This is a genomic window from Microbispora sp. GKU 823 (genome assembly GCF_002027145.1).
GTDB lineage: Bacteria > Actinomycetota > Actinomycetes > Streptosporangiales > Streptosporangiaceae > Microbispora > Microbispora siamensis.
Genome location: NZ_MWJN01000039.1, coordinates 1 through 56,204, shown reverse-complemented (window position 1 = coordinate 56,204; position 56,204 = coordinate 1). Strand labels below are relative to the sequence as shown.

The 56,204-nt window shown below is 71.2% G+C and carries 50 protein-coding genes, 2 tRNA genes and 3 pseudogenes (1 of these 55 running past the window's edge); 18 read left to right on the top strand and 37 right to left on the bottom strand.

The annotated features are described in order from the left end of the window. The 4 genes and pseudogenes from B1L11_RS21380 to B1L11_RS51565 form a co-directional block, all read left to right on the top strand. Positions 1-978 carry the 3' portion of a glycosyltransferase family 39 protein gene (locus B1L11_RS21380; RefSeq protein WP_079316110.1) on the top strand. Its footprint begins 552 nt before the window's first position, so the window shows 978 of its 1,530 coding nt (coding positions 553-1,530); its start codon lies beyond the left edge, outside the window; its stop codon occupies positions 976-978. A gap of 109 nt (positions 979-1,087) precedes the next feature. After that, positions 1,088-1,543, top strand: a complete 456-nt coding sequence (locus B1L11_RS51575; protein ID WP_256862767.1) for a hypothetical protein — start codon at positions 1,088-1,090, stop codon at positions 1,541-1,543. Then, a complete protein-coding gene (locus B1L11_RS51570; RefSeq protein ID WP_256862766.1) occupies positions 1,528-2,343 on the top strand; it encodes a hypothetical protein in 816 nt (271 codons plus the stop codon). The genes B1L11_RS51575 and B1L11_RS51570 overlap by 16 nt, the downstream gene beginning before the upstream one ends. Beyond that, positions 2,265-2,495 (top strand): annotated as a pseudogene (locus tag B1L11_RS51565) (ATP-dependent DNA ligase); the annotation flags it as partial. The gene B1L11_RS51570 and the pseudogene B1L11_RS51565, both read left to right, overlap by 79 nt. A 135-nt stretch (positions 2,496-2,630) precedes the next feature. On the opposite strand, the gene B1L11_RS21370 reads toward B1L11_RS51565, so the two are convergent. Further along, complete coding sequence (locus B1L11_RS21370) at positions 2,631-3,170, bottom strand: DUF1707 and DUF4870 domain-containing protein (protein WP_256862765.1); 540 nt, start codon at positions 3,168-3,170, stop codon at positions 2,631-2,633. A 200-nt stretch (positions 3,171-3,370) separates the two neighbouring features. Here B1L11_RS21370 and B1L11_RS21365 point away from each other — a divergent pair, with 200 nt between their 5' ends. Further along, positions 3,371-3,721: a hypothetical protein gene (locus tag B1L11_RS21365; protein ID WP_079316109.1), complete on the top strand. Its 351-nt coding sequence runs from the start codon at positions 3,371-3,373 to the stop codon at positions 3,719-3,721. On the opposite strand, the gene B1L11_RS21360 is transcribed toward B1L11_RS21365, so the two are convergent. Then, positions 3,700-4,800, bottom strand: coding sequence for a DUF4192 domain-containing protein (locus B1L11_RS21360; protein WP_079316108.1), 1,101 nt, complete (start codon positions 4,798-4,800; stop codon positions 3,700-3,702). The two genes, B1L11_RS21365 and B1L11_RS21360, sit on opposite strands and share 22 nt — an antisense overlap. 219 nt (positions 4,801-5,019) lie before the next feature. On the opposite strand from B1L11_RS21360, the gene B1L11_RS21355 reads away from it, so the two are divergent. Next, on the top strand, positions 5,020-6,612 hold the full coding sequence (locus B1L11_RS21355; RefSeq protein ID WP_079316107.1) for an ABC-F family ATP-binding cassette domain-containing protein: 1,593 nt from the start codon (positions 5,020-5,022) through the stop codon (positions 6,610-6,612). Here the strand turns inward: B1L11_RS21355 and B1L11_RS21350 are convergent. Beyond that, positions 6,585-7,424: an EI24 domain-containing protein gene (locus tag B1L11_RS21350; protein WP_079316106.1), complete on the bottom strand. Its 840-nt coding sequence runs from the start codon at positions 7,422-7,424 to the stop codon at positions 6,585-6,587. The genes B1L11_RS21355 and B1L11_RS21350 overlap by 28 nt on opposite strands. A gap of 10 nt (positions 7,425-7,434) precedes the next feature. Next, the gene (locus tag B1L11_RS21345; protein ID WP_079316105.1) at positions 7,435-8,022 is read right to left on the bottom strand and encodes a nucleoside triphosphate pyrophosphatase; all 588 of its coding nucleotides are present in this window, start codon (positions 8,020-8,022) and stop codon (positions 7,435-7,437) included. A gap of 62 nt (positions 8,023-8,084) precedes the next feature. Between B1L11_RS21345 and B1L11_RS21340 the strand changes: the two genes are divergently transcribed. After that, positions 8,085-9,950: a potassium transporter TrkA gene (locus B1L11_RS21340; RefSeq protein WP_079316136.1), complete on the top strand. Its 1,866-nt coding sequence runs from the start codon at positions 8,085-8,087 to the stop codon at positions 9,948-9,950. Between the two features lie 15 nt (positions 9,951-9,965). On the opposite strand, the gene B1L11_RS21335 is transcribed toward B1L11_RS21340, so the two are convergent. The 3 genes from B1L11_RS21335 to B1L11_RS51560 form a co-directional block, all read right to left on the bottom strand. Next, complete coding sequence (locus B1L11_RS21335) at positions 9,966-10,595, bottom strand: response regulator transcription factor (protein WP_079316135.1); 630 nt, start codon at positions 10,593-10,595, stop codon at positions 9,966-9,968. A gap of 83 nt (positions 10,596-10,678) precedes the next feature. After that, positions 10,679-11,215, bottom strand: coding sequence for a sensor histidine kinase (locus tag B1L11_RS47010; protein WP_256862768.1), 537 nt, complete (start codon positions 11,213-11,215; stop codon positions 10,679-10,681). Next, positions 11,194-12,654, bottom strand: a complete 1,461-nt coding sequence (locus tag B1L11_RS51560) for a hypothetical protein (RefSeq protein ID WP_256862764.1) — start codon at positions 12,652-12,654, stop codon at positions 11,194-11,196. Before B1L11_RS51560 ends, B1L11_RS47010 begins: the two co-directional genes overlap by 22 nt. Before the next feature lie 389 nt (positions 12,655-13,043). On the opposite strand from B1L11_RS51560, the gene B1L11_RS47005 reads away from it, so the two are divergent. Next, the gene (locus B1L11_RS47005) at positions 13,044-13,694 is read left to right on the top strand and encodes a CPBP family intramembrane glutamic endopeptidase (protein WP_179155261.1); all 651 of its coding nucleotides are present in this window, start codon (positions 13,044-13,046) and stop codon (positions 13,692-13,694) included. Here the strand turns inward: B1L11_RS47005 and B1L11_RS21315 are convergent. Both B1L11_RS21315 and B1L11_RS21305 read right to left on the bottom strand, forming a co-directional pair. Beyond that, positions 13,691-14,734, bottom strand: a complete 1,044-nt coding sequence (locus B1L11_RS21315) for a hypothetical protein (RefSeq protein WP_143737436.1) — start codon at positions 14,732-14,734, stop codon at positions 13,691-13,693. The genes B1L11_RS47005 and B1L11_RS21315 overlap by 4 nt on opposite strands. Before the next feature lie 46 nt (positions 14,735-14,780). After that, positions 14,781-16,694 carry an MFS transporter gene (locus B1L11_RS21305; RefSeq protein ID WP_256862763.1) on the bottom strand — a complete coding sequence of 638 codons (1,914 nt, stop codon included), beginning with the start codon at positions 16,692-16,694 and terminating at the stop codon, positions 14,781-14,783. Between the two features lie 71 nt (positions 16,695-16,765). Between B1L11_RS21305 and B1L11_RS21300 the strand changes: the two genes are divergently transcribed. Further along, positions 16,766-17,728, top strand: coding sequence for a GlxA family transcriptional regulator (locus B1L11_RS21300; protein ID WP_079316102.1), 963 nt, complete (start codon positions 16,766-16,768; stop codon positions 17,726-17,728). 6 nt (positions 17,729-17,734) lie between these two features. Here B1L11_RS21300 and B1L11_RS21295 read toward each other — a convergent pair whose 3' ends face one another. The 4 genes from B1L11_RS21295 to B1L11_RS21280 all read right to left on the bottom strand — a co-directional run bounded on the left by B1L11_RS21295 (position 17,735) and on the right by B1L11_RS21280 (position 19,133). Continuing rightward, positions 17,735-17,941 (bottom strand): DUF6203 family protein, encoded by a 207-nt coding sequence (locus B1L11_RS21295; RefSeq protein ID WP_079316101.1) that lies wholly within the window; start codon positions 17,939-17,941, stop codon positions 17,735-17,737. A 43-nt stretch (positions 17,942-17,984) separates the two neighbouring features. Beyond that, positions 17,985-18,473 (bottom strand): nucleotidyltransferase domain-containing protein, encoded by a 489-nt coding sequence (locus tag B1L11_RS21290; RefSeq protein ID WP_079316133.1) that lies wholly within the window; start codon positions 18,471-18,473, stop codon positions 17,985-17,987. A 56-nt stretch (positions 18,474-18,529) separates the two neighbouring features. Next, positions 18,530-18,605: transfer RNA gene (locus tag B1L11_RS21285), tRNA-Ala, on the bottom strand. A 72-nt stretch (positions 18,606-18,677) separates the two neighbouring features. Next, on the bottom strand, positions 18,678-19,133 hold the full coding sequence (locus B1L11_RS21280; protein WP_079316132.1) for a rhodanese-like domain-containing protein: 456 nt from the start codon (positions 19,131-19,133) through the stop codon (positions 18,678-18,680). A gap of 72 nt (positions 19,134-19,205) precedes the next feature. On the opposite strand from B1L11_RS21280, the pseudogene B1L11_RS54095 reads away from it, so the two are divergent. Both B1L11_RS54095 and B1L11_RS54090 read left to right on the top strand, forming a co-directional pair. Further along, positions 19,206-19,562, top strand: a pseudogene (locus B1L11_RS54095) (AraC family transcriptional regulator); the annotation flags it as partial. A 170-nt stretch (positions 19,563-19,732) separates the two neighbouring features. Next, the gene (locus tag B1L11_RS54090; protein WP_306291687.1) at positions 19,733-20,170 is read left to right on the top strand and encodes a helix-turn-helix domain-containing protein; all 438 of its coding nucleotides are present in this window, start codon (positions 19,733-19,735) and stop codon (positions 20,168-20,170) included. On the opposite strand, the gene B1L11_RS21270 is transcribed toward B1L11_RS54090, so the two are convergent. Beyond that, the gene (locus B1L11_RS21270) at positions 20,167-21,633 is read right to left on the bottom strand and encodes an ATP-binding SpoIIE family protein phosphatase (RefSeq protein WP_079316100.1); all 1,467 of its coding nucleotides are present in this window, start codon (positions 21,631-21,633) and stop codon (positions 20,167-20,169) included. The two genes, B1L11_RS54090 and B1L11_RS21270, sit on opposite strands and share 4 nt — an antisense overlap. Positions 21,634-21,645: 12 nt before the next feature. Continuing rightward, entirely contained in the window at positions 21,646-22,311 is a 666-nt protein-coding gene (locus B1L11_RS21265; RefSeq protein WP_079316099.1) for a class I SAM-dependent methyltransferase, read from the bottom strand. A gap of 178 nt (positions 22,312-22,489) precedes the next feature. Between B1L11_RS21265 and B1L11_RS21260 the strand changes: the two genes are divergently transcribed. Further along, the gene (locus B1L11_RS21260) at positions 22,490-23,377 is read left to right on the top strand and encodes a dihydrodipicolinate synthase family protein (protein ID WP_079316098.1); all 888 of its coding nucleotides are present in this window, start codon (positions 22,490-22,492) and stop codon (positions 23,375-23,377) included. 8 nt (positions 23,378-23,385) lie between these two features. Here the strand turns inward: B1L11_RS21260 and B1L11_RS21255 are convergent. Both B1L11_RS21255 and B1L11_RS21250 read right to left on the bottom strand, forming a co-directional pair. Next, positions 23,386-24,038, bottom strand: a pseudogene (locus tag B1L11_RS21255) (GntR family transcriptional regulator). Positions 24,039-24,061: 23 nt separating this feature from the next. Then, positions 24,062-25,771 carry an IlvD/Edd family dehydratase gene (locus B1L11_RS21250; protein ID WP_079316097.1) on the bottom strand — a complete coding sequence of 570 codons (1,710 nt, stop codon included), beginning with the start codon at positions 25,769-25,771 and terminating at the stop codon, positions 24,062-24,064. A gap of 89 nt (positions 25,772-25,860) precedes the next feature. On the opposite strand from B1L11_RS21250, the gene B1L11_RS21245 reads away from it, so the two are divergent. Beyond that, positions 25,861-27,015: a low temperature requirement protein A gene (locus tag B1L11_RS21245; RefSeq protein WP_079316131.1), complete on the top strand. Its 1,155-nt coding sequence runs from the start codon at positions 25,861-25,863 to the stop codon at positions 27,013-27,015. On the opposite strand, the gene B1L11_RS21240 is transcribed toward B1L11_RS21245, so the two are convergent. Further along, positions 27,012-27,575, bottom strand: a complete 564-nt coding sequence (locus B1L11_RS21240) for a helix-turn-helix domain-containing protein (protein WP_204048849.1) — start codon at positions 27,573-27,575, stop codon at positions 27,012-27,014. The two genes, B1L11_RS21245 and B1L11_RS21240, sit on opposite strands and share 4 nt — an antisense overlap. A 67-nt stretch (positions 27,576-27,642) precedes the next feature. Between B1L11_RS21240 and B1L11_RS21235 the strand changes: the two genes are divergently transcribed. Continuing rightward, positions 27,643-28,353, top strand: coding sequence for an AzlC family ABC transporter permease (locus B1L11_RS21235; protein ID WP_079316095.1), 711 nt, complete (start codon positions 27,643-27,645; stop codon positions 28,351-28,353). Continuing rightward, positions 28,353-28,661 carry an AzlD domain-containing protein gene (locus tag B1L11_RS21230; protein WP_079316094.1) on the top strand — a complete coding sequence of 103 codons (309 nt, stop codon included), beginning with the start codon at positions 28,353-28,355 and terminating at the stop codon, positions 28,659-28,661. Before B1L11_RS21235 ends, B1L11_RS21230 begins: the two co-directional genes overlap by 1 nt. A 24-nt stretch (positions 28,662-28,685) precedes the next feature. Here B1L11_RS21230 and B1L11_RS21225 read toward each other — a convergent pair whose 3' ends face one another. The 3 genes from B1L11_RS21225 to B1L11_RS21215 form a co-directional block, all read right to left on the bottom strand. Beyond that, complete coding sequence (locus tag B1L11_RS21225) at positions 28,686-29,135, bottom strand: HEPN domain-containing protein (protein WP_179155260.1); 450 nt, start codon at positions 29,133-29,135, stop codon at positions 28,686-28,688. Beyond that, on the bottom strand, positions 29,135-29,671 hold the full coding sequence (locus B1L11_RS21220) for a hypothetical protein (RefSeq protein WP_218671233.1): 537 nt from the start codon (positions 29,669-29,671) through the stop codon (positions 29,135-29,137). The genes B1L11_RS21225 and B1L11_RS21220 overlap by 1 nt, the downstream gene beginning before the upstream one ends. Before the next feature lie 149 nt (positions 29,672-29,820). Next, positions 29,821-29,896 (bottom strand) — tRNA-Ala (locus B1L11_RS21215). A 93-nt stretch (positions 29,897-29,989) separates the two neighbouring features. On the opposite strand from B1L11_RS21215, the gene B1L11_RS21210 reads away from it, so the two are divergent. Together B1L11_RS21210 and B1L11_RS21205 are read left to right on the top strand one after the other, a co-directional pair. After that, the gene (locus B1L11_RS21210) at positions 29,990-30,904 is read left to right on the top strand and encodes an RNA polymerase sigma-70 factor (protein ID WP_079316092.1); all 915 of its coding nucleotides are present in this window, start codon (positions 29,990-29,992) and stop codon (positions 30,902-30,904) included. After that, positions 30,901-32,061 carry an NAD(P)-binding protein gene (locus tag B1L11_RS21205; RefSeq protein ID WP_079316091.1) on the top strand — a complete coding sequence of 387 codons (1,161 nt, stop codon included), beginning with the start codon at positions 30,901-30,903 and terminating at the stop codon, positions 32,059-32,061. Before B1L11_RS21210 ends, B1L11_RS21205 begins: the two co-directional genes overlap by 4 nt. A gap of 80 nt (positions 32,062-32,141) precedes the next feature. Here the strand turns inward: B1L11_RS21205 and B1L11_RS21200 are convergent, their stop codons facing one another. The 12 genes from B1L11_RS21200 to B1L11_RS21145 form a co-directional block, all read right to left on the bottom strand. Next, positions 32,142-34,334: an immunoglobulin-like domain-containing protein gene (locus tag B1L11_RS21200; RefSeq protein ID WP_218671232.1), complete on the bottom strand. Its 2,193-nt coding sequence runs from the start codon at positions 34,332-34,334 to the stop codon at positions 32,142-32,144. Next, on the bottom strand, positions 34,334-35,815 hold the full coding sequence (araA, locus tag B1L11_RS21195) for an L-arabinose isomerase (RefSeq protein WP_079316090.1): 1,482 nt from the start codon (positions 35,813-35,815) through the stop codon (positions 34,334-34,336). The genes B1L11_RS21200 and araA overlap by 1 nt, the downstream gene beginning before the upstream one ends. Beyond that, complete coding sequence (locus tag B1L11_RS21190) at positions 35,812-36,471, bottom strand: L-ribulose-5-phosphate 4-epimerase (RefSeq protein ID WP_079316089.1); 660 nt, start codon at positions 36,469-36,471, stop codon at positions 35,812-35,814. The genes araA and B1L11_RS21190 overlap by 4 nt, the downstream gene beginning before the upstream one ends. Next, positions 36,468-38,093: a ribulokinase gene (araB, locus tag B1L11_RS21185; protein ID WP_218671236.1), complete on the bottom strand. Its 1,626-nt coding sequence runs from the start codon at positions 38,091-38,093 to the stop codon at positions 36,468-36,470. The genes B1L11_RS21190 and araB overlap by 4 nt, the downstream gene beginning before the upstream one ends. A gap of 130 nt (positions 38,094-38,223) precedes the next feature. Next, positions 38,224-39,483, bottom strand: coding sequence for a multiple monosaccharide ABC transporter permease (gene mmsB, locus B1L11_RS21180; protein WP_179155259.1), 1,260 nt, complete (start codon positions 39,481-39,483; stop codon positions 38,224-38,226). Positions 39,484-39,488: 5 nt separating this feature from the next. Next, the gene (gene mmsA / locus B1L11_RS21175; protein ID WP_079316087.1) at positions 39,489-41,018 is read right to left on the bottom strand and encodes a multiple monosaccharide ABC transporter ATP-binding protein; all 1,530 of its coding nucleotides are present in this window, start codon (positions 41,016-41,018) and stop codon (positions 39,489-39,491) included. Between the two features lie 50 nt (positions 41,019-41,068). Continuing rightward, positions 41,069-42,187, bottom strand: a complete 1,119-nt coding sequence (gene chvE, locus B1L11_RS21170) for a multiple monosaccharide ABC transporter substrate-binding protein (RefSeq protein ID WP_079316086.1) — start codon at positions 42,185-42,187, stop codon at positions 41,069-41,071. A 73-nt stretch (positions 42,188-42,260) separates the two neighbouring features. Then, a complete protein-coding gene (yjfF, locus tag B1L11_RS21165; protein WP_079316085.1) occupies positions 42,261-43,262 on the bottom strand; it encodes a galactofuranose ABC transporter, permease protein YjfF in 1,002 nt (333 codons plus the stop codon). Then, on the bottom strand, positions 43,259-44,305 hold the full coding sequence (locus tag B1L11_RS21160; RefSeq protein ID WP_079316084.1) for an ABC transporter permease: 1,047 nt from the start codon (positions 44,303-44,305) through the stop codon (positions 43,259-43,261). Before B1L11_RS21160 ends, yjfF begins: the two co-directional genes overlap by 4 nt. Further along, positions 44,302-45,813, bottom strand: coding sequence for a sugar ABC transporter ATP-binding protein (locus tag B1L11_RS21155; RefSeq protein ID WP_079316083.1), 1,512 nt, complete (start codon positions 45,811-45,813; stop codon positions 44,302-44,304). Before B1L11_RS21155 ends, B1L11_RS21160 begins: the two co-directional genes overlap by 4 nt. A gap of 119 nt (positions 45,814-45,932) precedes the next feature. After that, positions 45,933-46,925 carry an ABC transporter substrate-binding protein gene (locus B1L11_RS21150; RefSeq protein WP_204048857.1) on the bottom strand — a complete coding sequence of 331 codons (993 nt, stop codon included), beginning with the start codon at positions 46,923-46,925 and terminating at the stop codon, positions 45,933-45,935. Positions 46,926-46,998: 73 nt separating this feature from the next. Further along, entirely contained in the window at positions 46,999-47,991 is a 993-nt protein-coding gene (locus B1L11_RS21145) for a LacI family DNA-binding transcriptional regulator (RefSeq protein WP_079316127.1), read from the bottom strand. Positions 47,992-48,245: 254 nt separating this feature from the next. Between B1L11_RS21145 and B1L11_RS21140 the strand changes: the two genes are divergently transcribed. Continuing rightward, positions 48,246-52,016: an alpha-L-arabinofuranosidase C-terminal domain-containing protein gene (locus B1L11_RS21140; protein ID WP_079316082.1), complete on the top strand. Its 3,771-nt coding sequence runs from the start codon at positions 48,246-48,248 to the stop codon at positions 52,014-52,016. Between the two features lie 114 nt (positions 52,017-52,130). Here the strand turns inward: B1L11_RS21140 and B1L11_RS21135 are convergent, their stop codons facing one another. The 4 genes from B1L11_RS21135 to B1L11_RS21120 form a co-directional block, all read right to left on the bottom strand. Next, the gene (locus tag B1L11_RS21135; protein ID WP_226873774.1) at positions 52,131-53,111 is read right to left on the bottom strand and encodes a LacI family DNA-binding transcriptional regulator; all 981 of its coding nucleotides are present in this window, start codon (positions 53,109-53,111) and stop codon (positions 52,131-52,133) included. Positions 53,112-53,361: 250 nt separating this feature from the next. Next, positions 53,362-54,222 carry an EamA family transporter gene (locus B1L11_RS21130; RefSeq protein WP_079316081.1) on the bottom strand — a complete coding sequence of 287 codons (861 nt, stop codon included), beginning with the start codon at positions 54,220-54,222 and terminating at the stop codon, positions 53,362-53,364. Between the two features lie 220 nt (positions 54,223-54,442). Next, positions 54,443-55,246 (bottom strand): dienelactone hydrolase family protein, encoded by an 804-nt coding sequence (locus B1L11_RS21125; RefSeq protein WP_143737435.1) that lies wholly within the window; start codon positions 55,244-55,246, stop codon positions 54,443-54,445. Positions 55,247-55,390: 144 nt separating this feature from the next. Continuing rightward, positions 55,391-56,053: an SRPBCC family protein gene (locus tag B1L11_RS21120; RefSeq protein ID WP_079316080.1), complete on the bottom strand. Its 663-nt coding sequence runs from the start codon at positions 56,051-56,053 to the stop codon at positions 55,391-55,393. Between the last annotated feature and the right edge of the window lie 151 nt (positions 56,054-56,204).

The following is a 56,204-nucleotide window of genomic DNA, read 5'->3' as shown; positions in this document are numbered from 1 at the left end:
GGAGCGCTGTCCGGGGTCGCCGCGTACAACCGCGACCTGATCGTGGTGTTGCTGGGCAGCGTGGGCCTGGGCATCCTCGTGGCCGGCCCGCGCGAGGTGCTGCGGGACAGGCGACTGTGGGCCGGCGCCCTCCTGGCTCTGGCGATCGCCTCACCCAACCTGCTCTACCAGGCGACGCACGACTGGCCGCAGTTCCAGATGGCCCAGGCGCTGAGGATCGACGAGGGCGCCGACAACCGCGCCACCTTCGTCCCCCTTCAGATCGTGCTGCTCGGGCCCGTGCAGGCGGTGGTCTGCGTGGCGGGCTGGCTGCGGCTGTGGCGGAACCGGCGGGTCCGCTCCCTCGCCATCGCCTACCCCGTGGCCTGCGCGCTGGTCCTCTATTCGGGGGGCCGCCCCGACTACACCGGCGCGTTCCTGCTCTACCTGTTCGCGGCCGGCTGCGTGACGGCGGCCGGGTGGCGGAGGCGGGGAGTGCTGGTCGCGGCGCTGGCGGTCGACGCCGTGGTGGCGGTGGTCGTGGCGCTGCCGGTCGTCCCGGCGGCGTCGCTCGCCGGCACGCCGGTCGCCGCCATCAACGAGGTCGCCCGTGAGTCGGTGGGCATGCGCGATGTGGCGGCGCAGACGGCCCGGGTGGTGAGCGGCCTGCCCGCCGGCGAGCGCGCCGGTGCGGTGCTGCTCGCGGCGAACTACGGCGAGGCCGGCGCGCTGCGCCGCTGGGCGGACGAGTTCCGGCTGCCCGCGGTCTACAGCGGCCACAACGAGCTGTGGTGGTGGGGACCGCCGCCGGAGGGCACGCGGGTGGTCGTGTCCGTCGGCTACCCGCCCGCCGACCTCGGCGCCGTCTTCGCCCGCTGCACCCTCGCGGGCAGGCTGAGCGGGATGCCGGGCGAGGAACAGGATGTGCCGATCACGGTCTGCCGCGACCCCGTCCGGCCCTGGCGCGAGCTGTGGCCGCGCGCGCGCCACTACAGCTAGCGCCCCTCCCGCCGATCTCTGCCCCGGGCACACCTTGGCGGCCGCGGCACGGGGTCGTGTCCGACCCCCGGCCTGGGCATCTGGCGCTGTGGTGAGGCAGGATTACGGTGTGTTGCTGATCGACCTTGCCAGGACGTCCGCGGCCGTCGCCGCGGACTCGGCGCGGCTCGCCAAGATCAGGCACCTCGCCGAGCTGCTCGGCAGGGTGGGACCGGACGAGGCCGAGATCGCCATCGCTTACCTGTCCGGTGAGCTGCCGCAGCGCCAGATCGGGGTGGGCTGGCGGAGCCTGTCCGACCTCCCCGAGCCACGTCAGATCGCCACGGCGACCCTGACGCAGGTCGACGCGCTGCTCGAACGCGTCAAGTCGCAGTCCGGGTCGGGTTCGCAGGCCGCGCGCCGTGACCTGCTCGGCGAGCTGTTCGGCGCCCTTACCCGGCAGGAGCAGTCGTTCCTGCACCGGCTGCTGACCGGCGAGCTGCGCCAGGGGGCGCTCAACGGGGTGATGATCGAGGCGGTCGCCATGGCCGCGAACGTGCCCGCGGCGAGGTGCGCCGGGCCCTGACCCTGCGCGGCTCGCTGCCCGCCGTCGGCGCGGCCGCGCTGCGCGGCGGCGTCGCGGAGCTGAAGGCGTTCCACCTGGAGGTCGGGCGGGCGGTGGCGCCGATGCTCGCGCAGAGCGCGCCCAGCGTGACCGCCGCGCTGGAGAAGGCCGGCGTCCCTGCCGCCGTGGAGTGGAAGCTCGACGGCGTGCGGGTCCAGGCCCACCGGTCGGGCGACCGGGTCGCCGTCTTCACCCGCACGCTCGACGACATCACCGCGCAGGTCCCCGAGCTGGTGGAGGCCGTGCTCGGCCTGCCCGGGACCGATCTCGTGCTCGACGGCGAGGTCATCGCGCTGCGCCCGGACGGCCGCCCCGAGCCGTTCCAGGTCACCTCGGGCCGGGTGGCCAGCAGGACCGACGTCGCGTCGCTGCGCGCGACCGTGCCGCTGACCGTCTTCTTCTTCGACGCCCTGCGCGTGGGCGGCGCCGACCTGCTCGACCTGCCGGACGAGGAGCGGCACTCCGCGCTGGAGGCCGCGGTCCCGGCCGAGCTGATCACACCTCGGCTCGTCACGGCGGACGCCGAGGAGGCCGAGGCGTTCTTCGGCGACGCCGTACGGCGGGGCCACGAGGGCGTCGTGGTGAAGTCGCTGCGCACGCCGTACGCCGCGGGCCGGCGGGGGGCGGGCTGGGTCAAGGTGAAGCCGCGGCACACGTTCGACCTGGTCGTGCTGGCCGCCGAGTGGGGCAGCGGACGCGCCGGGGCTGGCTGTCCAACCTGCACCTCGGCGCCTACGACCCGGAGACCGGCGGTTTCGTGATGCTCGGCAAGACGTTCAAGGGCCTCACCGACGAACTGCTGACCTGGCAGACCGAGCAGTTCCTGCGGCTGGCGGAGGGGCCGGTGGACGGCTACGTCGTCACGCTCAAGCCCGTGCTGGTCGTGGAGATCGCCTTCGACGGCGTGCAGCGGTCGAGCCGCTACCCCGGCGGCATGGCGCTGCGCTTCGCCCGCGTGCTGCGCTACCGGCCGACAAGCGGCCGGAGGAGGCCGACACCGTGGCCGCGGTCCGCGCGCTCATGCCCTGACCTGAAGCCGCCTCACGCGTTACTTGATCAGGCGGATGGTCAGCGGGTAGCGGAACTCGGTGGCGGCGAGCGCCGACACCCCGCCGACGATGCACAGCACCAGTCCGACGACCCAGATGACCGGCAGCAGGACGACGCCGACGACGGTGAACGGCAGCAGCACCGTCGCACCCAGGACGGTGAGGTGGAAGTTGAGCGACTCCACCGCGTGCTTCCTGATGTAGGGGGACGTCCGCCCCGCGGTCACCATCATCAGCAGCGGGCCGATGATGAACAACCCCAGCAGCGCGAACAGGTGCGAGGCCGCCGCCCCGACCCGGTCTCCGCCGTCGGGGACCGCGGCCCGGTACGCGGGCGGCCGGGGCACGTACGCCGGGCGGGTGCCGTACAGGTCGTTCATGATGGGCACGAGATCGGCGTGCGTGCGCGCGGTCATCGCCAGGTGCAGCCGCTCGTCCATCTCGTGCTTGTCGAGCCTGCCCTCGGCGTAGGCCGCTTTGACGTGCTCGACCACCTGTTCGCGGTCCTGGTTGGTGACGCGCAACTGGGGGTGTGGCATCGGGGCACTGCCCGGCCATGGTGGTGTCGCTGCCGCGGGCATCACAGCTTCGCCTTCCGTCGATCGACTGCTCGGCTCTCTTCGAGTCTGCCTCCATCTTGTGCCGCGTACGCACCCGGCGGCATCAGGGACATCCCCGACATCGCCCCGAGACCGTTCACTTAACGCCATCGTGATCCACGGCGATGTATACAAGCACTATGAGATGGCGAGATCGCTACGGGCTCCGGCGGCGCCGGGGCGCCCGCGTGGCCAAGTTCGACCGCGAGGCGACCGACGCCGACATCGAGGCCCTCATCGAGTTCGCCAAGACCCGGCGTGGAGTCGAGTTCTACGTCGAGCCCGAGACCTTCGCGACCGACACCACCGCGGTGGCCGTGGCCCACGACGGGGAGTGGACCCGTCGCCGCGTCGGAGCTCCCGCCGTGATCGCCAAGGTCGCCAGGGATCTCGCCCTTCCGGTGTACGACGTGCAGCTCACGGGTTACCCCGCCCGGATGCGGGCCTACAACGAGCGTCGTCGTCAGGCTCAGGGCGGCGACGCGGACTGACCGCGGCCCGGGGCCGTCGCGGAGACCGGATCGGGCAGGTCCCTGGCCAGCAGTGCGCGCAGCGGTGCGAGCCAGATCGCCCGGGGAGGGCCCATCTCCTCGTCGAGCTCCTCCGGCGTCGGCATGCGGTCGCGGAGCATGGCGGGGGACATCATGTGCACCAGGGCCTGCCGGAGAAGGAGCGCCATCGAATAGCCGGGGTCGGCGGCGAGCGCGCGCTCCAGCGCCATCCCCGCGAGCGCGCACTCCCCCCGATGCCAGGAGGCGGCCGCCAGCAGTGAGGCCGCGGGCGCGACGTGGCCCGGCTCCAGCCGGCGGGTGAGATCGCGCCACAGTGCGATGTGCGCGTCCCGGTCGTCGATCAACGCCCACGCCTCGTCGCGCACTCTGACCACGGCGAGGTCGAGCCCGAGCCGGGCGGCGCCCTCGTCGTCCAGCCTGCCTGCCGAGTCGTACAGGCCGATGGCTCTGCGCACCCGCGCCAGCCCCTCGGCCACGAACCGCGCGGCCGTCTCGTCCGCGACCGATCCCCCGGGCTCGGGCACGGCCCGCAGATCGGCCATGACGCGGAGGGTGACCTGCCGCATCGCCGCTCCGCCGCACGGCTGGACCGAGCGCCGCAGGCTGCCCCGGTCGGGCAGGGCGACCAGCCCGTGCATCACGGCCTCGGCGGCGACGTGGCTGCGCTCGGTGTCGTACGGCGTGCCTTCGGGGGGACAGCAGGTCGCGCTGCCGCAGGAGTAGGACCAGTAGCGCCCGCCTTCGGCCCGGAGGCTCTCGGCCACCCGGATGCCTCCGGCGTGCAGCAGCCGGGTCACCGTGTCGACGGCCGGGGTCACCAGGGCGCCGGGACCGTAGCCGACGACGAACGCGGCGGTCACCGACTCGCGGCGCAGCAGCGTGACCAGCCGGTCGAGGTCCCCGGAGGCGACCGGCAGGTCCCAGCGCGTCGTCAGCCGCACCTCCGGGCCGGTGACGCCGGTCACGACGAGGCTGTCGGCGGGGTGGAACCCGACGAGGTAGGGCACGGCGGCGAGGATGTCCGCCGGCGAGGAGAGCACGAGCTTCGGGATCGTCATGGCCGCAAGCCTCGCCGGACGACCGCGCCCCCACGACGGCCGAAGCGCGTTCTGGGGACAAGCGTCCTCCTGTGGACAACCGGTCAGCCGGAAAACCGTTGGCACCGGGCGGGGCACGCGGCCTACACTCGGCGCCATGTCCACGCCCCGGATCTCTTAGCTCGGACACCCGCTTCCACGCCACCCGTGTGTCCTTGAGCTTCTCCGGAGCGTCATCAAATGATCACCCTTCGCGGTGTCGACGTGCGCGTCGGCGCCCGTCTCCTGCTGTCGGACGTCACCGCCCACGTCGCCCCCGGCGACCGCGTCGGCCTGGTCGGCCGCAACGGCGCGGGCAAGACCACCCTGCTGAAGACCCTGGCCGGCGAACTGCAGCCGGCCGCGGGCACCATCACCCGGACCGGCCAGGTCGGCTATCTCCCGCAGGATCCTGCGGCGGCCGATCCGTCCCTCACCGTCGCCGGCCGCATCCTGTCGGCCCGCGGCCTCGACGAGGCCGAGCGCGCGCTGCGCGCCGCCGAGGCGGCCATGGCCGACCCCGCCCTGCAGGAGCAGGCGATGCGGCGGTACGTCCGGGCCGAGGCGGAGTTCGAGGCCCGCGGCGGGTACGCCGCGCAGGCCGAGGCCGCCCGCATCGCCGCCGGGCTCGGCCTGCCCGACCGGGTCATGACCCAGCGGGTCGGCACCCTGTCCGGCGGTCAGCGCCGCCGGGTCGAACTCGCCCGCATCCTGTTCGCCGAGCAGGGCACGCTGCTGCTCGACGAGCCCACCAACCACCTGGACGCCGACTCGGTGGCCTGGCTCCGGTCGTACCTCGCGAGCCGCACCGGCGGGCTGGTCCTGATCAGCCACGACACCGCGCTGCTCGACGACACCGTGAACAGGATCTGGCGCCTCGACGCCGACCGGGCCGCGCTGGAGGTGCACAACACCGGCTGGCGCACCTACCTGGCCGACCGTGACGCCGCCGAGCGCGGACGCGCCCGGCAGCGGGCCGTCGCCGAACGCAAGGCCGCCGCGCTGCACGCCCAGGCCGACAGGATGCGCGCCGGCAAGGCCACGGCCGTACGGGCCAAGGAGATGGCGCGCCGGGCCGACCGCATGCTGGCCGCGGTGGAGCCGGTCCGCCGCGCCGAGAAGGTCGCCCGCATCCGGCTGCCCGAGCCCGCCCCCTGCGGCCGCACCCCGCTCGGCGCGATCAGCCTGACCAAGGCGTACGGCGACCTGCGGGTGCTCACCGGTGTGGACCTGGCCGTGGACCGGGGCAGCCGGCTCGTCGTGCTCGGTCTCAACGGCGCGGGCAAGACCACGCTGCTGAAGATCCTGGCCGGACGGGAACGCCCCGACTCGGGCCGCGTGGTGCACGGGCCCGGTCTGCGGCTGGGCTACTTCGCGCAGGAGCACGACACGCTCGACCCGGCGCGCACCGTCGCCCAGAACCTCGCCGCCGCCGCGCCGCACCTGGGCGACGGCGAGGTGCGCCGGATCCTCGGCTCGTTCCTGTTCGTCGGGGACGACGCGGGCAAGCCCGCGGGCGTGCTGTCCGGCGGCGAGAAGACCCGTCTGGCGCTGGCCACCCTGGTCAGCTCGCAGGCCAACGTGCTGCTGCTCGACGAGCCCACCAACAATCTCGACCCGGCGTCCCGGGACGAGGTGCTGGCGGCGGTCGCCTCCTACCAGGGCGCCGTCGTGATGGTCACCCATGACGAGAAGGCCGTGGAGGCCCTGCGCCCCGACCGCGTCCTGCTGCTGCCCGACGGGGTCGAGGACATGTGGAACTCCGGTTACGCCGGTCTCGTGTCCCTGGCCTGACCTCCCGGTGCCTGATTGCCCGGTGCCTGATTGCCCGGGGCGGCCGCCGGCGCCAGCCGCATGCGGACGAGCATGGCGGCGCCGGCGACCGCGCCGGGCATCAGTACGACGCTCAGGAGCGGCACCATGAACGCGACGAAGAGCGGCACGCCGAACCCGAGCGAGGCGGACATGTTCGACCGGAGCACGGCGAAACGCTCCTTGCGCCGCAGACCCCGGCGTTCCATCGCCAGGGCGGTCAGTTCGACCGTGAGGAAGAACCCGGAGACGAACGCCCCCACCACGGGCACCACGGTCTGCCCGACGACCGGCACGAAGCCGAGCACGAACAACGGCACGGAGAACAGCAGGACCCACCAGAGCGTGACGAGGCTGTCGCGGATCGACCGGAACAGGGACGCCCAGAAAGGCAGGTCGCCACCGTCGGGGGGCCCGCCCAGGTCCTCCTCGACCTTCTCCGAGAGCTTCTCGTAAAAGGGGTCGCCGATCACCAGCGTGACGGCGGTGAACGTCAGCACGGCGAGCGCGAGACCCGCCACGAAGATCATCACGCCGACCAGCGTGCGGAACCCGTCGCGCCAGCCCCAGTCGTCCGCGAACGGCGTCGCCCAGGCCGCCACGTCGGTCGCGTGCGTGCCCAGCCAGACCAGCGCCAGGGCGTAGAGCACCAGGGCGATCAGGGCCGGGATCAGCCCGAACACCCACCAGCGGGGATGCCGGGCGACCCAGCCGAGTCCCCGGAAGCAGAAACCGATCCCCTCGGCGAAACCGCCGACGCCGCGCCGTCCGGCGGGCCGCCCGATGCCACTCATGGCGGGCAGGCTAGCGCCACAAGGTCGTCACCGGCACGCCCAGATCGGCGAAAAGGCGGCGAAGCAGGGGCAGCGAGATGCCGAGCACGTTGCCGTGGTCGCCTTCGATGCCCTCCACGAACCAGCCGCCCAGGCCGTCGAGCGTGAACGACCCCGCCACGCCCAGCGGTTCCCCGCTGGCGACGTACGCCTCGATCTCCTCGTCCGACGGCGTGCCGAACCGCACCACGGTTGCCGCCACCTCGGACACCCTGCGGCCCGCGGCCACGTCGACCACGCAGTGCCCGGTCAGCAGCCGGCCGGTCCTGCCCCGCATCATGTGCCAGCGGCGCACCGCGTTCTCCGGCGTCCCCGGCTTGCCGTACGCGACGCCGTCGAGTTCGAGCACCGAGTCGCAGCCGATCACGATGCCGTCGCCGAGCGTCCGGGAGACGGCGTCCGCCTTGGCCACGGCCAGTTTCAGGCACAGCTCCCCAGGGGTTCCGGCCGTGATCGCGTCCTCGTCGACGCCGCTGACGATCACCTTGGGATCGAGCCCGGCCGCCCGCAGCACACCGAGGCGGGCGGGCGAGGCGGAGGCGAGAACCAGGTGCGTCACACGCTCAAGCCTAGTCGCTTCTACTATGTCTGGCGTTTGCCGATCATTTGCGGGGGATGCCGGTGTCAAAAGCCACGGTCAAAGAGCGTGCGCGCTACTGGTTCGACAACACCATGGCCAAGGGCACGGCCGCCCTCATCGGCTGGCTGGCCCTGGTGTCGCTGGTACTCATCGTGGTGATCAGCGCGCTCACCATGTGGCTCACCCCCGACGAGGCGCTCCGGCACGACGGCTGGCCGGGGGTGCTGTGGCTGTCGCTCATGCACGCGCTCAGCCCGGGAAAGATCGCCGGAGACGCCGGGACGGCGCCCTTCCTCGCCATCATGCTGGGCGCCTCCCTCGGCGGCATCTTCATCGTCAGCATCCTCGTGGGCGTGCTCTCCGCCGGTTTGCGCGGCAAGATCGAGGAACTGCGCAAGGGGCGTTCACGCGTCATCGAGAGCGGCCACACGGTCATCCTCGGCTGGTCCGAGCAGCTCTACACGATCGTCTCCGAACTGGTGAAGGCACACGCCAGCCAGCGCGGCTCGGTCATCGCGATCCTGGCCGACAAGGACAAGCCGACGATGGAGGACGCCATCCGGGCGCGGGTGGGCGACACCGGCAGGACACGGCTGGTCTGCCGCACCGGCAGTCCCACAGAGCCGGCGGACCTCGACCTGATGAGCCTGAGCACCGCGCGTACGGTCGTGGTGCTGTCCCCCGAGAAGGACGACCCGGACGCGCACGTCATCAAGACCCTGCTCGCGCTGGCCAAGCGGGCCGGGGACCATCCTCCGGTCATCGCCGCCGTCGCCTCCTCGCGCAACATGGCCGCCGCCCGGCTCGCCGGCGGGCGGGGCGTCCACCTGGTCGACAGCGACGACATCGCCGCCCGGCTGATCGTGCAGTCGTCCCGCCAGTCCGGCGTGTCTGTGGTCTGCATGGACCTGCTGAACTTCGACGGCGGCGAGATGTACCTGCGCCGCGAACCCTCCGTGGCGGGCAAGTCGTACGGCGAGGCACTCGACGCGTACGCGACCGCGACCGTCCTCGGCCTGCGCGGGCCCGGCGGCGTGGTGCTCAACCCGCCGCCGGACACGGTGATCGGGACCTCAGACGAACTCGTCGTGCTCGCCCAGGACGACTCCCTCATCCGCCTGGCCAACGGCACGGCGCCCGCCGACGAACGGCAGATCGTCCCCGCGCGAGCCCCCGAGCCGGCCGCCGAGCGGACGCTGATGCTCGGCTGGAACGGCCGGGCCGCGCGGATCATCCGCTACCTGGACGGCTACGTGACCCCCGGGTCGGTGCTCGACGTCGCCAGTGACCATCCCGGCGCCGGGGCAGGCCTGGCGAACCTCGCCAACCTGACGGTGAACGTCAAGGAGTGCGACGGCACCGACAGGTACGCCCTGGAGTCCCTCGGCGTCGGCGTCTACCAGCACGTCATCGTGCTTTCCGACGACCGGTACGCCCCGCGCCACGCCGACACCCGGACGCTGATGACGCTGCTGCAACTGCGCGACATGCAGGCGACCCTCGGCGAGAAGTACTCGATCGTGAGCGAGATGCACGACGAGAACAACCGCTCGCTCGCCGAGGTCACCGAGGCCGACGACATCGTGATCAGCGACACCGTCATCGGCCTGCTGCTCGCGCAGCTCGCCGAGAACCCGCACCTCGCCGAGGTCTTCGGGCAGCTCTTCGACTCCGCGGGCTCGGAGGTCTACCCGCGGCCCGTGGAGAACTATGTGACCACCGGCACACCCGTCGCCTTCCGCACGATCGTGGAGTCGGCCCTGCGGCGCGGCGAGACCGCGATCGGATACCGCGTGGCGGCGAGGGTCGGCGAGCCGCCCCACTACGGCGTCGTGCTCAACCCGGACCGGTCCCGGGCGATGACGTTCGCTCCCGGTGACTCCGTGATCGTCCTCGCCGAGCACTGAGCCCGGCCATCCCCCTCACTCGCCGAGACCGGCGCGGCGGGCGCGCACCACGGCCTGCGCCCGGTCGGCCACCTGGAGCTTGGCGAAGACGGACGTCAGGTGGTTCTTCACGGTCTTCTGGCTGAGGAACAGGGCGCGGGCGATCTCCGCGTTCGACCTGCCGGACGCGAGCAGGTCGAGGATCTCCCGCTCCCTGGCGGTGAGCTCGGGGAACGGCGTGACGGCCGGGCCCGGCGCCAGGAACCTGCGGATGCGCCGGGCCACCGCGGGGCCGTACACGGCCTCGCCCCTGGCGACGGCCCGGACGGCGGCGATGAACTCCGCCCCGCCCGTGCCCTTGAGGACGTAGCCGCGCGCGCCCGCCCGCAGGGCGGCGAACACCGACGCGTCGTCCTCGCTCATCGTCAGCACGAGCACGCCCAGGGCGGGGTCGCGGTCGATCAGCCGGCGGGTGGCCTCGATCCCCGAGGTGCCCGGCATCACCAGGTCCATCACGACCACGTCGGGCCGCAGCGACAGGGCGAGGGCGACGGCCTCGTCGCCGTCTCCCGCCTCGCCCACCACCTCGGCGCCGCCGACCTGTTCGAGCAGCGCCCGCAGGCCGTGCCGCAGCAGCGGGTGGTCGTCCACCAGCAGGACGCGCACCGGCTCGGCGGCCTCGGGATCGGCCGTGGGGTCGGCCTCCGGGTCGGTCGTGGAATCGGCCTTGGGGTCGGCTTTGGGGTCGATCACAGCGGCAGCACCGCCTCCACCGTCGTGCCCGCCCCTGAGGCGGACGTCCTGCGCAACACGCCGCCGAGTTCCGCGGCGCGCTCTCTCATGCTGCCCGATCCCACACCCTCGACGAGCGGCTCGGGCAGTCCCCGGCCGTCGTCGCGGACGCGCAGGACCAGTCCGTCCCGCTCGATCCCGGCGACGATCTCGATGGTCCGGGCCCGCGCGTGACGCAGGGCGTTGGCCAGGGCCTCCTGAGCGATGCGGTAGGCCGCCACCTCGACGGCGGCGGGCAACTCGGGCAGCGGCTCCGGCACCCGGACCATGACGGCCGGGCCGCCCTCCGCGGCCTCCTCCGTGTCCAGGGCCAGGTCCTCCAGGGCCCCGGCCAGCCCGAGCTCGTCCAGCGCCGGCGGCCTCAGGTCGTGGACGATTCTCCGCACGTCGCCGACGAGGCCCTGGACGAGCTGCCTGACCTCCGACAGCGACGACCGCACGGCCGGCGACACGCCCGTGGCGGTGGCCTCTATCACGTCGAGCCGTACGCCGATGGCGGCCAGGCCGGGCCCGAGACCGTCGTGGAGGTCACGGCGGAGCCTGCGCCGTTCCTCCTCCCTGGCGATGACCAGCCGCTCCCGTGACGTCTGCACCTCAGTGGCGAGCCGCACGGCGGCGAGGGCGACCGCGAGCTGACGGGCGAGGTCGTCGAGCACGGCCAGGTCGGCCGCCGACAGGGGCTTCGCCCGGCGAGCGGGGGGGCGGCGCGCAGCTCCCCCTCCACGCGTCCGCCCACGACGAGCGGCAGCCGTACGCCGTCGGCGGGGACCCCGCCCTCGGCGCAGACCGGCGTGCCGTCGGCCGCGAGCACGGCGACCGCGGGCAGCCGCAGCGTGTGCGCCACGGTCTCCGCCGCGCGGTCGAGCAGCCGCGTCGGTTCGGCCGACGACTCCAGGCGCTGGCCGAGCAGGGACAGCGCGGCGGCCGGGTCGCCCCGGTTGCCGAACAGCAGACGGCCGACGGCCCGCTGCGCGGCGTCGCGTACGGGTGCGAACGCCAGCGCGACGACGGCGGTGGCGGCGAGCGGCTGGAGGACTCCGCTCCCGGTTCGCAGGAGCGTGCCGATCGTGGCCACGGTGACCAGGTAGGCCCCCAGCAGCACGACCGTGACCAGCGCGTACACGACGGTGCGCCGGATCAGCACCTCGATCTCGAACAACCGGTAGCGGAAGATCGAGACCGCCGTGGCCGCGGGGAACAGCGGCAGTGCCGCGGCCTGCAGCCACACCCCCACGGGCGGGTCGGGCGGCAGCAGGGTGTCGGCGACGACCGAGAGCCCCACCGCGACGACGGCCGCGAACACCGGCAGGAGGCGGCGCCTGTTGTCCGAGCGCGTGACCCGGGTGGCCAGCGCCGCGACCCCCGACAGGGCCAGCCCGGTCACCACCACGCCGAAGGCGACTTCCGCGACGGGATCCGTGGGGACGAACCCAAAGGAGCTGGGCACCTCGTGTCCCCAGACCCAGATGCGGTCGCGGAGCATGAGCATGACCTGGAGCACCGCCATCGCGGCGACGGCCGCGACCAGCACCGGCCGCCAGCGCGGCGACGGCAGCCGTCCGTCGGGCAGCAGCAGCGGCAGCAGCAGAAGCGGCCCGAAACCGGTGAAGAACACCCAGTTCGTCACCCACGCGGCGAGCAGGGCGCCGGGCAGCCCGTGCGGCTGGGCGTACGCGGCGTATCCCCCGGACAGCGCCTGGAGCGCCAGCCCGGCGCCGCTCAGGCAGAACAGCCGGCCGATGGGGTGCCGCGGCGACCGCGACAGGATCAGCACGCCGACCGCCGGGCAGGTCAGTCCGACGACCGCGTCGAGCACCAGATAGGTGGTGTCCGGCGCGGGCACGACCGTGGTGAGTGCGACGCCGGCGACGACGGCCGCCCCGCACAGGACGGGGATCGCCCAGAGCCATCGGGGCCACGTACTGCTTCGCATCAGGACATCATTGGACATTCCTCCACTCGAAGGGAATGGGACCCGGGTCCCGTCCCACCCGGGACCCTCTTGGGCCCGGACGCCGGGACGGGAAAGGGATCCGGCCCTCAGGCGGACGGGACCGCCGGGGCGCTGCAATCGGCCCATGCGAACGAACCCGTCAACCACCATCCCCATCGAGGCCGTCGCTCCCGCCGCCCGCGAGCCGCGGCTCGCTGTGTACGGCGTCACCCTGGCCGCCCTCGTGCTACCTGTCGTGGCCCTCGCCGTCTCGCAGGGCGCCGACCTCAACCGGATCGGCGACGCCCCGATCGGCATCCAGATCGCCGTCTACAGTCAGGCGTTCATGCCCGCGCTCGCCGCGCTCGTCGCGTGCCTGGCCGGCGGCGGTGTCCGCGCCGTGGGACTGGGGTTTCCACCGGGTGCCCTGGCGCACGCTCGCCGCCGCGTGGGCCGTGCCCGTCCTCGGCACCGGCCTCGCGTACGGCACGGCCTGGCTGACCGGCGCCGCCCGCTTCGACCCGGGCAACCTCGCCGCGTCCACCGGGCTGCATCCGGCGCTCGGCGTGGTGCTCGGCCTCGTTCCCGGCGTGGCGCCGTTCGTCGTCCTGGCGCTCGGCGAGCAGCTCGGCTGGAGCTCCCTGCTCGTCACGAGGCTCGCCGCGCGCCGGGGCCCGGCCGCGACGGCGGTGATCCTCGGCCTGGCCTGGGCCTCGTTCCACTACCCGCTGATGCTGTTCGTGCCGGGGGCGGTCGAGAAGGGCGTGCCGGTGCCGTACGCGCTGCTGATGTTCACGCTCCAGACGGTCACGCTGGCCTTTCCGCTCGTGTGGCTGCGCCTGCGTACGCGGAGCATCTGGCCGGTCCTGGTGCTCCACGCCACGATGAACGCGTCGCTGTACTTCGTGGCCGAGGCGATGACGTCGGCGCACGACAGGTCGGCCTGGATGGTCGGCGAGGGCGGCGCCCTCACCACGGCGGGGCTGGCGGTGGCCGTGCTCCTGACCAACCGCCTGTGGCGGCGCCCGCGCTCCTGCTAGAGCGCCTTGACGGACGACATCACCTTGTTGATGTCGTGCCAGCGCTTCTTCTGGCTGTCGGGGATCGTGACGAACACGACCGCGGGCTTCTTCTCCGGCACGTCCACGAGGGCCAGCGCCGCGGCGGAGACCCGCTTCTTGCCCTTGAGCGTGTAGTGCACGGTGTAGCCGAGCAGCCAGCCCTCCCGCTTGCCCGCCTTGAAGGGCTGGGAGGCCGTCCAGGTGATCGTCGCGCCCGAGGGGTGATGGTTGAGCGTCCACCGGGCGGCCAGGAAGGCGGTGTCGCGCAGCGTCTTCTGCTCGGGGATCGGCACGGGGCAGGAGACCAGCATCCCGCGGTACGACGCGCCCTTGACCTTGGGCAGCAGCTGACGGGAGGCGAAGGGCGCGGGCTTGGCCAGCGCCCATGTCTTGGTGAAGCGGGGCAGGGCGACGCCGGAGCGCCGGTCCTTGACCAGGCCGTGGGTGGCGGCCGCCCGGCCGGGCAGGCTGCGGAGCCTGCGGCTGTTCTTCGGCAGCGCGGGCAGGCGGGGGTCCTTCAGGGCCGCCGCCAGCGCGGGATCGACCGCGTCCGCGCCGGCCGCCGGACTCGAGGCGGCGCTCGCGGTCGTGCCGGGGGTCGCGCTCGTCCCGGTGCTGGCGACAGGGCTGGACAGAGCGCTGGACAGTGGACTCGACAGAGGACTGAGACCGGGCGTGGCCACCGCGCCCGCGGCCGGTGCGGCGGCGCCGGACGCGGCCGAGGCCGACGCGGCCGAAGGGACGACGACGGCCGCGGAGTGAGGCGGCGGCGCGGCGGCCGTGGCGGCGGGGTCGTCCCGGTTCAGCAGCACGACGGTCGCGCCCGCCCCCAGGACGACGACTCCCGCGGCGACCGCGATCGCCCGATAGACCACCCGCATCGGCAGGTCCCCGAGGCCCTTGGACGAGCTCGCCGGTGGCGGCGCCACAGGGACCGTGATCTTCGGTAGCGGAGTGGTCTCGGCCTCGGCCGCTATGTAAGAGGGGACGGCCTTCGTCCCATAGTCCCCAGGTGACACGATCGGGAGCGTACGGCAAATCCCGGTATTTCGGGTGCCTTCCCCATCACACTTCGGGAACGCCCACCCGCAGCCATGGCGCGTCGGCGACCACCGTCGCGGAGCCCGGTGCGATCTCGGTGAAGCCGGCGTCCCTGACCACCGGCAGCCCGCTCGCGGCCAGCGCGTCCCACCGGTCCGGGCCGGCCGTCCTGACCCGTACGGCGAAGCCGCGCTCGCGCCAGGCCGCCCTGTCCGCCTCGCCCGCACCCCACCAGGCGAACTGGGCGCCGTGCCCCGCCTGGGCCATCGCCTTGCCCGCCGTCATCTCCAGGCGGGGGTTGATCCAGAGCACCACGTCGTCGGGGCCCGCCTCCGGCGGGGCGGCGTCGTCGGAGAGCTCCGTGCCCGACACCTGCAGCCGGGCGAGGTCACGCGGCCAGTCGTCGAGCGGCACGGGCGGATGCACCCGCACCTCGGCCGTGCGCACGGTGACGGTGATGCCGGGCAGGGCGAGCGCCCGCCGCCACTCGGCGCCGCGTGCCCGCCTGACCACCTTCCTGATCCGGCCGTCCTGCCACTCGGCGACCTCGTCGGGCCACTCACCGTCCCGGGCACGGTCAGCAGGCGCACCACCGCCGTCGCCGCCGCCTCCAGCGCGTCGGTGCGGCGCGGCGGCGCGGCCCGCTCGATCCGTACGACCAGGGGAAGAACGCGTTCGGTCACCCGACAAGGATCGCAGCTTCGCCGCGATCCCGGACACGCGTGACGATACGGGACGACATGAGCGCGGCGAGCAGGCACAGCACGCCCGCGCCGTACCACGCCAGGTCGTAGTTCCCCAGGTGGTCGCGGGTGACCCCGGCCACCGTGGCGACGACGCCGCGCCGACCTGGTGGGAGGCGAAGACCCACCCGAACACCACCGCGCCGTCCGCGCCGAAGATCCTGCGGCACAGCGCGACGGTCGGCGGCACGGTGGCCACCCAGTCGAGGCCGTAGAAGACGATGAAGACCAACATGCTCGGCTCGGCCGTGGCGGCGAACAACTGCGGCAGGACCAGCAGCGACAGTCCGCGCAGCGCGTAGTAGACGACGAGCAGGAGCCGCGGGTCCACCCGATCGCTCAGCCAGCCGGAGAAGACGGTGCCGGCGATGTCGAAGACCCCGATCACGGCGAGCAGCGAGGCGGCGGTGGTCTCCGGCATGCCGTGGTCGTGGGCGGCCGGGATGAAGTGGGTGCCGACCAGGCCGTTCGTGCTCGCGCCGCAGATGGCGAAGCCGAGCGCGAGATACCAGAAGTGCCGGGTGCGGGCCGCGTCCCGCAGCACGCGTACGGCCCGCGCGGCGGCGCCCTTGGCCGGCGTGCGCACGACCGGCTCGGCCGCGCCGAGCGCGGTCAGGCCGATCTCCTCGGGAGTGTCCCTGAGCAGGAACCACACAAGGGGGACGACGGCGAGCGCGGCCCCCGCCACCGTGACCGAGGCCCACCGCCAGCCCTGCATCTCGGCCAGGTGCGCGAGCACCGGAAGGAAGATCAGCTGCCCGGTCGCGCCTCCCGCCGTCAGCACGCCGGTGACCAGGCCGCGGTGCCGTACGAACCAGCGGTCGGTCAGCGTGGCGGCGAAGACGAGCGCCATCGAGCCGGTGCCGAGCCCGACCAGGACGCCCCACAGCGCGATGAGCTGCCAGCTCGCGGTCATGAACACGGTCAGGCCGCTGCCGGTCGCCACCAGCAGCAGGGCGCAGGCGACGACGCGGCGCATGCCGAAGCGGTCCATGAGCGCCGCCGCGAACGGCGCGCACAGCCCGTAGAGCATGAGGTTCACCGAGACCGCGAGCGAGATCGTGCCCCTCGTCCAACCGAACTCGTCCTCCAGCGGCGTGATCATCACGCCCGGCGTGGCGCGGAACCCGGCCGCCCCGATGATCGCGACGAAAGCGACGGCGGCGACGATCCACGCACGATGCAGCGACTTCATGGCGAGCATCCTCCCGTTGTGTCCACCGTGGGGACAGTGGCCGGGAGGTCAACATGTGAAAGAATCGGGCCATGCACCGCGTCGCCGTACTGGCCCTGGACGACTTCGCCACCCTCGATCTGGGCATCCCCGGACAGGTGTTCTGGGCCGCCCGCGACCGCGGCCCGCTGTACGAGGTCGTCACCTGCACCCCCGGAGGCCGCCCGGTGCGCGGCCAGGCCGGCTTCAGCATCGTCCCCGACCACGACCTGGGCGTTCTCGCGACGGCGGACACGGTGGTGGTGCCGGGCATCCACAGCGGGCCGCCACTGGAGGACGGCACGCTCGACGAGGAGGTGCGCGCGGCGCTGTGGGGCGTCGTGGGGCGCGCCCGGCTCATCTCGATCTGCACCGGGGCCTTCGTGCTGGCCGCCGCGGGCCTGCTGGACGGGCGCCCCGCGACGACCCATTGGCGCAACGCCGCGGACTTCCGCGCGCTGTTCCCCCGCGTACGGCTCGACCCTGACGTGCTGTTCATCGACGACGGCGACGTGCTGACCTCGGCCGGCGTGGCCGCGGGCATCGACCTGTGCCTGCACGTCATCCGGCGTGACCACGGCAGCGAGGTGGCCAACCGCACCGCCCGCCGGTGCGTCACCCCGCCGTTCCGGGAGGGCGGGCAGGCCCAGTACATCGAGCGGCCGCTGCCCGATCCCGCCGGGACCACCACCGCGCCCACCCGTGCGTGGATGCTCGAACACCTGGAGGAACCGGTCAACCTCGCCGCCCTGGCCGCGCACGCCCGCATGAGCGTGCGGACGTTCACCCGCAGGTTCCGGGAGGAGACCGGCCTCAGCCCGGCCAGGTGGCTCGCCGGACAGCGGATCGCGCACGCCCGGCACCTGCTGGAGACCACCGACCTGCCGGTCGACGCGATCGCCAGGAAGGCCGGGTTCGGCAGCGCGGTCTCGCTCCGCCAGCACCTCCACGCCGCCGTCGGGGTGTCCCCCCTGGTCTACCGGCAGACGTTCCGCACTCCCGCCGCCGTCGGCTGATCGATGTCAGCGGCGGTTGCCCGCGGCCGGGCCACGCCAGGCGTACGGGTTGCCCGACCGGCGTCCGGGCTCACGGAGCACCGGGCTGTCCGCGGGCTGCTGTCTGCGGGCCCGCCGCTTGCGCATGAACAGCCAGGCGAGGCCGAGCACGACCATCCCGATCGGCGTACGCGCCAGCCAGCGGGTGACGACGAGCTGCAGGATCCTCTTCATGACACCCGCCCCTACCCGGCACGCGTGTGACCATGTGCGCAGATCAATGATGAGTAGGCGGTATCTCGAAGCCGAACTTCTCACCCAGCGCGTGGACGTCCTTGCGATCCTTTTCTTCCGGCGCGTACGCCGTCTTGAACGCGAACATCCACTCCGGGGCGACGCAGTCCACGGTATGGCCGTTGATTTCGCCCTGTCCGGTGAGTGAGCCGTAGGGATATTCGATCCCGTAGATGTTCTTTCCGGACTCGTCGTATTCGAATACATGCACGTCGATGCCACGGCCCCGGCCATCGGTCAGGACGTAGTTCCACGCGGTGTCGCCGCCGTCGCGCCTCTTCGTGTACCCGAGACCCTTCATCTGTTCGATGAATTTCTCTTCGTCTTTGTGGTCGATCGCCACATCGAGGTCCGGGTGACCTCTCGTCTGCTTTCCCAGAAGGGCATCGACGCACCAGCCGCCGTCGATCCAGATCTTCACTCCACGTGCGGCAAGGTATCCGTAGATGCCGGAGACCGTTTCGGCGTCCATCAAGACACCGAGAGCCGCCCTCCGGACGGAGGACGGCTCCTGCGATGGTTCAGCCATGGTGGAGCTATGGGGATTCGAACCCCAGACCCCTTCCATGCCATGGAAGTGCGCTACCAGCTGCGCTATAGCCCCTTGCCCACGCCGCGTCGGCGGCGCTCCGCCAGTGTATAGGACTTCCGCGGCGTGGGTGTAACCGAGAACGTTTCAGCAGGCGCAGGCGGCCCCCGCGGGCGCGGTGAGCGGATCCGCCGGACGAGTGCGCACTCCGGAGGGCTCCACGACCGGGAACCCCTCACGTGCCCAGTATTCGAACCCGCCGATCATCTCCTTGACCCGGTAGCCCAGCCGGGCGAACTCCAGCGCCGCGCGGGTCGCGCCGTTGCAGCCCGGCCCCCAGCAGTACGTGACCACCGTCACGTCACGGGGGATCAGCGCGGGCGCCCGGGCGGCGATCTCCGCCGTGGGCAGGTGGACGGCGCCCTCGATGTGACCCTGCCGCCAGCTCTCCGCGCTGCGGGAGTCCACCACGACGATCCCCGGCTCCCCGGAGAGCAGATCGGCGCGTACGTCGGACACGTCGGTCTCGAAGGCCAGGCGGGCGGTGAAGTGGGCGACGGCGGCGGCCGGCTCGGCGGCCGGGGTGTGCGTTACGGCGGACATGCCGACCAGGGTGCCCGGCCGCCCTGCCACCACAGAAGAGGCATGAACGCCCGATATCGCTAATATCCCGCCATGCTCCCGCTCCCCGACCGGAGCCGTACCGTGTCGGTGCTGGCCTTCGACGGCATGAGCCCCTTCGAACTGGGCTGCGTCGTCGAGGTCTTCGGCCTGCCCCGCCCGGAGCTGGACGTCCCGTGGTACGAGCTGGCCGTGTGCGCGGAAAGGCCCGGCCCGCTGCGGGCGGTCGGCGGGTTCACGATCGAGGCGGCGCACGGGCTGGACGTCTTCGCCGGGGCGCGGACCGTGATCGTGCCCGGCGTCCCCGACGTGCGTGCCGAGGTGTCCCCCGCGCTCACGGCCGCGCTGCGCCGGGCGCACGACGGCGGGGCCCGGGTCGTGTCGATCTGCTCCGGCGCCTTCGCCCTCGCCGCCGCCGGGCTGCTCGACGGCCGGGCCGCGACGACCCACTGGAGGTACGCAGCGCTGCTCCAGCGGCGCTTTCCCGAGGTCAGGGTGGACCCCGGGGTGCTGTACGTGGACGAGGCGACGTGCTCACCAGCGCGGGCAGCGCGGCGGGCCTCGACCTGCTCGTCCATCTCGTGCGGCGCGACCACGGGCCGAGCGTGGCCAACGCGGTGGCCCGCAGGCTGGTGGTGCCGCCGCACCGGGAGGGCGGGCAGGCGCAGTTCGTCGAGGCGCCGGTCGCGGCGGTGGACGACGACCCGGTGGGCAGGGCGATGGACTGGGTGCTCGCCGATCTCACCCGGCCGGTCACGGTCGCCGCCCTGGCCCGGGTCGCCGGGATGTCGGAGCGCGGCTTCATCCGGCACTTCGGGCGCCGCACCGGGACGAGCCCCCTGCGATGGGTGATCGCGCAGCGGATCGCGGCCAGCCTGCCGCTCCTCGAGACGACGGCGGCCCCGATAGAGGAGATCGCAGCCGCCGTCGGATTCGAAAGCCCGGTGACGTTCCGCCACCATTTCGGCCGTTCGATGCGTACGTCGCCGTCGGCGTACCGGAAGGCGTTCCGGCGTTAGGGGATCGTCAGCGAGAACCAGACGGTCTTGCCTCCGGCGACCCGGCTGGTCCCCCAGTGCTCGGCGAGCTGGCTGACCAGGTAGAGCCCCCTGCCGTCCTCGTCGAGCGGGCCGGGCTCGCGCACCACCGGCAGCCGGTGGTCGTCGTCGCTCACCTCGCACAGCAGGTGGTCGGTGCGCAGCAGCCTGATGGTGATGGGCCGCTGGGTGTGCTGCACGGCGTTGGTGACGAGCTCGCCGGCGAGCAGTTCGGCCACCGGGGTCATCGACGTGAGGCCCCACGAGCAGAGCGTCCGGCGGACCAGGCCGCGTACGCGCGACGGCGTCGTCGGCTGGGGTTCCAGCAGCCACTGGGCGACGTGCTCGCTGGGGATGCCGCGGAACCGGATGGCCAGCACGGTGACGTCGTCGGTCCTCCCCGCGGACAGCACGTCGTCGCTCAGCGCCTCGATCGAGGTGCCGTTCGCGAGCCTGCGGCGCAGCGACTCCACGCTCAGCCCGATGTCCTGCCCGCGCTCCTCCACGAGCCCGTCGGTGTAGAGGACGAGCATGCTGCCGTCCTCCGCCGCGATCTCCATCGTCTCGAACGGCGTGCGGCCCAGGCCGATAGGCGGGCACCGGGGCGGCGACAGCACCTCCGCCTTGCCGTCCGGTCCCAGCAGGATCGGCGGCAGGTGCCCGGCGCTCGCGATCGTGCATCTGCGCAGCACCGGGTCGTACACGCAGTAGACGCAGGTGGTGAGCGTCTGCGCGGCCAGCCGCTGGGCCATCTCGTCGAGCGAGTGGAGCACCTGCTCGGCCGGCAGGTCGAGCGAGGCCAGGGTCTGCACGGCCGTGCGGAGCTGGCCCATCACGGCCGCGGCGGCCAGCCCGTGTCCCATCACGTCGCCGACGACCAGGGCCACCCTGCTGCCCGGCAGCGGGATGACGTCGTACCAGTCGCCGCCCACCCGCTCGGCGGCGGGCTTGTAGCGGTAGGCGATCTCCAGCCCGGGCAGGTCGGGCGGGTCGCCCGGCCGCATCCCGCGCTGGAGGGTCTCCAGGGTCTCGTCCTGCTGGCGGTCCCGCCGCCCGTGGTGGATCGCGAGCGCGGCGGGCACGGCGAACTGTCCCGCGGCGAGCACGTGAATCTCCCCGAAGGGCGGCCGCCGGGCGTCCCGCGCCAGCAGCGCGCAGCCGACGGGCTTGCCGTACGCCCGGAGGGGCACGGCGAGCAGATGCCCGTCGAGCAGGGCCGCCTCACCGATCCCGTCGCCGGCCCAGCGCGGCGGCAGCCGTCCGTCGGGATCGACCCGGTGCCAGACGGCGCCGTCCACGTAGACCGCGGCGGCGTCGGCCAGCCACGGCACCACCGCCTCGCAGAGGACCCTCGTCGCGTCCTCCGGGCCGCGGCTCTCGCCGATGGCCCGGACGACCCCGCTGACCTGATTCAGCAGGGCTAACGGTTCCCCGTCTCCCGACACGGGTGTGGCCGCTCAGAATTGGTCACGCCGGCAGTTGACGAAGAGCTGGATTTCCGGCGGCGCCTGTGTGGTCGCCGGAGCGTACGAAAGGTGATTCTCCGACAGCACGCTGAAACCGGCGACTTCGATGACCTCGCGCAACTCGTCGCGCAGATATCCGGTCACCCGCACCGGAGCGCCGAGAAACTGGAAAGGCACGTCGTCGAGGTCGATTTCCACCATGCTCAGCGAGAACAGGCCGCCGGGGGCGAGCACGGCGTGGATCTTGCCGAGGGCCTGCTCGATCTCGGCCCGCGGCAGCATGAGCAGGCTGAAGAAGGCCGTCACGGCGTCGAACACGCCGAGCGAGTCGTCGAGGTCGAGCACGTCGCGTTCGAGGAACGTCCCGGTCGGCACGTTCTTCCTCGCCAGGTCCAGCATGACCGGGGAGATGTCGATGCCCATCACCTCGCAGCCCGCCTCGGCGAACTGCTGGGCGGTGGGCGAGCCCGTACCGCAGCCGACGTCGAGGACGCGCGCGCCCGGCTTGAGCTGCTTGATCATCCACTCTCCGGCGGCCACCTGGCCTTCCTTGTGCGGGAACGCCTCGTCGTACCTGCCGCCGATGCGGTTGAACGCCTCGGCCTGGATGGCGCGGTACTCCTGACGCGGATTGTCCGGTCCTGATTCGATTGTCATGGTCGCCGCCGTTAATGATCAGCCGTCTTTGCCTTCTTCTAGATAGGGGACCACGCCCAACAAGTCAAGACATTGCCCGACTTAATAGGCATTTCGGCCATTAATTGTGTCAAAGATCGTTGTCAACTTCATGCGCTTGGCATACTGATATACCAGATACCGGCCCCGGGAGGTTCACATGATCGACGAGGTACGCGAGGCGCTGCGCGGCGTGGTCGCCGTCACGGTCACCCCGTTCGACGACGGCGGCCGGATCGACGAGCCGGCGCTCGCGGCCGTCGTCGAGCGGCTGACGAGAGGCGGAGTGGGTGCCCTCACCCCCAACGGCAACACCGGGGAGTTCTACTCACTGGACGACGACGAGCTGTCCCGGGCCGTCACCGTCACCCGGAGGGCCGCGCCGGACGCCGTCGTGATCGCGGGGGTGGGCCACGAGGTGCGCCGGGCCGTACGGCTGGCCAGGGACGCCGCCCGGCAGGGCTGCCAGGCCGTCATGGTCCACCAGCCGGTGCACCCCTACCAGTCGGAGGCGGGCTGGACGGCCTACCACAGGGAGATCGCCCAGGCGGTGCCCGACCTCGGAGTGGTCTGCTACGTACGCTCCCCCGCCGTGACCGAGCGCGCCCTGCGCGACCTGCTGCGCGAGTGCCCCAACGTCGTGGGAGTCAAGTACGCGGTGCCCGACCCCGTGGCCATGGCCGTCCTCGCCGCCGCCGTCGAGGGGCCGGTGTGGCTGTGCGGGCTCGCCGAGACCTGGGCGCCGTTCTTCTGGCCCGGCGGCGCGGAGGGCTTCACCTCGGGCCTGGCGGTCATCGCCCCCGAGCGTTCGCTCGAACTGCACGCCCTGCTCCGGGCGGGTGACCGGGCCGGCGCCGCGAAGGTGTGGCGGCTGCTCAAGCCCATCGAGGACCTGCGTGCCAGGAACGGCGGCGAGCACAACGTCTCGGCGGTCAAGGAGGCGCTCGCGCAACTCGGCGTGTGCGGCAGGGCCGTACGCCCGCCGATGACCGAACTGACCGGCCCCGACCGGCAGCGGGTTTCGGACATCCTGCGTACGCTCGCCTGAGGTCCGTTCTAGGCCAGGCGGGCGACCGAGCGCTCGATGTGGCGACGGGTCAGCCGCTCGGCGAGCGCGGCCTCGCCCGCCTCGACGGCGGCGAGGATCGCCTCGTGCTCCTCGTGCTCCTCCGGCCACGTGGGCCGTCCCGCCACAGCACCGTGACGCTGCCGAGCGCGGCGAGATCCTGCAGGGTGTCGAGCTGGGCGACCACCAGTTCGTTGCCGCACCGGGCGTACAGCTCACGATGGAAGCGCCGGTTGGCCAGGCTGAGGGCCGCCGTGTCGGTGCCGGCGAGCAGCGCCCGCGCCTCGGCGAGGGCCGCCCGCGCGCCGTCCGCGGCGTGTCCGGAGGCCGCCGTACGGCCGATCGCCCACGGTTCGAGCAGCAGCCTGACCTCGTACGCCTTCCGGAGGTCGGCACGGCCCACCACGCGCACCGTCACCCCCCTGTTCGGGCCGATCACGACCAGCCCGGTGGCGGCCAGTCCGATGAGCGCCTCCCTGACGGGCGTCTTGGAGACCCCGAGCCGCTCGGCCAGGCGGCGCTCCACCAGCGTCTCCCCCTGCGCGATGCGCCCGGACAGGATCGCGGTGCGGATCGCGTCGGCGACCAGGTCGGTGCGGGTGGTCGACCTGGCCACCGGACTCAGCACGTGCTCAGCGGTCATGCGTACCGGTATACCAATCCCGATCAGTCGACGTCCGGCTCGGGCGCCCCGCCGGACCCCCTCATGAAGTCGAGGTCGCATCCCTCGTCGGCCTGGAGGATGTGCGCCTCGTGCAGCGCGCCGTACCCGCGGGTGTAGCGCGGGGGCGGCGGCGTCCAGGAGCGCCGCCTGCGGTCGAGCTCGTCGCCGGCGACCTCCAGCGTGAGCCGCCGCGCCTCGACGTCGAGGGTGATCGGGTCGCCGTCCCGCACCAGCGCCAGCGGCCCGCCGACGTGCGACTCCGGGGCGACGTGCAGCACGCACGCGCCGTAGCTGGTGCCGCTCATCCGCGCGTCGGAGATCCGCAGCATGTCGCGGACGCCCTGCTTCAGCAGCCGCTCCGGGATCGGCAGCATGCCGTGCTCGGGCATGCCGGGGCCGCCCTTCGGCCCGGCGCCGCGCAGCACCAGCACGCTGCCGGGCGTGACGTCCACCTCGTCGATCCTCCGCAAGAGGTCCTGGTGCCCCTCGAAGACCACGGCGGGCCCGGTGTGCCGCAGCAGCCGCGGCTCCGCGGCCACATGCTTGATCACCGCGCCGCCCGGCGCGAGGTTGCCGCGCAGCACGGCCAGCCCGCCCTCCGGCGACACCGGGTCGTCCCTGCGCCTGATGACCGTGTCGTCGTACGGCTCCCGCGTCGCGACACCGTGCCCGTGCACGCGTCCGTACACCGTGGGCCGGTCGAGGTGGAGCAGGTCCGCGATCCTGTGCAGCAGCGCGGGGACGCCGCCCGCCCGGTGGAAGTCCTCCATGAGGTGCGCTCCGCCGGGCCGTACGTCCGCGAGGACGGGCACCCGGCGGGAGGCGTCGTCGAAGTCGTCGAGCGTGAGGTGCACCCCGCTGCGGCGGGCCATCGCGATCAGGTGGATCACCGCGTTGGTCGAGCCGCCCAGGGCCAGCACGGCGGTCACCGCGTCGCGGTAGGCCCTCTCGTCCAGCACCTGCGACGGGCGGGGACCGTGCCAGGCCAGGTCCACCGCGAGACGGCCGCTCGCGGCGGCCATCCGGGTGTGCGCCGACAGCACGGCCGGGATCGAGGCGGCGCCCGGCAGCGTCAGCCCGAGCACCTCGGCCACCGAGGTCATCGTGGACGCCGTGCCCATCGTCATGCAGTGGCCGGGCGAGCGGGCGATGCCCTCCTCGATCTCCGCCCACTGCTCGTCGCCGAGCCTTCCCGCCCGTCGTTCGGCCCAGTATTTCCACATGTCGCTGCCGCTGCCGAGTCGCTGCCCGCGCCAGTCGCCGGGCAGCATCGGCCCGCACGGCACGAAGACGACCGGCAGGTCCGCGCTGATCGCGCCCATGACGAGCGCCGGGGTGGTCTTGTCGCACCCGCCCATGAGCACGGCGGCGTCGACGGGATAGGAGCGGAGCACCTCCTCGGTCTCCATCGCGAGCAGGTTCCGGTAGAGCATGGCGGTCGGCTTCTGGAACGTCTCCCCCACCGCCATGACCGGCAGCTCCGCCGGGTAGCCCCCGGCCTGCCAGACGCCGCGCCGCACGTCCTCGGCCCGCTCACGCAGATGCATGTGGCAGGGGTTGAGCTGGCTCCACGTGTTGAGGATGCCGACCACGGGCTTGCCGAGGTGCTCCTGCGCCGCGATGCCGAGCTGCCGGGTCCGCGCCCGGTGGCTGAACGACCTGAGGCTGTCGGCGCCATACCAGCGATGGCTGCGCAGCTCTTCCGCTCTCACTCGCTCGAACGTACGTCAGCGGATCGTGGTATATCAAGATATCTTCTTCCCTTTCGGGCGGGAGATCTCTAGCGTGGGCCGCCGTGACGATGCACACGGGCTCGCTCCGCTCGCGCGGCGGGGAGCAGCGGGTCACGTTCACCGAGCTGTTCTTCGACCTCGTGTACGTCTTCGCGGTCACCCAGCTCTCCCACCTGCTGCTCGGCCACCTGTCCTGGCGCGGCGCGGCGCAGACCCTGTTGCTGCTGCTCGCCGTCTGGTGGGCCTGGATTTACACCGCCTGGCACACGAACTGGTTCGACCCCGACCGTCCCTCGGTGCGGATCGTGCTGGTCGCCGTCATGCTGGCGAGCCTGGTCATGTCGGCGGCCCTCCCCCGGGCCTTCGGCGAGCACGGCCTGATGTTCGCCGCGGCGTACGTGGCCGTCCAGGTCGTCCGTACGGCGTCCTCGGTGGCAGCCGCGCCGCGGGGGCCGCTGCGGCGCAACCTGGCGCGTGTGCTCGCCTGGGCCGTGCTGTCGGGGGTGTTCTGGATCGCGGGCGGCCTCGCGCACGGCCTGCCCAGGGAACTGCTGTGGGCGGCCGCGGTGGGGACCGACCTGCTGGCGCCCTGGGTCGGGTTCGTCACCCCGGGCCTCGGCAGGTCGGCGACCACGGACTGGTCGATCGACGGCGCCCACCTGGCCGAGCGCTGCCAGCTCTTCCTGATCATCGCGTTCGGCGAGTCGATCCTGGTCACCGGGGCGACCTTCGCCGCGCACCCGTCGCCGGTCGCCGCCGCGGCCCTCGTCACCGCGTTCGGCGCGAGCGTCGGCCTGTGGTGGACCTACTTCGGCAGCAGCGCCGAGGCGGGCAGCCGGGTGATCGCCGCGGCGGACGACCCGGGGCGGCTCGCCCGCTCGGCCTACACCTTCCTCCACCTGCCGATGGTCGCGGGCGTCGTCGTGTCGGCCGTGGCCGACGAACTCGTGATCCATCACCCGGGCGGGCACACCGCGCCGGGGACGGCGATGGCCGTGCTGGGCGGTCCCGCGCTCTTCCTCACCGGGCACGCGCTGTTCAAGCGGGCCGTCTGGGGGCGCGTCCCGAGGTCGCATCTGGCGGGGGTGGTCGTCCTCGCCGCCCTCGGGGCCCTCACGCCGCTGGTGCCGCCCCTGGCACTCGCGGCCTGCGCCACCGCGACCGTGGCGGGCGTCGCCGTCCGTACGGCCCTCGCCCGCCGAGGGGAGCCGCGGGAGGGCTAGATGTGCTCCATGACGATGACCGCGGTGGTGTCGGGCTCGAGTGCCTCGAAGACGTGGGGGGCGTCGCCGGGGTAGGCGATGTAGTCGCCCGGCCCGAGCTCGACCGGTTCCTCCGCGGGCCCGGCCAGGGCCCGTCCGGTGCCGATCAGGAGGTGCTCGACGGTGCCGGCCATGTGCGGGTCGGAGGTGCGCGGCCTGCCCGGCTGGGCCGAGATGCGGTACAGGTCGCGCCGCGCGTGCGGCGGGCACGAGGCCAGCAGGGTGGCCGAGTAGCTGGCCTGCTCGGAGTAGGTCGCGGGCCCCTCCCCCGCCCGGATCACCCGTACGGCCGGCCGCGGCGGGTCGACCAGGCGGCTGAACGGCACGCCGAGCGCGACCCCGAGCGCCCACAGTGTCTCCACGCTGGGATTGCCGACGCCCGACTCCAGCTGGGAGAGCGTGGACTTGGCGATGCCCGCGCGCTTGGCCAGCTCGGTCAGCGACAGGCCGGCACGCTCGCGCTCCCTGCGGATGGACGCCGCGATGAGCGTGATCAGGTCGAAGGACGGCCTCTCAGCCACGTGTTCGCTCCACACTTCCATTTGTTCGACTTGACGAACCCCGCTGTCTTTGTTCACTCTACTGGACATGCATTCGCTATGGCGAACACTCGGTCGCGGCACGCTCCGCGACATCGCCCTGGTGTGCCTCGCCGACGCGATGGTGGGCGCCGCGTTCGGCGCGATCGCCGTGTCCGGCGGCCTGCCTCCGTGGGTGCCGGTCGTCATGTCCCTGCTGGTGTTCGCCGGAGGGGCGCAGTTCGCCGCGGTCGGCGTGGTGCTGTCCGGCGGCGCCCCGATCGCCGCCGTCGCGGCCGGCCTGGTGCTGAACGCGCGCCTGCTGCCGTTCGGCTTCGCGATCGGCGACGTCCTCGGCGGCCGGTGGTGGACACGCCTCACCGGCGCGCACCTCATGACGGACGAGGCGGTGGCGTTCGTGCTGCGCGACGACGATCCCCGCCGGCGTCATGCCGCGTTCTGGGCCTGCGGGCTCGGACTGTTCGTGAGCTGGAACGCGGCCGTCGTGCTCGGCGCGCTGGCCGGGCGCGGCATCGGCGACACCGACGCCCTGGGGCTGGACGCGGCCTTCCCCGCGGTGCTGCTCGCCCTCGTGCTGCCCTCGCTCGCCGAACGGAACGTCCGGAACGCCGCCCTGCGCCGGGCTTGCGTCCTGGGTGCGTTGGTCGCGGTGGCGGCCACGCCGTTCCTGCCCGCGGGGCTGCCGGTGCTGCTCGCCCTAATCGGCCTGGTGCTCGCCACGCGCGCACCGGCGCCGCTGCCCGACCGGGAGGTCCGCTGATGCCCCTGCTCGCCGTCGTCGCGCTGGCCGCGGGAACCTACGCGTTCCGCCTGGCCGGGCCGGTGCTGCGCCACCGGCTCCGGCTGCCCGGCCGCCTTCGCCACCTGCTGTCCGTCGCCGCGACCGTGCTGCTCATCGCCCTGGTGGCCACCTCGGCCCTCACCGAGGGGCACGGCTTCGCCGGATGGGCCAGGCCCGCCGGGGTGCTCGTCGCCGGGATCCTCACGCTGCGGAAGGCGCCTTTCCCCCTGATCGTCGTCCTCGCCGCCGCCACCACGGCGGTCCTCCGCCTCCTCGGCGTGCCCTGAGACGAGGAAGGGCGCTCTACGGCATCAGAAAAGAGACAGGTTGGGCAGCAGCTTTCCCACCGCCTCGATCAGTCCTTCAGCGGCGGTGATCGCCTCGGCGGCTTCTTCTTCGCTCACATCGTCCCCCGGCCGTAGCGGATACTCGATCTCGTTGCGGCGGCGGCGCAGCATCCCGAAGTCCCTGAAGGTGTTGCCGAACTGGGCTCTGAGCACCTCTTCGACCACATAGTGTCCACCCGCCGATGTGGGCCGCAGCCCTTGGTGCGCCAGCACGGCCGAACAGGCGTGGCGAGCGGCGTCGTAGGCGAGGATGAAGGCACTGTCCGGATCGTCGCCGATATGGCGAGAGGTGCGCAGGGTCCGTACGGCTCGTTCCAGCCAGTCCGTGCCGTCGGCGGCGGATCCGCCGACCTTTTGGAGACGGCCCTCCTCGAGCAGCCGTTGAACCTCCGCCTCACCGCGAGACCAGCGCATCAACCAGTCCCCTCGGATAGTTCCCTCACCCATACCACGGGGGACGACTGTATTTGCTCCACCAGGGGGTTCGCGGCTTCTTTCCAGCGATCGACGGTGACGAGAACGGGATTGACGGGAATGCCCAGCCTGCTTTCCACGCGCTCGGCGGACTCGTACACATCAGCCCGTGAGGCCGGCCCGACGACCAGCACGTCGATGTCATTGGGCGGCGGGCCCGGCTCGCCGTGGTATCGACGCGCCCAAGACCCGAAGATCGCCACCGCGTCGACCCCCGGAACATCGGCGAATTCCTGTTCGACGAACGTGTGCGGCCCGAATGACAAGGTCAGCAGTTCGGTGAGCGGTTTGGCGTACCGGCCGCGCACCTTGGCGCGAACCAGATGCGCTCTACCTACCCGGCGATCGAGGAGGAGCCCTGCCTGCACCAGGCGACTCGCTTCGCGTTGGATCGTCGACAGCGGAGCATCGAGGCGAGCCGCGAGTTCGGTCAGAGTGAACTCCCGCTCCGGCTGAAGGTACAGAAGAGCGAGCAACTCCGCCTGGTGCCTCGATCGGAAGATCGGCAACAACGGCGGAGCATCACTACGCATAGGTGCAAGTTATCACCCATCTAAGTGGAGCTTCCGCCTGATCGGGTCGCCGGGAACGACAAAAGGGCGGTCGATCGACCGCCCTTGAGGTGTGGTGGAGCTATGGGGACTCGAACCCCAGACCCCTTCCATGCCATGGAAGTGCGCTACCAGCTGCGCTATAGCCCCTTGCGACGGAGTCAGTGTATAGGAGTCCGCGCGGGGACGGTAACCGGACGAGCCGATGTCACACAACGGCGGGCATGATACGTCTGGCGTGACATGACCATCGAAGTCTTCACCGCGCACCGGAGCCTGCTCGCCGGTGTGGCCTACCGCATCCTCGGCAGCGCCGCGGACGCGGAGGACGTGGTCCAGGAGGCGTGGCTGCGCTGGGCGGAGGTGGACGCCGCGTCGGTGGCCGACCCGAAGGCCTACCTGGTGCGCGTCACCACCAACCTCGCCATCGACCGGCTGCGCCGGGTGCGGGCCAGGCGTGAGGCGTACGTCGGTCCCTGGCTGCCCGAGCCGGTCGTCACCGCGCCGGACTCCGGTGAGTCCGCGGAACGCGCCGACAGCGTCGAGCTGGCCCTCCTCGTCGTGCTGGAGACGCTGTCCCCGCTGGAACGGGCCGTGTTCGTCCTGCGGGAGGCGTTCGGCTTCTCCCATGCCGAGATCGCCGAAATCCTCGGCCGGGGCGAGCCCGCCGTACGGCAACTCGCCAGACGCGCCCGCGACCACGTGCGCGAGCGCAGGCCGCGCTTCGACGTGGACCGGCGCGAGCGGCGCAGGATCACCGAGCGCTTCGTCGCGGCCTGCGCGGAAGGGGACATCGAGGGCCTGACTGCGCTGCTCGCTGCGGACGTCCGCATGGTCGGCGACGGCGGCGGCAAGGCGCGGGCGCCGCTGCGGGAGCTGGCCGGCGCCGTGCCGGTCGCCCGTTTCCTCGTCGCGATCGCGAGCGCGGAGGGCCGCCGGCGCTTCCTTGCCTCCATCGGCGCTCCCCCGGCCAAGGAGATGGACATGGAGATCGCCGAGGTCAACGGCGGGCCCGCGATCGTCGCCCGCCTGGACGGCCGTCCCGTCACGGTCGTCTCGCTGGTCATCACCGATGGTCTGGTGGACACGGTCTATCTCATCGCCAACCCGGAGAAGATGTCACGGATCGAGGCCCGGGACGCGTCCGGGAGTGCATGAGAGAAAACATCACGATCGTGGGCGGCGGGCTCGCCGGGCTGACCGCCGCCATCGCCTGCGCCGAGGGCGGCGCGGCCGTCGTCCTGCACGAGGCGCACCACACCCTCGGCGGGCGCGCCCGCTCCACCGCCACGCCGTACGTCGCCAACGACGGCACCCACGTCTTCTACTCCGACGGCCTGCCCTGGCGGTGGCTGGACGAGCGGGGACTGGTCCGGCCGTACGCTCCGCTGCGGCCGGGGCACCTGGCCCGGGCGCGGTTCCGCCGGGGCGGGAGGCTGACCGGCCGGCCCCCGGCCGGGCTGCTGCGGATGATCCTCCGGCGTGGTCTCAAGGCGCCGGTGGACGAGGACTTCGGCTCCTGGGCCACCCGCCGCTTCGGCGCCGAGGCCGCACGGGCCGCCGCAGGGCTGCTGGGAGTCGTCACCTACGACGCCGACCCCGGCCGCCTGTCGGCGGCCTTCGCCTGGGAGCGGATCGGGCGGGCGTTCGCCCCGCGGTACCCGTCGGTCCGCTACGTGATCGGCGGCTGGGGGCGGGTGATCGACCGGATGGCCGCGCGGGCACGCGACCTCGGCGTACGCGTCGAGACCGGGTCGAGGGTGGACCGGCTGCCGGAGGGACGGGTGATCGTCGCCACCTCCCTCGACGCCGCCCGCGGCCTGCTGGGCGACGACTCGCTGCGCTGGGAGAGCGGCCGGGCGGTCCTGCTCGACCTCGCGGTACGCGCCGACCCTCGGGACCTGTTCCTCGTCAGCGACCTGGACGAGGGCGGCTTCCTGGAGCGTTACTCGCTGCCCGACCCGTCCCTTGCCCCTGCCGGGGAAAGCCTCGTCCAGATGGAGATGCCGATGCGTCCCGGTGAGCCGAAGGCCGTTGCGCTCGGGCGGCTGGAGCGGATCGCCGACCTCGCCCTCCCGGGCTGGCGCGGGCGGGTCACCTGGCGCCGCGACGCCGTGGCCGCCGGGCGCAGCGGCGCGCTCGACCTGCCCGGCACGTCGTGGCGCGACCGGCCGGCGGTCGAGCGCGGCGACGGCGTCTGGCTGACCGGCGACCAGGTGGCGGCGCCCGGCCTGCTCGCCGAGGTGTCGATCAACAGCGCACTCGCGGCGGCCGGCGCCCTCGCCTCCCGGTCGCTGTCCCGGCGGGCGGCCTGACGCACGGCGTCTGCGTCTGACACGCGAACGGGCCCTTCCCCTGGAGGGGAAGGGCCCGCAGGATCAGCCGAGGGCCCGGATCAGCCGAGAGCGGCGAGCAGCCGGTCGTACTCGGCCTGCGTGACGCCCAGCACCGTGCCATGACGCGGGCGGCTCGGAAGCTGGTAGTCGGCCGGGACGGTCCAGTCGCCCTTCTCGAGGTCGGTCGACTCGAACGGCACGTAGCCGCGGCCGCCGTACTCGTCGATGAACAGGTACCACTTGTCCTCGGTGTTGGACTTGAAGATCGTCGGCCCCTCACCGCGCGACAGCGCGCCGGAGCCGATGCACTCCTTCAGGAAGTCCCAGTTCGTGCTGGTCAGCGAGGTGGACTTCTCCTCGATGATGTACTTGCTGCATGGGCTGGAGGAGGAGTTGTTCCTCTCGTCCTTCGTGAAGCGGTAGTAGGTCCCGTTGTGCTCGATCACGGTCGAGTCGATGACCGAGTAGCCCGGGTCCTTCCAGATCTTCGGCTCCGAGAAGGTGTAGAAGTCGCGGGTCGTCGCGTACACCATCTTGTTGTACGTGTCCCCCGTGTGCTGCGGGTTGCCGTACAGCTTGGACGCCCAGAACACCACGTACGCGCCGAGGGTCTTGTCGTAGTACGCCTCCGGGGCCCACGTGTTGCCGGCCTCCGGCGGGGAGACCTGGACGAGCCGCTGGTTCGTCCAGTGCACCAGGTCGGTCGACTCGGCCACCATGATCGAGCGGCTGCCGCTGCGCTGCGCGCGGTCCCAGTCGCCGTTGCCGTAGATCTTGAGGTCCGTGGCGATCAGGTAGAACCGGTCGCCTCGGCGAGCGGATGACGAACGGGTCGCGCAGACCCTTCTCGCCGACGTCGGAGGTGACGACCGGCGGCCGCCGTTGAGCTCCTGCCAGTGCAGCGGGTCGTTGCCCTTGCTCAGCGCGTTGTAGATCTGCTCGCCGTTCGAGTAGCCCTCACCGGTGAAGTAGGCGAACAGGTAGCCCTTGTACGGCTCCTTGACGGGCAGCGCCGGCACCTCGGGCTTGAAGATCCGCACGGCCTGGTGTCCGCCGCGCGAGATCGTCGCCTTGAGGTTCACCTTCACGGCGTTGGCGCCCGGCTGCGGCCGGTTGACCTCGCCGGTCTCGCTGAGCGTGTCCGGCTTGCTGGACCGCCAGGTGATGGTGGTGCCGTTCTCGCCCTTCGTCGGCAGCGTCAGGTTGCCGCGGACGTCGTCGATGTTGTGGACGACGAGCTTGCCGGCGTCGGTCTCCACGGCCCGCTTGTCGGTGTAGATCGCCTCGACGGTGACGTCGAACGTCTTCGCCTCCGTCGCCGTGCCCTTGGTGAGCGTGGCGGTGAGGGTGACGTGCGCGTCCGCCGCGCCCGCCGGCGGCCGGGTGACCGCGCCGGTCGTGCTGACGACGGACGGGTCACTGGAGGCCCAGGTGATCGTGGACCCGGACGCGCCCTTGGCCGGCAGCGTCAGGTCGGACCGGACCGCACCGGTGTCGCCAAGGTCGAGCGCCGCCGCGTCCTGCTTGACGATCTCGGCGTTGACCGGTCCGGCGAGCTGGGCGATCTCGGCCGCGCCGAGGGCCCGGCTGTAGACGCGGAAGTCCTTGACCCTGCCCTTGAGGTACTTGTCGCCCGAGTAGAGCGAGCGGCCGATGTAGTTGGCCGTGGTCGTGCCGCCGCCGATCGAGCCCGGGGTGAGCGTGACGGCGGTGTTGCGGGCCACCTCGTCGCCGTTCTGGTACAGCACTCCGACGCCGCCGCCCAGCGTGTACGCGATGTGCTGCCAGCCGCCGCGCGGGAGGTTGACGCCGGCGTTGGCGTTCTGCTCGGTCGACCAGTTGCCCGAGGCGATCGACGTGCGGAAGGTGTTGCCGGTGGTGAACAGATAGCCGTTGCCGTTCGACCCGCTGGAGTTGCCGAAGCCGTAGACGAAGTACGGCGTGGCCTGCGTGGGGTCGATCCAGACGTCGAGCGCGACCGTGATCGAGGTCATGCCGCGCATCAGGTTGTCGGGCACCTTGACGTACCCGTTCGTGCCGCCGAGCCGGAGGCCGTCGCCCCAGCTCGCGTCACCGTTGAGCGTGCCGTTCCTGCCGTTGCCCGAGGAGTCGGAGGCCACCGTGCCGGAGGTCTCGTCGAGCTTGTACCAGAGAGCGAGGCCCTCGTCCGCCGCCGAGGCGGCCGACGGGACGAGTGCCCCGGCTCCGAGTGTGAGGGCGGCCAGGCCGCCCATCACGAGCTTTCTTACCATCAAAATCCTTGCGCGAGCCGATAGTAGGCCTGGTTCCACCGCAGTTCCTTGGTGAACTGGCGGGAGGTGGTCGCCTCGTCGATGACGAGCAACTCGACGCCGAGCATGTCGGCGAAGTCGGTCAGCTCCTCGGACCCGACGGCAGAGGAGAGCACCGTGTGGTGCGGGGCGCCCGCCGTGATCCACGACTCGGCGGAGGTGCGCAGGTCGGGCCGGGGCCGCCACACGGCACGGGCGACCGGCAGGGCGGGCAGCGGCTCGGGCGGGGCGACCACGTCGATCTCGTTGGCCACCAGCCGGAAGCGCTCGCCCATGTCGGACAGGCCGACCACCACGGCGGGGCCGGGGGCGGCGTCGAACACCAGCCGCACCGGGTCCTCCCTGCCGCCGATGCTCAGCGGGTGGATCTCGCACGAGGGGGTGTCCGCCGCGACCGTCGGGCAGACCTCCAGCATGTGCGCGCCGAGGATGAGCTCCTCGCCCGGGGTGAGGTGGTAGGTGTAGTCCTCCATGAACGAGGTGCCGCCGGGCAGGCCCGCCGACATGACCTTGAGCGTGCGCAGCAGCACCGAGGTCTTCCAGTCGCCCTCGCCGCCGAAGCCGTAGCCCTCGGCCATGAGCCGCTGCACGGCCAGGCCGGGAAGCTGGCGCAGCCCGCCCAGGTCCTCGAAGTTCGTGGTGAACGCCTTGAAGCCGCCGCCCTCCAGGAAGTGCCGCAGGCCCAGCTCGATACGGGCCGCGTACCGCAGCGACTCGTGCCGCTCCCCGCCCGCGCGCAGCTCGGGGGCCATCCGGTAGAGGTCCTCGTACTCCTTGACGAGGGCGGACACGTCGGCGTCCGCGGCGGCGTCCACGGCCTCGACCAGCTCGTTGACGCCGTAGGTGTTCACCGACACCCCGAACCGCAGCTGCGCCTCGACCTTGTCGCCCTCGGTCACGGCGACGTCGCGCATGTTGTCGCCGAAGCGGGCCAGGCGCAGCGAGCCGACCTCGGCCCGGCCGGCCGCGGCGCGGGCCCAGGTGGCGATCCGCGCCGCCACCGCCGGGTCGCTCACGTGGCCCGCGACGGTCTTGCGCGGCACGCCGAGGCGCGTCTGGATGTAGCCGAACTCACGGTCGCCGTGGGCGGCCTGGTTGAGGTTCATGAAGTCCATGTCGATGGAGCTCCACGGCAACTCCACGTTGGCCTGCGTGTGCAGGTGCAGCAGCGGCTTGCGCAACGCGTCCAGGCCGGCGATCCACATCTTGGCCGGGGAGAACGTGTGCATCCACGCGATCAGGCCGATGCAGTCGTCGTCACCGTTGGCCTCAAGGCACACGCGGCGGATGGCCGCCGCGTCGGTGAGCACGGGCCGCCACTCGAGCTCGAACGGCAACGCCTCGCCCAGCTGCTCGGCGATGCGCCGGGACTGCTCGGCCACCTGCCGCAGCGTGTCCTCGCCGTACAGGCCCTGGCTACCGGTCAGGAACCATAGCTTCACAGGTGACTCCTCTGTCCATAGACGTTCTGATACCGGTCGTACAAGCGGTCGATGTCGCCCTGCGCGATCGGCAGGGGCTCACCGAGCTGCCGGGAGACATGCACAGTGCGGGCGACGTCCTCGCACATCACGGCGGCCTTGACGGCCGCCTTCGGCGACTCGCCGATGGTGAACACGCCGTGGTTCTGCATCAGCACGGCGCGGGAGCGGTGCCCGGTCAGGGTCGCGACGATCCCCTTGCCGATGTCGTCGTTGCCGATGAGCGCGAACGGCCCGAGGGGGATCTCCCCGCCGAACTCGTCGGCCATCGCGGTGAGCACGCACGGGATGGCCTCACCGCGCGCCGCCCACGCCGAGGCGTACGTGGAGTGGGTGTGCACGACCCCGTTGACCTCCGGCATGTGCCGGTAGACGTAGGCGTGCGCGGCCGTGTCACTGGACGGGGACAGGTCGCCCTCGACCAGGTTGCCGTCGAGGTCGCAGACCACGATGGACTCGGGGGTCAGGTCGTCGTACGACACCCCGCTGGGCTTGATGACGAACAGGTCCTCGCCCGGCACCCGGCCCGACACGTTGCCGGCCGTCCAGGCGACGAGGTTGTATCGCACCAGTTCGGCGTGGAGCCGGCAGACTTCCCTGCGAAGTTCATCGATCATGCGCTGGCCTCGTTCCTGATCGCGCGGAGCCGGTGGAGCATCTCGCCGTCCGCGAAGTGGTCGTGCAACCTGCGATATTCGGCGTACAGCCGGTCGTAGGCGTCGGCCCGCTCGGCGTCGGGCACGTACGCCGCCGCCTCGCGCTTGCCCATCGCCGCCGCGGCGGCCGTGATATCGGGGTAGGCGCCCGCCGCGACGGCGGCGTGGATGGCCGAGCCGAGGGCCGGCCCCTGGTCGGAGCCGATCACCGACAGCGGGCGGCGCAGCACGTCGGCGTACGTCTGCATGAGGAAGCGGTTCTTGAGCAGGCCGCCGGCGACCACGAACTCCTCGACCGGCACCCCGGCCGCCTCGAACGTCTCCACGATCGTGCGGGCGCCGAAGGCGGTGGCCTCGATGAGCGCGCGGTAGACGTCCTCGGGGCGGGTGGCGAGCGTCTGCCCGACGATGACGCCGGACAGGGTGTGGTCGACCAGGACCGAGCGGTTGCCGCCGTGCCAGTCGAGGGCGACCAGCCCGTGCTGCCCCACCTTCTGCTCGGCCGCGAGCGAGGTCAGGTACTCGTGCAGCCCGACTCCCGCCTCCGCCGCCCGCTCGGCGTACGACGCGGGCACGCAGTTGTCCACGAACCAGCCGAAGATGTCGCCGACGGCGGACTGGCCCGCCTCGTAGCCCCACAGCCCGGGGACGATGCCGTCGCGCACCACGCCGCACATGCCGGGAACCTCGGCGAGCTGGTCGGAGCACATGACGTGGCAGGTGGAGGTGCCCATGATGGCGACCATCTGGCCGGGCCGCACGGCGTCGGCCGCGGCCGCGGTGACGTGGGCGTCGACGTTGCCGACCGCCACCGCGATCCCCTCGGGCAGTCCCGTCCACTCGGCGGCCCGCGCGGTCAGGTGACCGGCGAGGCCGCCGAGCGGAGCGAGATCCTGGCCGAGCTTCCGGGTGAACCCGGAGAAGGCGGGATTGAGCGCGGCCAGGAAGTCCTCGGACGGATAGGCGCCGTCCTGGTGGACGGCCTTGTACCCGGCGGTGCAGACGTTGCGGGTCTCCACCCCGGTGAGCTGCCAGATGATCCAGTCGGCGGCCTCGATCCAGCGGTCGGCCCGCTCGTACAGCTCCGGGTCCTCCTCCAGCAGTTGCAGGCCCTTGGCGAAGGCCCACTCGGAGGAGATCTTGCCGCCGTACCGCGGCAGCCACGCCTCGCCGCGCTCGGCGGCCAGCGCGTTGATGCGGTCGGCGTGCGGCTGCGCCGCGTGGTGCTTCCAGAGCTTCGGCCAGGCGTGCGGCCGCTCGGGGAACTCCTCGCACAGCGGGTGGCCGTCGGCCGTGGCGGGCAGGATCGTGCAGGCCGTGAAGTCCGTGCCGATGCCGACCACCTGCTCCGCGGCGACCTGCGCGTCGGCCAGGGCCTTCGGCACGGCGTTGCGCAGCACGTCGATCCAGTCGGCCGGCGACTGCAGGGCCCAGTCCGGTCCGAGGCGGACGCCGGAGCCGGGCAGCGCGTCCTCGATCACGCGGTGGGCGTACTCGTGCACGGCGCTGCCCAGCTCCGCGCCGTCGCTCACGCGCACCACCACGGCGCGGCCTGACAACGTTCCGTAATCCACACCGACCACGTAGCGGTCACTGTTAACGTTCACACTCAACCTCCAGAGGCTCTTGTGCCGGCCACACCCGGAGCGGGGGCCGCCGGCCGGCGGATGCGGCCGGCGGCCCGAAACCGGTTTCCATCGATGTCTGCGGCCATCAGCGTGCGGTGCCGGCCCTGCGCTTGGTCCACACGTCGAACGCCACCGCGGCGAGCAGCACCGCGCCCTTGACGAGCATGACCCGCTCACTGGGCGAGCCGATCAGCGACATGCCGTTGTTGATCACCGCCATGATCAGGCCACCGGTGATCGCGCCGACCACCTTGCCCACGCCGCCCTGCACGGCCGCGCCGCCGATGAAGGCCGCGGCGATAGCGTCCAGCTCGAAGCTGTTGCCCGCGGTGGGACCCGCCTGGTTGAGCCGTCCGGCGAAGATGACGCCGGCGATCGCGGACAGCACCCCCATGTTGACGAAGATCCAGAAGACCACCGACTTGACCTTGACGCCGGACATCACGGCCGCCTGCAGGTTCCCGCCGATCGCGTAGATCTGCCGCCCGAACACGGTGCGGTTGGCCATCAGCGAGTACGCCAGCACGAGCGCCGCCAGCAGTACGAGCACCCACGGCAGGTTCTTGAAGCGGGCGAGCTGCACGACGAGGAAGAGGATCAGCGCGGCTCCGGCCGCCATCTTCAGCGCGAACAGCACCAGGGGGTCGACCGCCTGGCCGTAGCCCTTGCGGGCGCTCCGCGTGCGCCACTGCGCGAGGACCATGCCGGCGATCGCGACGATGCCGACCAGCAGGCTGAACAGGTCGGCGCCCCCGAGCGGGCCGAGGCCGACGTTGCCCAGCCAGCCGTCGGTGAAGCCGTTGGCCAGCGTGCGGACCTGGTCGGGGAACGGGCCGATGCCCTGGTTGCCCAGGACGGTGAGGGTCAGCGCCCGGAACAGCAACATGCCGGCCAGCGTGACGATGAACGCGGGGATGCCGAAGTACGCGATCCAGTACCCCTGCCAGGCCCCGATCAGCGCGCCTGCCACGAGCGTGATCAGCAGGGCCGCCGGCCAGGGCACGCCCATGTTCACCATGAGCACCGCGGCCAGCGCGCCGGTGACCGCGACAACCGAGCCGACCGACAGGTCGATGTGCCCCGCGATGATGATCAGGATCATCCCGATCGCGAGGATCAGGATGTAGGAGTTCTGGACGATGATGTTGGAGATGTTCTGCGGCTGCAGCAGTGCGCCGTCGGTCAGCACCGAGAACAACACGATGATCAGCGCGAAGGCGATGTAGATGCCGCTGGAGCGCAGGTTGAGCGACAGCCCGCCGAGCGACACCCGGCCCGGCCGCCCCGGCGCTCCCCCGCCGCCCTTGGCGCCGACCTCCACGTCGGCGGGCGTGATGCTGCTCATGCGAGCTACTCCTGTCCCTTGGTCATGAGATACATGAGGCGTTCCTGCGTGGCCTCCTCGCGCGGCACCTCACCGGTGACGCGCCCCTCCGAGAGCGTGTAGATGCGGTCGCAGAGACCGAGCAGCTCGGGCAGCTCGGACGAGATCACCAGCACGGCCTTGCCCTGCTCCGCCAGACGGTTGATGATCATGTATATCTCGTACTTGGCGCCGACGTCGATGCCCCGGGTCGGCTCGTCGAGGATCAGCACGTCCGGCTCGGTCAGGATCCACTTGGAGAGCACGACCTTCTGCTGGTTGCCGCCGCTCAGCTTGCCGACGACGCTGTCGACGCCGGGCGCCTTGATGTTCATGCTCGCGCGGAACTGCTGGGCGACGCGGTATTCCTCGTACTCGTTGACCCAGCCCCGCCTCGACAGGCCCTTGAGCCAGGCCGCGCTGATGTTGCGCTTGATGTCCTCGATGAGGTTGAGGCCGTACCTCTTGCGGTCCTCGGTGGCGTAGGCGACGCCGTGCCTGATCGCGTCCTGCACGGTGCGGATCTCGATCGGCTCGCCGTTCTTGAAGATCCTTCCGGAGATGTGGACCCCGTACGTCCGCCCGAACACGCTCATCGCCAGCTCGGTGCGGCCGGCGCCCATCAGCCCGGCCAGGCCCACGATCTCACCACGGCGCAGTGTGAGCGAGGCACCGTCGACCACCTTCCGGCCGGGCTGGCTGGGGCTGTAGACCGTCCAGTCCTCGATGCGGAACGCCTCCTCGCCGATCGCCGGCGTGCGCGGCGGGAAGCGGTTGTCGAGGGCGCGGCCGACCATCCCGGAGATGATGCGGTCCTCGGTCACGGAGTCGGCGGCCATGTCCAGGGTCTCGATCGTGCGCCCGTCACGGAGGATCGTGACGGAGTCGGCGATCGCGGTCACCTCGTTGAGCTTGTGCGAGATGATCACGCACGTGATGCCCTCGTCCCTGAGCCCGCGCAGCAGGTCGAGCAGGTGGGCCGAGTCCTCGTCGTTGAGCGCCGCGGTCGGCTCGTCGAGGATGAGGAGCCTGACCTCCTTCGACAGCGCCTTGGCGATCTCCACGAGCTGCTGCTTGCCGACGCCGATGTCGGCGACCGTCGTCGTCGGGTTCTCGCGCAGGCCGACCCGCTTCAGCAGCTCACCGGCCTCGTAGTTGGTGCGGTTCCAGTCGATGACGCCGCGCGTGGCCCGCTCGTTGCCGAGGTAGATGTTCTCCGCGATCGACAGCTGCGGGCACAGCGCCAGCTCCTGGTGGATGATGACGATGCCGGCGCGCTCGCTGTCGCGGATGCCGCCGAACTCGCAGCGCCTGCCCTCGAAGGTGATCTCGCCTTCGTACTGGCCGTGGGGATAGACCCCGGACAGCACCTTCATCAACGTCGACTTGCCGGCGCCGTTCTCGCCGCAGATCGCGTGGATCTCACCGCGCCGGACCGCCAGGTTGACGTCCTGCAGGGCCTTCACCCCGGGGAATGTCTTGGTGATCCCGCTCATCCGCAAGATGTGCTCGGTCATGTGCCCCCCGCTCAGGGAGGGCCCGGGGACTCCTCCCCGGGCCCGGATCCCTACTTGAGCTGGTCCTCGGTGTAGTAGTTGCTGCCGATGAGGACTTCCTTGTAGTTGTCCTTGTCGACGATCACCGGGTCCAGCAGGTACGACGGAACGACCTTGTTGCCGTTGTTGTAGTCCGTGGTGTTGTTCACCTCGGGCTTCTGGCCCTTCAGCACCGCGTCGGCCATCTTCACGGTCTGCTCCGCGAGCTTGCGGGTGTCCTTGAAGATGGTGGAGTACTGCTCATCGGCGATGATCGACTTGACCGACGCCAGCTCGGCGTCCTGACCGGTCACGACCGGGTACGGCTGGCCGCTGGTGCCGTAGCCGGAGCTCTTGAGCGCCGACAGGATGCCGATGGACAGCCCGTCGTACGGCGAGAGCACGCCGTCGACCTTGGCGTCACCGGTGTAGGTCTTGGTGAGGATGTCCTCCATGCGCTTCTGCGCCGTGGCGGGGTCCCACCGCAGGATGGCGGCCTGCTTGAAGTCGGTCTGGCCGCTCTTGACCTTCAGCGTGCCGTCGTCGATCTTCGGCTTGAGCACCGACATCGCGCCGTTCCAGAAGAAGGTGGCGTTGTTGTCGTCGGGCGAGCCGCCGAACAGCTCGACGTTGAACGGGCCCTTCTTGCCGCTGTCGACACCGAGGCCCTTCAGCAGCGAGGTCGCCTGCTGCACGCCGACCTTGAAGTTGTCGAAGGTGGCGTAGTAGTCGACGTTCGGGCTGTTGCGGATGAGCCGGTCGTAGGCGATGACCGGGATCTTGTTGTCCGCGGCCTCCTGCAGCTGCGAGGTGAGCGCGGTGCCGTCGATCGAGGCGATGATCAGGAGCTTGGCGCCCTTGGTGATCTGGTTCTCGATCTGGTTGACCTGGGTGGGGATGTCGTTCTCGGCGTACTGGAGGTCCACCTTGTAGCCGAGGGCCTCGAGCTGCTGCTTGACGTTGTCGCCGTCGTGGATCCAGCGCTCCGACGACTTGGTCGGCATGGTGACGCCGATCAGGGCCCCGGCGTTGCCGGCCGCGGAGGACGCGGACGCCTCGACGTCCACCGTCTTCTGGCTGGAGCCGCAGGCCGTCATGGTCGCGGCGAGCGCGATGGCGGACACCACGCCCCCGATTCGTAGCAACCTCATATGCATCTCCTTGGTTGGGGGGTGGCCGCACAACTGGATGCGGCCGATAGAAGGGATAGGACTTTTCCGCACATCAAGGAGTTCGGCGGCGCGAGCCCCCCGAGAACACGCGCTGCAGGAGGATGAAGACGAAGAGCAGCAGACCAATGAAGATCCTGGTCCACCACGAGCTGAGCGTGCCCTCGAAGCTGATGATCGTCTGGATCAGTCCCAGCACGAGCACGCCGAGCACGGTGCCGAGCAGGAAGCCGCTCCCGCCGGTCAGCAGCGTGCCGCCGATGACGACCGCGGCGATCGCGTCCAGCTCCATGCCCACGGCGCTCAGTCCGTAGCCCGACAGCGAGTAGAAGGCGAACAGCAGGCCGCCGAGGGCCGAGCAGAAGCCGCTGATCGTGTAGACCGCGATCTTCGTACGGGCCACCGGCAGACCCATGAGCAGGGCCGACTGCTCGCTGCCGCCGGTCGCGTAGACGTTGCGGCCGAGCCGGGTGTAGTGCAGCACGTACGCCGCGATCAGCACGACCACCACCGCGATCACCGCGCTCGGGGAGACCGACAGGTCGCCGCCGAGGTTGATCCGCGTCTGGGCGATGTCGGTGAACGTCTGGTTCTCGATCGGGATCGACTCGGTGCTGATCGTGTAGCACAGGCCGCGGGCGAGGAACATGCCGGCCAGCGTGACGATGAACGGCTGGATCTCGAAGTAGTGGATGATCGCGCCCATGGCCAGGCCCAGCACCGCGCCGATCACCAGCACCAGGGCCATGACCGCGTACGCCGGCCAGCCGTCCTTCAGCAGGCTGGCGCTCAGCATCGTGGCGAGCGCGACCACCGAGCCGACCGACAGGTCGATGCCGCCGGTGAGGATCACGAACGTCATGCCGACCGCGACGACCAGCAGGAAGGCGTTGTCGATGAAGACGTTGAGGATGATCTGCCCGGTGGCGAAGTTGTCGTAGCGGATGCCGCCCGCCACGAACATCGCCACGAACAGGCCCGCGGTCACCAGGACAGGGATGTACTTCGGCGGGACCGTACGCCGGCGGAGGTCCCGCAGGCCGGTGATGCTCGTCATGCCGAGACCCTCACCTTCTCTTCGGCCGCCGGGCGCGCCGCGATCGGGCGCCTGCGGCGGTGGAACACCTTCGCGCGGAAGGCCGGGGACTGGATCAGGCAGACGATCGTCACCACGAGCGCCTTGAACAGCAGCGTCGTCTCCGGCGGGACGCCGATCGAGTAGATCGTGGTGGTCAGCGTCTGGATGATGAGGGCGCCCAGCACGGTGCCGCTCAGCGAGAAGCGGCCGCCGGACAGCGGGGTGCCGCCGATGACGACGGCGAGGATCGCGTCCAGCTCGATCCACAGGCCGGCGTTGTTGCCGTCGGCGCTGGAGACGTTCGAGCTGATCATGAGTCCGGCGATGCCGGCGCACAGCCCGCAGAACGCGTACACCGTCATGAGCACGCCGCGGGCGCTGATGCCGGCCAGGCGGCTCGCCTCGGCGTTGCCGCCGACCGACTCGATGAGCAGGCCGAGCGCCAGGCGCCGGGTGAGGAACGCGGTGAGCGCGAGCACGACCGCCACGATGATGATCCCGAACGGCAGCGTCAGCCAGTATCCGCCGCCGATCAGCTTGTACGGCGAGCTGTTGACGGTGGTGATCTGGCCGTCGGTGATGAGCTGGGCCAGGCCGCGCCCGGCGACCATAAGGATCAGCGTCGCGATGATCGGCTGGATGCCGATGCCCGCGACGAGGAAGCCGTTCCACGCGCCGAGCACCACCGACAGCACCAGCGCGAGGCCCACGGCCCCGAGCACGCCGCCCACGGAGTTCTGGTCGGACAGGCCGCTGATGCGCAGGCAGGCCAGCGCGCCGGCGATCGCCACGACCGAGCCGACCGACAGGTCGATGCCGCTGGTGGCGATGACCAGCGTCATGCCGAGCGATACCAGGATCAGCGGCGCGCCGAACCGGACGATGTCGATCAGGCTGCCGTAGAGGTGCCCCTCCTTCATCTGGATCTTGAAGAAGTTGTCCGTGAAGAAGAGGTTCAGCGCCAGCAGCGCGACCAGGATGACCAGGGGCCAGAACAGTCGGTGCTTCAGGATCCGGCTCATGATCGGGCTCCGCTCGCGATCGTCTCCGTCAGTGTGTCGGTGGTCAGGCGCTCGTCGTTGTCCAGTTCCGCGACGAGCCGGCGGTCGCGCAACACGCCGACCTTGTGGCTGAGCCGCAGCACCTCCTCCAGCTCGGCGGAGATGAACAGCACGGCCATCCCGCCGTCCGACAGCTCGGCGACGAGACGCTGGATCTCGGCCTTGGCGCCGACGTCGATGCCGCGGGTGGGCTCGTCGAGGATGAGCAGGCGGGGCTCCAGGATGAGCCAGCGGGCCAGCAGCACCTTCTGCTGGTTGCCGCCGCTGAGGTTCTTGATGAGCTGGTCGGGGTTGGCCGGGCGGATGTTCAGCGCGGCGATGTACTTTTCGACCAGTTCGTCCTGCTTGCGCCGTGGGATCGGCCGGGTCCAGCCGCGGGCGGCCTGCAGGGCGAGGATGAGGTTCTCCCGGACCGTCAGGTCGGGGATCAGTCCCTCCGCCCGCCGGTTCTCCGAACAGAAGGCCAGCTTCCTGGAGACCGCGGATCGGGGCGTGCGCAGGTTGACCTGCTCGCCGCCGATCTTCAGCGATCCGGTGCCGGCGTGGTCGGCTCCGAACAGCAGCCGGGCGATCTCCGTACGGCCCGAACCGAGCAGCCCGGCCAGGCCGACGACCTCGCCCTCGTGGATGGTGAGCGTGAACGGCTGGATGGCGCCGGTGCGGCCCAGTTGCTCGGCCTCCACCAGCGGGGCGCCCTCGCGGGCCGGCGGGCGCTCCTCCAGCTTCTCCAGGTCGGCCAGCTCGCGGCCGATCATCTTGCCGATCAGCTCGACCTGGCTCAGCTCGCTGGTGAGGTACTCCCCCACGAGAGTGCCGTTGCGCAGGACCGTCATCCGGTCGGAGATCTCGTAGATCTGGTCGAGGAAGTGCGAGACGAACAGGATCGCGATGCCCTGCTCCTTGAGCCTGCGCATCACCCGGAAGAGCTGGGCGACCTCGCCCGCGTCGAGGCTGGAGGTGGGCTCGTCGAGGATGAGCACCTTCGCGTCGATGTCGACGGCCCGCGCGATCGCGACCATCTGCTGGATCGCCAGCGAGTACGACGACAGGGGCGCCGACACGTCGAGGTCGAGGTCGAGCCGGGCGAGGATCTCCGCGGCCCGGCGGCGCATCGCCTTCCACTGGATGCGGCCGAGCCGGCGGGGCTCACGGCCGATGAAGATGTTCTCCGCCACCGACAGGTTCGCGCAGAGGTTGACCTCCTGGTAGACGGTGCTGATGCCCGCCTGCTGCGCGGCGAGGGGGCTGGAGAAGGCGACCGGCCGGCCCTCCAGCTCGATCTCGCCTGCGTCGATGTCGTAGACGCCGGTCAGCACCTTGATCAAGGTGGACTTGCCTGCGCCGTTCTCCCCCATCAGCGCGTGGACCTCGCCCGGAAGCAGCCGGAAGTCGACGCCGTCCAGTGCCTTCACGCCGGGGAACTGCTTGCCGATCCCGCTCATCCGCAGGATCGGCGCGGGTGCGGCCATGCGGCGCCCCTCTCTGTGTCTCCCGCTCACCATCGGAGCGCGCACTCCTCCGGATCGCTCGATCCTCGTGTCTCGTCGTCATGGGCGCCGCCCCGCGGCGGGGGCGGCCCGGAATCCGATCAGTACTTGCGGTTGGGCAGGGCCTCCTTGGCCTGCTCCTGGGTGAAGGTGGTCTCCTCGGTGACCACCCGCTGGGGCACCTGCTCGCCCTTGACGACCTTCTTGGCGAGGTCCATGAGCTGGGTGCCGAGCAGCGGGGAGCACTCGACGATGAAGTTGATCTTGCCGTCGGCGAGAGCCTGCATGCCGTCGTGCACCGCGTCGACCGTGATGATCTTGATGTCCTTACCCGGGACCTTGCCCGCGCCCTCGATCGCCTCGATGGCGCCGAGGCCCATGTCGTCGTTGTGCGCGTACAGCACGTCGATCTTGGGGTTGGACTTCAGGAAGGCCTCCATGACCTCCTTGCCCTTGGCCCGGGTGAAGTCGCCGCTCTGCGAAGCGATGATCTTGAACTTCGGGTCGGCGGAGATGACCTGCTGGAAGCCGGCCTTGCGGTCGTTGGCGGGCGCGGAGCCGGTGGTGCCCTCCAGCTGGACGATGTTCACGTCGTCCTTGCTGTCCTTGTACTGGTCGACCAGCCACTGACCGGCCTTCTTGCCCTCCTCGACGAAGTCGGAGCCGAGGAAGGTCTTGTACAGGCTGGTGTCCTTGGAATCCACGGCCCGGTCGGTGAGGATGACCGGGATCTTCGCGTTCTGCGCCTCCTTGAGGACGGTGTCCCAGCCCGACTCCACCACCGGCGAGAAGGCGATGACGTCGACCTTCTGCTGGATGTAGGAGCGGATGGCCTTGATCTGGTTCTCCTGCTTCTGCTGAGCGTCGGAGAACTTCAGCTCGATGCCGGCCGCCTTGGCGGACTCCTGGATGTCCTTGGTGTTGGCGGTGCGCCAGCCGCTTTCCGCGCCGACCTGGGCGAAGCCCATCACGAGCTTTCCGTCGTCGGCGCCACCGCCGGACGAACCGCCGCTGCCGCCACTGCTGCTGCTGCAACCGGCCATCGTCAGGGCCGTGGCACCGGCCAGGATCAGTGCCGAGATCCTCTTCAACACTGTGGGGATCCTTTCTAACTGTTAGCGCTAACACCTACGGCACAGCGCTGGTCATCAATGTGTTTCCGTACGGCTAGCGCGCGGCGACGGCCGTGCTTCCCCTGAGCACGAACTGGGGAGGCACGACAAGACGCTCATGGGGCAACGCCTCGCCCGACTCGATCTGCCGGAGCAGCACGTCGATGCTGCGCCTGCCTACGGCCCCGAAGTCCTGTCTGATGGTGGTGAGCGGCGGGGAGAAGAACTCCGACTCAGGGATGTCGTCGAAGCCCACGATGCTGATCTGCTCGGGGACTTTCACCCCCTCCTCCGTGAACGCGCGCAGGAGACCGAGCGCCATCTGGTCGTTGGCGACGAACACCGCGGTGACGTCGCCGGCCATGGCGGCGAGCTCCTTGCCGGCGTGGTAGCCCGATCGGGGGCTCCAGTCGCCGGTCAGCATGCCGGGGACGGGCCGCCCCGCGGCGGTCAGCACCGCGCGCCAGCCCTCGATCCGGCCCTCGGCCTCCAGCCAGTCCGCCGGGCCGCTGACATGCCAGACGGTCTCGTGCCCGAGGTCGAGCAGGTGCGAGGTCGCCAGCCTGGCGCCCTCGACCTGGTCGACGCTCACCACGGAGACCTCGCCCTGATGCCAGCCCTCGACGGCCACGGCGGGCATGCCCGCCGGCAGGTCGTCGAGCGCCCGGGCCGCCGACCGCTGCGGGGCGACGACGACGATGCCGTCCACGCCCTGCTCGGCGAGGTAGCCGATCGCGTCGTTCACGCCGGCCCTGTCGATGGTCCGCAGGCTCACGATGCTCACGAAGTAGCCCGCGTCCCTCGCGGCCTGCTCGATTCCGTATACCGTGCTCGCCGGGCCGTACAGCGTCGTGTCGAAGCTGACCACGCCCAGCGTGCGCGAGTGCTTGGTGACCAGGGCCCGGGCGACGAGGTTGCGGCGGTAACCGAGCTGGTCGATGGCCCGCATGACCCGGGTGCGGGTCTCGGCGCGGACGTTCGGATGGTCGTTGAGCACCCGCGAGACCGTCTGGTGCGACACTCCGGCCAGCCTGGCCACGTCGGCCATGACGGGCGGGCGGCGGTCGACGTTGGGTCCCACTGGCGCTCCTCTCAACTGCTTGGGAAGACTGTGAGCGTTAACACGACCCGCCGTCAAGGTGGTGGCCGATTACGGTCCGGTCACACCGAAACATCGCGTTAACGTCCTATTGACGGACATGCCGCATGGCCCTTAACTGGTGGCCGAATCCAGCTTGTTAGCGCTCACTTCGCGACCACCTCGTGATGTTAACGCTAACAGAAACCGGAGGAGCCCCCCGAATGAGCAGAAAGGCCTGGTCACTGGCCTTGTCGGCGGCCCTGGCGAGCGGTGTGGTGAGCGGCGCGTTCTCCACCGCGCCGGCTCAGGCCGAAACCACCGACCCGATCCCCGCCGGCGCGGCCGTCGACCAGTTCGACGCCGCCGCGCTCGGTCCCGACTGGCAGGTTCTCAACCCCGACAACACCCAGTGGTCCCTGAGCGAGCGGCCCGGCAGCCTGCGGATCCACTCGCTGAAGGGCGACACCTATCAGACCGACAACTCGGCCAAGAACATCTTCCTCATGGACGTCCCCGCCGGGGACTTCGAGGTCGTCACGAAATTCAGCGCCCCGGTCGCGCTGGACTACCAGAGCGCCGGCATCTTCGCCTGGCAGGACTGGGACAACTACGTCCGCGCCGGTCTCGCGCACGTCGGCTCGTCCGGGGGCAACGTCATCGAGACCGACACCGAAGTGAAGGCGGCCTTCACCGCGGCCTTCGCGAGCCGCTCCGGATCCACGGGGGAGATCCTCAAGCTGGCGAGGTCGGGCAACCAGTTCACCTCGTCGTACTGGGACGGCTCGGCCTGGGTGCAGGCGTCCAAGGTCACCGCCGCGCTGGACGTCAAGCAGGTCGGCCTGTTCGCGCTGTCCGCGCAGAACGGCACGCCGATCGCGGCCGACTTCGACTACTTCGCGGTCAAGGCGGCCGAGGGCAAGGCGATCGTCCCGTCCGGCGCGTTCACGCTGCGCGCGGCCGGCTCCGCGCCGTACCTGTCGGCCGACAAGGACGGGCAGGTCGTCGCCTCCGACGCCCAGGCCATGACGAGCCTCGCGGTCACCGCCGAGGACAAGGGCGACGGCACGGTGGCGCTCAAGGACCTGAGCGGCAAGGGCTACCTGCAGGTCGCCGACGACTCCACGGTGCGCCTCGGCTCCACGGCTGGAGCGTTCCAGCTCCGTGACGCCGGCGGCGGCAAGGTGTACCTGTCGGCCGGGGACAGGCGGATCGCGGTCAGCGACGGCAGACTCGTCGCCACAGGCCAGAGCACGACGACGCAGGGGACGAAGTTCCAAGTCGAGGGCTACGCCAAGGACGTCGGCGAGCTCAAGGTGGACACCACCGCCGCCGGCACCAAGGTCAGCCCCAACCTGTACGGCATCTTCTACGAGGACATCAACCACGCGGCCGACGGCGGCCTGTACGCCGAGCTCGTGCAGAACCGGTCCTTCGAGTTCAACTCGGTCGACAACCGGAACTACAACGGCCTGACCGCGTGGACCAAGGTCGGGCGCGGCGGCGCGACCGGCACGGCCGCGGTGTCCGGCGACCAGCCGCTGAACAGCAACAACCGCAACTTCCTGCGGCTGGACATCACGAACCCGGGCGCCGGCTACGGCGTGAGCAACGCCGGCTTCAACAAGGGCATCGCGGTCCAGGCCGGCAAGACCTACGACCTGTCGCTGTTCGCCCGGCGCACCGGCGGCGGCCCGATCACCGCGTCCGTCGAGAGCACGGACGGCTCCAAGGTGTACGGCACCGCCACGATCGACGTCCAGTCGGCCGACTGGAAGAAGTACACCGCGACGATCACCGCGAACGAGACCACGGACGCCGCGCGCCTGGTCGTGCTGGCCGGCGGCACCGGCCGGGTCGACCTCGACATGATCTCGCTGTTCCCCGAGGACACCTTCAAGGGCCGCCAGAACGGCATGCGCAAGGACATCGCCGAGACGATCGCCGCGCTCAAGCCGCGGTTCCTGCGCTTCCCCGGCGGTTGCGTGACCAACGTCGGCACCTACGACCCGTACTCGCTCAACCAGGACCGGCGCCGCATCTACCAGTGGAAGGAGACGCTCGGCCCGGTCGAGGAGCGGCCGACGAACTTCAACTTCTGGGGCTACAACCAGACGTACGGCATCGGCTACTACGAGTACTTCCAGTTCGCCGAGGACCTGGGCGCCGAGCCGCTGCCGGTGCTGTCGGTGGGCGTCAACGGCTGCAACGAGAACCGGCCGCTCACCGACGAGGCCAAGCTCCAGCGGTGGGTCCAGGACACGCTCGACCTGATCGAGTTCGCCAACGGCCCGGCCGACTCCACCTGGGGTTCCAAGCGGGCCGCCATGGGCCACCCCAAGCCGTTCGACCTCAAGTACATCGGCCTCGGCAACGAGGAGATCTACACCGAGTTCTTCACGAACTTCCCCAAGTTCGCGAACGCGATCCGGGCCAAGTACCCGAACATCAAGATCCTCTCGAACGCCGGCCAGACGTCCCAGGGCTCCTGGTTCGACCGGATGTGGCAGTTCGCCCGTGACCAGAAGGCCGACCTGGTCGACGAGCACTACTACAACGACCCGAGCTGGTTCCTGGCCAACAACCACCGTTACGACACCTACGACCGGAGCGGCCCGCACGTGTTCGTCGGCGAGTACGCCTCGAAGGGCAACACGTACTGGAACGCGCTGACCGAGGCGTCGTACCTGACCGGCATCGAGCGCAACTCCGACGTCGTCGACCTGGCGTCGTACGCGCCGCTGCTGTCCAACGTCGACTACGTCAACTGGACGCCGGACCTCATCTGGTTCGACAACGACCAGGTCTACGGCTCGCCCAGCTACTACGTGCAGCGCCTGTTCTCCCGCAACGTGGGCGACACCGTGCTGCCGAGCACCTACAAGGCGAGCCCGCTGCCCGTGGACGACATCAAGGGCGCCATCGGACTCGGCTCCTGGAGCACGCAGGTCCGCTACGACGACGTCAAGGTGACCGGGGCCGACGGCACGGTCCTGTTCAGCGACGACTTCTCGAACGGCACGGGCAAGTGGACCCCCGGCCAGGGGACGTGGGCGGTGCAGGACGGCGCGTACGTCCAGACGGCCAACGTGACCGACGCCCGGTCCACGGCCGGCTCGACCGACTGGTCCAACTACACGCTGGAGGTCACCGCTCGCAAGACCGGCGGCGCCGAGGGCTTCCTGGTGATGTTCGGTGCGAAGGACACCGGCAACTTCTACTGGTGGAACATCGGCGGCTGGAACAACACCCAGTCGGCCGTCGAGAAGGCGACGAACGGCTCCAAGTCGTCGATCGCGACGTCGAGCACCACGGTCCAGACCGGTCGCGACTACAAGATCAAGATCCAGGTCTCCGGACGGCACATCACCACCTGGCTGGACGGCCAGAAGATCAACGACTTCACCGACAACGCCGCCGTCGAGCCGCTCTACCAGGTGGTCTCGAAGGACAGCGGCACCGGCGACGTGGTGATCAAGGCCGTCAACGTCCAGGACACCGCCGTGCGCAGCACGGTCGACCTCGGCGGCGCCAAGATCGCCCCGAAGGCCGTCGTCACCTCGCTGACCGGCGACCCCGCCGCCGTCAACTCGCTCGCCGAGCCCACGAAGATCTCCCCGGTCGAGCGGGAGGTGAGCGGATTCTCCTCCGCCTTCACCTACGACTTCCCGGCCCACTCGGTGACGTTCATCCGCCTCGGCAAGGACACCAGGACCGACACGACCGTCACCGCCCACGCGTCGCCCAAGCAGGTGAAGCAGGGCAAGAAGGTCCAGGTCCACTACAGCGTGGACCCGGAGGGCGCGACCGGTCAGATGACCGTGTCCGAGGGTGCCACGATCCTCGGCGAGGGGACGCTCAACCCCGGCGGCCAGGGCAAGACCGAACTCGGCCTCGACCTGCCGGCCGGCACGCACGAGCTCACCGTCTCCTACTCCGGCGACGCCCGCTTCCGGCCGTCGGCCACCACGGTGACGCTGGAGGTGAAGCCGTAACAAGCGGCCGCCCGGGGTGCGCCATCTCACCAGGCACCGGCGCCCCGGGCGGCTCCCCCCGAGCGGCGGCAGGCGTGGACACGCCTGCCGCCGCCCTCACATGTGTCCCCTTTTTCAGGGGCTGACGCCGGTGCTCTCCCTCACCACGAGTTCGGGCTCCACCATGCGCCTGGCCTCGCCTTCCACCCCGGCGATACGGTCCAGCAGGAGCTGGAACGCCTGCCGGCCGACCTCGCCGAAGTTCTGCCGGACGGTGGTCAGCGGCGGCCAGAAGTAGGCCGCCTCGGGGACGTCGTCGAACCCGACGACGCTCACGTCCTCGGGGACCCGCCGGCCCGTCTCGCGCAGGGCCCGCAGCACGCCCATCGCCATGTGGTCGTTGGCCACGAAGATCGCCGTCACGTCGGGCTCACGGGCGAGCCGCTTGCCGATCTCGTAGCCGGAGTGGGCGGTCCAGTCGCCGACCAGCGGCTCGGGCACCTCCCTGCCCTCCGCCTCCAGCGCCGACCGCCAGCCGGCCACCCGGCCGCTCGCGTCGATCCAGTTGGGCGGGCCCGACAGGTGCCAGACGGTGCGGTGACCGAGACTGAGCAGGTGGCGGGTGGCCCGGGCGGCGCCGGCGTACTGGTCCACCGCCGCCACCGGCACCGGCAGGTCCGTGCCTCCGCCGACGTCGACCACCGGGAGTCCGGGGGGAAGGTGCCGGAGCCCCTCGGCGGCCGACTCGTGCGGCGCGACGACGATGACGCCGTCCACGGACTGGGACCGCAGGCGGTCGATTCCCCTGGTGATCCAGCTGCGGTTGAGCGCGGGCAGGCTGGCGATGCTGACCAGGTAGTCGCTGTCCCTGGCGGCCTGCTCGATGCCGAACAACGTGGAGGCCGGGCCGTACAGGGTGGTGTCGAAGCAGACGACCCCCAGCACGCCCGAGCGGCCGGTCACCAGGACCCGCGCCGCGGAATTGGGCCGGTAGTCGAGCTCGCGGACCGCCGCGAGAACGCGCGCCCGGGTCTCCGGGCGCACCTTCTCCGGGGCGTTCAGCACTCTCGACACCGTCATCGCCGACACTCCTGCCAGCTCCGCGACGTCCTCCATGACCGCCGCCTTCGGGCGTTCGGTCGGGCTCTCTCCAGGCCGGACCTTCGTCATCCGCCGCGCCCCGCTCATTCCGGATCAGGTTTCCTGACTGTTTGCGATAACAGCGAGCCGTGTCAATACCGTGATGATCACTGTTGCGTCACGAGCCCGCTGAGGAACGTTCCGCCTGGTGACCACGTACGCGCAAGGCCCCCAGCTCATGGTATCGCTAACAGGTCCTCGGGCTTCTGCGTTAGCCCGGGGTGAGTCAACACGGGGCGCCGCGAAGTTCCCCCCGGGCGAGCCAGGTGAGGGCGCACAGGAGCACGATCGCCCCGCCCACCTGTACGGCCGACATGCGCTCCCCCAGCAGCACGACGCCGATGACGGCGGCGACGAGAGGTTCGAGCAGGGAGAGGACCGCCGCCGTGGTGCCGCCGACGACGCGCAACCCCGCGAAGAACAACCCGTACGCGAGCGCCGTCGGCACCGCCGCCAGGTAGCCGAGCAGCAGCACGTTGGTCACGGTGTGCCCGGCGGGCATCAGCCCTCCGGCAGCGGCGAGCGGGAGCAGGCAGGCCGCGCCTCCGGCGAACCCCCATACGGCCACGCCGTCGGCGGGCATCCGGCGGGTCGTGAGCGTGACGAGGGAGTAGGCCGCCGCCGACAGCAACGCGTAGCCGGCGCCCGCCGGGGTGACCGTCCGCGCGCCTCCCGTGAGCATGGCCAGCCCGGCGACGGCGAGCGCGCCGCAGGCGAGGCCAGTGCGGCCCAGCGGCTCGCCCAGGAAGACGCGGCCACCGGCCGCCACCAGAAGCGGGGTGGCGCCCATCGTGATCATCGTGGCGACCGCGACACCGGCCTCGGCGATCGCCGCGAAGTAGGCCACCTGGCATACCGCCATCGCCGGGCCGACGAGCAGCACCGCCCGCCAGGAGGGGCGGCTGCGGGCGACGGCGAGCAGGAGCGCCGCGCCGCAGGCGAAGCGCCAGAACGACACGGCGACGGGACTCAGTTGTCCCGCGCCGTGCAGGACAGCCCCCGCCGCTCCCCCGGTTCCCCAGGCGATCGCGGCGGCGGACACGTAGACGAGGCCCTGCCGTACGGACAGGGCTGGAGCGTGGTTCATCGACGTCTCTCCAGTGAGGTGGGCCCGATTCCCGCAGGCGGGCAGGGACCACCGGCCGGGCCGCCCAGGCCCGGCTCACCGGATGGCGCCGCCCGCTAGCGGGCGGGCGGCGGAGAGACGATCAATGTCATGCGGGCACGGTAACGGGTCCGCCCGGCCCGCCGCATCACCATTTCGGCACTTTCGGGGGTGCCGGTGCGCGCGGCGGGAGGCGGAAGGCTTAGTCTTGCATCGTGGCAGCCCGAGGCGAGGTCAGGTCGCCTCGGGCTGTCCGCTTCAGGAAGCCGAGGATGCGTGACCAGGCGTCGGCGCAGGCCTCCGCCAGCTCCGGGCGGCCGAGCTCGAAGAAGCTGTGCGGCGCTCCCGGATAGGTGACGAACTCGTGGGCCACGCCCGCGCCTTCCAGCGCCTCGCCGAACGCGTGCACCACCTCGGAGGAGATGCCCTCGTCCGCGCCGCCGAACAACCCCAGGATCGGCCCGCGCAGCTCGCCCGCCATCTGGGTGGGGCCGGGGTTGCCGAACAGCACGTCCGGATATCCGTACAGGCCGATGGCCCCGGCGAGCCCGAAGGCGGGCAGGGCCGTCATGAACGCGAGCCTGCCGCCGAAGCAGAAGCCGAGCGAGACGACCTGCTCGTTCGCCTCGGCCCGTAGGTGCGCGGCGCCTGCGGCGATGTCGGCGAACAGCGTGTCCTTGTGCGCCTTGCCCAGGTGCTCCATGAACGGGAAGTCGCTGCCGGAGCGCGGATCGGTCCCGGCCGTACGCCCGAAGTAGTCGATGGCGAGCGCGGTGTGCCCCTGCTCGGCGAGCCGTTCTGTGAGGCGCTCGTAGAATCCCGACAGTCCCCGGTTGTCCGGCAGGACGAGCACCGCGGGACCGGACGGGCGCCCGGGGCGGGACAGGTGAGCAGCGAACCTCGCCCCGTCGGCCGAGGTCAGCACGAGACGCTCGGACGTGACGGTCGTGACCGGAGAACCGTAGACGGGCGGCACGGCATCGGGCTCGTAACACACGGGCGACATCCCTTTCGCTGTATTCATCGGATACGCCCGTGAGGCTATAAGACGGATTTCACATCATATCAGGACGAAATAAATTTCCGATCTCTCGCGAATAACGAATAGGCCCGCCTCCCGGGTCGTGGGAGACGGGCCTATTCGCGTGGATCAGATCACCGGGCCGGGCGTGTCACGCGGCGGCACCGGGCCGGTGCCGGGGACGGGACCCGTGCCGGGAGCGGGCGGGATCGGGCCGGTGCCGGGCGGGGGCAGCGGCGTCTCGCGCGGATACTCGGGGTTCACGGTCCGGGGCGGCATCGGCTCGCCGATGTCGTAGCCCGTGCCGGAGCCGCCGAGGCCCGTGCCGCCCTGCTGGTGCGGGCCCGGGACCTCGCCGCGCCAGCCGCCGGTCTCGCTGCCGCGCGACTCGATGAACGTCTTGAAACGCTCCAGGTCGCCCTTGACGCGCATGCGGACGATCTGCAGGGCGTCCGCCGCCTTCTCCAGGAAGCCCTCGGGGTCGTACTCCATCTGCAGCGTGACGCGGGTCGTGTTGTCGTCGATCCGGTGGAAGGTGACGACGCCGGCCTGCCGCGGCGTGTCCACCGAGCGCCAGGCCACCCTCTCGTCCGGGTGCTGCTCGGTGATCTCCGCCTCGAACTCGCGGCGGACGCCCGCGATCTCGACGACCCAGTCGGTGCGCGTGTCGCCGATCTGCTTGACCGACTCCACGCCTTCCATGAACTCCGGGAAGCTCTCGAACTGCGTCCACTGGTTGTACGCGGTGCGGATCGGGACATTCACATCGATGGACTGTTCGATCGAGCTCATGCCTTCTCCTCTCTCGTGGGTCTCTGCCCTACGCCTGCCCTGAGAGAAGGACGTAAACCCAGGTGCGCGGCCTCAACGCGGCCGCCTCCTCGTGGTGCACCAGCACGAACCTGACACGGTCGGATTGGCGGCGCAGCCCTTCCATGATGCC

Bases quoted from the DNA above. Each gene is read 5' to 3' on its own strand.
- B1L11_RS21235 (WP_079316095.1), top strand. From the start codon at position 27,643: ATGCATTCGCTATGGCGAACACTCGGTCGCGGCACGCTCCGCGACATC.
- B1L11_RS21260 (WP_079316098.1), top strand. From the start codon at position 22,490: ATGATCGACGAGGTACGCGAGGCGCTGCGCGGCGTGGTCGCCGTCACG.
- B1L11_RS21135 (WP_226873774.1), bottom strand. From the start codon at position 53,111: ATGGAGGACGTCGCGGAGCTGGCAGGAGTGTCGGCGATGACGGTGTCG.
- B1L11_RS21265 (WP_079316099.1), bottom strand. From the start codon at position 22,311: ATGACAATCGAATCAGGACCGGACAATCCGCGTCAGGAGTACCGCGCC.
- chvE (WP_079316086.1), bottom strand. From the start codon at position 42,187: ATGAGGTTGCTACGAATCGGGGGCGTGGTGTCCGCCATCGCGCTCGCC.
- B1L11_RS21295 (WP_079316101.1), bottom strand. From the start codon at position 17,941: ATGAAGAGGATCCTGCAGCTCGTCGTCACCCGCTGGCTGGCGCGTACG.
- B1L11_RS21370 (WP_256862765.1), bottom strand. From the start codon at position 3,170: ATGCCACACCCCCAGTTGCGCGTCACCAACCAGGACCGCGAACAGGTG.
- B1L11_RS21145 (WP_079316127.1), bottom strand. From the start codon at position 47,991: ATGGCCGACGTGGCCAGGCTGGCCGGAGTGTCGCACCAGACGGTCTCG.
- B1L11_RS21155 (WP_079316083.1), bottom strand. From the start codon at position 45,813: ATGGCCGCACCCGCGCCGATCCTGCGGATGAGCGGGATCGGCAAGCAG.
- B1L11_RS21190 (WP_079316089.1), bottom strand. From the start codon at position 36,471: ATGATCGATGAACTTCGCAGGGAAGTCTGCCGGCTCCACGCCGAACTG.
- B1L11_RS21160 (WP_079316084.1), bottom strand. From the start codon at position 44,305: ATGAGCCGGATCCTGAAGCACCGACTGTTCTGGCCCCTGGTCATCCTG.
- B1L11_RS21140 (WP_079316082.1), top strand. From the start codon at position 48,246: ATGAGCAGAAAGGCCTGGTCACTGGCCTTGTCGGCGGCCCTGGCGAGC.
- B1L11_RS21305 (WP_256862763.1), bottom strand. From the start codon at position 16,694: ATGAAGTCGCTGCATCGTGCGTGGATCGTCGCCGCCGTCGCTTTCGTC.
- B1L11_RS21210 (WP_079316092.1), top strand. From the start codon at position 29,990: ATGACCATCGAAGTCTTCACCGCGCACCGGAGCCTGCTCGCCGGTGTG.
- B1L11_RS21360 (WP_079316108.1), bottom strand. From the start codon at position 4,800: ATGACGATCCCGAAGCTCGTGCTCTCCTCGCCGGCGGACATCCTCGCC.
- mmsA (WP_079316087.1), bottom strand. From the start codon at position 41,018: ATGACCGAGCACATCTTGCGGATGAGCGGGATCACCAAGACATTCCCC.
- B1L11_RS21230 (WP_079316094.1), top strand. From the start codon at position 28,353: ATGCCCCTGCTCGCCGTCGTCGCGCTGGCCGCGGGAACCTACGCGTTC.
- B1L11_RS21280 (WP_079316132.1), bottom strand. From the start codon at position 19,133: ATGTCCGCCGTAACGCACACCCCGGCCGCCGAGCCGGCCGCCGCCGTC.
- B1L11_RS21245 (WP_079316131.1), top strand. From the start codon at position 25,861: ATGCACACGGGCTCGCTCCGCTCGCGCGGCGGGGAGCAGCGGGTCACG.
- B1L11_RS21365 (WP_079316109.1), top strand. From the start codon at position 3,371: ATGAGATGGCGAGATCGCTACGGGCTCCGGCGGCGCCGGGGCGCCCGC.
- B1L11_RS21125 (WP_143737435.1), bottom strand. From the start codon at position 55,246: ATGTCGCCCGTGTGTTACGAGCCCGATGCCGTGCCGCCCGTCTACGGT.
- B1L11_RS21355 (WP_079316107.1), top strand. From the start codon at position 5,020: ATGATCACCCTTCGCGGTGTCGACGTGCGCGTCGGCGCCCGTCTCCTG.
- B1L11_RS51560 (WP_256862764.1), bottom strand. From the start codon at position 12,654: ATGCGAAGCAGTACGTGGCCCCGATGGCTCTGGGCGATCCCCGTCCTG.
- B1L11_RS21300 (WP_079316102.1), top strand. From the start codon at position 16,766: ATGCACCGCGTCGCCGTACTGGCCCTGGACGACTTCGCCACCCTCGAT.
- B1L11_RS21130 (WP_079316081.1), bottom strand. From the start codon at position 54,222: ATGAACCACGCTCCAGCCCTGTCCGTACGGCAGGGCCTCGTCTACGTG.
- B1L11_RS21350 (WP_079316106.1), bottom strand. From the start codon at position 7,424: ATGAGTGGCATCGGGCGGCCCGCCGGACGGCGCGGCGTCGGCGGTTTC.
- yjfF (WP_079316085.1), bottom strand. From the start codon at position 43,262: ATGACGAGCATCACCGGCCTGCGGGACCTCCGCCGGCGTACGGTCCCG.
- B1L11_RS21290 (WP_079316133.1), bottom strand. From the start codon at position 18,473: ATGGACGCCGAAACGGTCTCCGGCATCTACGGATACCTTGCCGCACGT.
- mmsB (WP_179155259.1), bottom strand. From the start codon at position 39,483: ATGAGCAGCATCACGCCCGCCGACGTGGAGGTCGGCGCCAAGGGCGGC.
- B1L11_RS21120 (WP_079316080.1), bottom strand. From the start codon at position 56,053: ATGAGCTCGATCGAACAGTCCATCGATGTGAATGTCCCGATCCGCACC.
- B1L11_RS21200 (WP_218671232.1), bottom strand. From the start codon at position 34,334: ATGGTAAGAAAGCTCGTGATGGGCGGCCTGGCCGCCCTCACACTCGGA.
- B1L11_RS21225 (WP_179155260.1), bottom strand. From the start codon at position 29,135: ATGCGCTGGTCTCGCGGTGAGGCGGAGGTTCAACGGCTGCTCGAGGAG.
- B1L11_RS21205 (WP_079316091.1), top strand. From the start codon at position 30,901: ATGAGAGAAAACATCACGATCGTGGGCGGCGGGCTCGCCGGGCTGACC.